Annotated in this window: 57 protein-coding genes (2 of these 57 only partly in view); 23 read left to right on the forward strand and 34 right to left on the reverse strand. The window is 63.9% G+C overall.

The genetic code is table 11. The features are described 5' to 3' along the window. The 12 genes from KRZ98_RS13475 to KRZ98_RS13530 all read right to left on the reverse strand — a co-directional run. Positions 1-10, reverse strand: the beginning of a protein-coding gene (locus tag KRZ98_RS13475; RefSeq protein WP_217674008.1) for a baseplate J/gp47 family protein. Its footprint begins 884 nt before the window's first position; the window shows 10 of its 894 coding nt (coding positions 1-10); it begins with the start codon at positions 8-10; its stop codon lies off the left edge, out of view. A 71-nt stretch (positions 11-81) separates the two neighbouring features. Beyond that, positions 82-753 carry a phage virion morphogenesis protein gene (locus KRZ98_RS13480; protein ID WP_217674009.1) on the reverse strand — a complete coding sequence of 224 codons (672 nt, stop codon included), beginning with the start codon at positions 751-753 and terminating at the stop codon, positions 82-84. Between the two features lie 4 nt (positions 754-757). After that, positions 758-1,276, reverse strand: a complete 519-nt coding sequence (locus tag KRZ98_RS13485; protein ID WP_217674010.1) for a phage tail protein — start codon at positions 1,274-1,276, stop codon at positions 758-760. Beyond that, entirely contained in the window at positions 1,260-1,397 is a 138-nt protein-coding gene (locus KRZ98_RS13490) for a hypothetical protein (protein ID WP_254798413.1), read from the reverse strand. Before KRZ98_RS13490 ends, KRZ98_RS13485 begins: the two co-directional genes overlap by 17 nt. Before the next feature lie 10 nt (positions 1,398-1,407). Further along, entirely contained in the window at positions 1,408-1,803 is a 396-nt protein-coding gene (locus tag KRZ98_RS13495; protein ID WP_217674011.1) for a hypothetical protein, read from the reverse strand. Then, on the reverse strand, positions 1,800-2,252 hold the full coding sequence (locus tag KRZ98_RS13500; RefSeq protein ID WP_217674012.1) for a D-Ala-D-Ala carboxypeptidase family metallohydrolase: 453 nt from the start codon (positions 2,250-2,252) through the stop codon (positions 1,800-1,802). The genes KRZ98_RS13495 and KRZ98_RS13500 overlap by 4 nt, the downstream gene beginning before the upstream one ends. Before the next feature lie 4 nt (positions 2,253-2,256). Then, positions 2,257-2,589, reverse strand: coding sequence for a hypothetical protein (locus KRZ98_RS13505; protein ID WP_217674013.1), 333 nt, complete (start codon positions 2,587-2,589; stop codon positions 2,257-2,259). A 4-nt stretch (positions 2,590-2,593) separates the two neighbouring features. Beyond that, complete coding sequence (locus tag KRZ98_RS13510; RefSeq protein ID WP_217674014.1) at positions 2,594-2,818, reverse strand: tail protein X; 225 nt, start codon at positions 2,816-2,818, stop codon at positions 2,594-2,596. Then, positions 2,818-3,300 (reverse strand): head completion/stabilization protein, encoded by a 483-nt coding sequence (locus tag KRZ98_RS13515; RefSeq protein ID WP_217674015.1) that lies wholly within the window; start codon positions 3,298-3,300, stop codon positions 2,818-2,820. The genes KRZ98_RS13510 and KRZ98_RS13515 overlap by 1 nt, the downstream gene beginning before the upstream one ends. Positions 3,301-3,502: 202 nt before the next feature. Then, positions 3,503-4,312: a phage terminase small subunit gene (gene gpM / locus KRZ98_RS13520; protein WP_217674016.1), complete on the reverse strand. Its 810-nt coding sequence runs from the start codon at positions 4,310-4,312 to the stop codon at positions 3,503-3,505. Between the two features lie 51 nt (positions 4,313-4,363). Then, a complete protein-coding gene (locus tag KRZ98_RS13525) occupies positions 4,364-5,455 on the reverse strand; it encodes a phage major capsid protein, P2 family (protein ID WP_217674017.1) in 1,092 nt (363 codons plus the stop codon). Between the two features lie 63 nt (positions 5,456-5,518). Continuing rightward, positions 5,519-6,334 (reverse strand): GPO family capsid scaffolding protein, encoded by an 816-nt coding sequence (locus KRZ98_RS13530; protein WP_217674018.1) that lies wholly within the window; start codon positions 6,332-6,334, stop codon positions 5,519-5,521. Positions 6,335-6,497: 163 nt separating this feature from the next. Here KRZ98_RS13530 and KRZ98_RS13535 point away from each other — a divergent pair, with 163 nt between their 5' ends. The 4 genes from KRZ98_RS13535 (at position 6,498) to KRZ98_RS13550 (ending at position 11,759) form a co-directional block, all read left to right on the forward strand. After that, on the forward strand, positions 6,498-8,351 hold the full coding sequence (locus tag KRZ98_RS13535) for a terminase family protein (RefSeq protein WP_217674019.1): 1,854 nt from the start codon (positions 6,498-6,500) through the stop codon (positions 8,349-8,351). After that, entirely contained in the window at positions 8,348-9,394 is a 1,047-nt protein-coding gene (locus tag KRZ98_RS13540; RefSeq protein WP_217674020.1) for a phage portal protein, read from the forward strand. Before KRZ98_RS13535 ends, KRZ98_RS13540 begins: the two co-directional genes overlap by 4 nt. Positions 9,395-9,533: 139 nt before the next feature. After that, positions 9,534-10,337: a DNA adenine methylase gene (locus KRZ98_RS13545; protein WP_217674021.1), complete on the forward strand. Its 804-nt coding sequence runs from the start codon at positions 9,534-9,536 to the stop codon at positions 10,335-10,337. Positions 10,338-11,207: 870 nt separating this feature from the next. Continuing rightward, positions 11,208-11,759, forward strand: coding sequence for a phosphotyrosine protein phosphatase (locus KRZ98_RS13550; RefSeq protein ID WP_217674022.1), 552 nt, complete (start codon positions 11,208-11,210; stop codon positions 11,757-11,759). Here the strand turns inward: KRZ98_RS13550 and KRZ98_RS13555 are convergent. The 4 genes from KRZ98_RS13555 to KRZ98_RS13570 form a co-directional block, all read right to left on the reverse strand. Further along, positions 11,728-12,942, reverse strand: a complete 1,215-nt coding sequence (locus tag KRZ98_RS13555) for a carboxylate--amine ligase (protein WP_217674023.1) — start codon at positions 12,940-12,942, stop codon at positions 11,728-11,730. The two genes, KRZ98_RS13550 and KRZ98_RS13555, sit on opposite strands and share 32 nt — an antisense overlap. Continuing rightward, a complete protein-coding gene (locus KRZ98_RS13560) occupies positions 12,939-13,919 on the reverse strand; it encodes a hypothetical protein (RefSeq protein WP_217674024.1) in 981 nt (326 codons plus the stop codon). Before KRZ98_RS13560 ends, KRZ98_RS13555 begins: the two co-directional genes overlap by 4 nt. A 161-nt stretch (positions 13,920-14,080) precedes the next feature. Further along, on the reverse strand, positions 14,081-14,578 hold the full coding sequence (locus KRZ98_RS13565) for a flavin reductase family protein (protein ID WP_217674025.1): 498 nt from the start codon (positions 14,576-14,578) through the stop codon (positions 14,081-14,083). A 33-nt stretch (positions 14,579-14,611) separates the two neighbouring features. Continuing rightward, positions 14,612-16,873: an NADP-dependent malic enzyme gene (locus KRZ98_RS13570; protein ID WP_217674026.1), complete on the reverse strand. Its 2,262-nt coding sequence runs from the start codon at positions 16,871-16,873 to the stop codon at positions 14,612-14,614. Positions 16,874-16,984: 111 nt separating this feature from the next. On the opposite strand from KRZ98_RS13570, the gene mutS reads away from it, so the two are divergent. Beyond that, entirely contained in the window at positions 16,985-19,636 is a 2,652-nt protein-coding gene (gene mutS, locus KRZ98_RS13575; protein WP_217674027.1) for a DNA mismatch repair protein MutS, read from the forward strand. A 9-nt stretch (positions 19,637-19,645) separates the two neighbouring features. Then, positions 19,646-22,408 (forward strand): [protein-PII] uridylyltransferase, encoded by a 2,763-nt coding sequence (locus KRZ98_RS13580; RefSeq protein WP_217674028.1) that lies wholly within the window; start codon positions 19,646-19,648, stop codon positions 22,406-22,408. Positions 22,409-22,521: 113 nt separating this feature from the next. Here the strand turns inward: KRZ98_RS13580 and KRZ98_RS13585 are convergent, their stop codons facing one another. From KRZ98_RS13585 to KRZ98_RS13600, 4 genes are read right to left on the reverse strand one after another with little or no spacing between them, the layout of a single operon-like run. Further along, positions 22,522-23,133, reverse strand: a complete 612-nt coding sequence (locus KRZ98_RS13585) for an ABC-type transport auxiliary lipoprotein family protein (protein ID WP_217674029.1) — start codon at positions 23,131-23,133, stop codon at positions 22,522-22,524. A 17-nt stretch (positions 23,134-23,150) separates the two neighbouring features. After that, the gene (locus KRZ98_RS13590) at positions 23,151-24,113 is read right to left on the reverse strand and encodes an MlaD family protein (protein ID WP_217674030.1); all 963 of its coding nucleotides are present in this window, start codon (positions 24,111-24,113) and stop codon (positions 23,151-23,153) included. A gap of 3 nt (positions 24,114-24,116) precedes the next feature. Then, entirely contained in the window at positions 24,117-25,001 is an 885-nt protein-coding gene (locus KRZ98_RS13595) for an ABC transporter ATP-binding protein (RefSeq protein ID WP_217674031.1), read from the reverse strand. Next, positions 25,001-26,110, reverse strand: coding sequence for an ABC transporter permease (locus tag KRZ98_RS13600; RefSeq protein ID WP_217674032.1), 1,110 nt, complete (start codon positions 26,108-26,110; stop codon positions 25,001-25,003). The genes KRZ98_RS13595 and KRZ98_RS13600 overlap by 1 nt, the downstream gene beginning before the upstream one ends. A gap of 98 nt (positions 26,111-26,208) precedes the next feature. On the opposite strand from KRZ98_RS13600, the gene KRZ98_RS13605 reads away from it, so the two are divergent. Beyond that, positions 26,209-26,883, forward strand: coding sequence for an HAD family phosphatase (locus tag KRZ98_RS13605; RefSeq protein ID WP_217674033.1), 675 nt, complete (start codon positions 26,209-26,211; stop codon positions 26,881-26,883). A gap of 87 nt (positions 26,884-26,970) precedes the next feature. On the opposite strand, the gene KRZ98_RS13610 is transcribed toward KRZ98_RS13605, so the two are convergent. From KRZ98_RS13610 to KRZ98_RS13620, 3 genes are all read right to left on the reverse strand, one after another. Then, complete coding sequence (locus KRZ98_RS13610) at positions 26,971-28,818, reverse strand: AsmA family protein (protein ID WP_217674386.1); 1,848 nt, start codon at positions 28,816-28,818, stop codon at positions 26,971-26,973. 68 nt (positions 28,819-28,886) lie between these two features. Next, positions 28,887-29,816: a 2-hydroxyacid dehydrogenase gene (locus KRZ98_RS13615; protein ID WP_217674034.1), complete on the reverse strand. Its 930-nt coding sequence runs from the start codon at positions 29,814-29,816 to the stop codon at positions 28,887-28,889. Between the two features lies 1 nt (position 29,817). Then, on the reverse strand, positions 29,818-31,137 hold the full coding sequence (locus KRZ98_RS13620; RefSeq protein WP_217674035.1) for a cystathionine gamma-synthase family protein: 1,320 nt from the start codon (positions 31,135-31,137) through the stop codon (positions 29,818-29,820). Positions 31,138-31,324: 187 nt separating this feature from the next. Between KRZ98_RS13620 and KRZ98_RS13625 the strand changes: the two genes are divergently transcribed. From KRZ98_RS13625 to KRZ98_RS13635, 3 genes are all read left to right on the forward strand, one after another. Further along, positions 31,325-33,733: a ligase-associated DNA damage response DEXH box helicase gene (locus KRZ98_RS13625; RefSeq protein ID WP_217674036.1), complete on the forward strand. Its 2,409-nt coding sequence runs from the start codon at positions 31,325-31,327 to the stop codon at positions 33,731-33,733. Positions 33,734-33,878: 145 nt separating this feature from the next. Continuing rightward, positions 33,879-35,546, forward strand: coding sequence for a catalase (locus tag KRZ98_RS13630; protein ID WP_302849116.1), 1,668 nt, complete (start codon positions 33,879-33,881; stop codon positions 35,544-35,546). Positions 35,547-35,649: 103 nt separating this feature from the next. Further along, on the forward strand, positions 35,650-36,204 hold the full coding sequence (locus KRZ98_RS13635) for an ankyrin repeat domain-containing protein (protein ID WP_217674037.1): 555 nt from the start codon (positions 35,650-35,652) through the stop codon (positions 36,202-36,204). Between the two features lie 46 nt (positions 36,205-36,250). On the opposite strand, the gene KRZ98_RS13640 is transcribed toward KRZ98_RS13635, so the two are convergent. Next, positions 36,251-36,766, reverse strand: a complete 516-nt coding sequence (locus tag KRZ98_RS13640; protein ID WP_217674038.1) for a membrane-like protein — start codon at positions 36,764-36,766, stop codon at positions 36,251-36,253. Position 36,767: 1 nt separating this feature from the next. Further along, positions 36,768-39,257 (reverse strand): DNA topoisomerase (ATP-hydrolyzing) subunit B, encoded by a 2,490-nt coding sequence (gyrB, locus tag KRZ98_RS13645; RefSeq protein ID WP_217674039.1) that lies wholly within the window; start codon positions 39,255-39,257, stop codon positions 36,768-36,770. 86 nt (positions 39,258-39,343) lie between these two features. On the opposite strand from gyrB, the gene KRZ98_RS13650 reads away from it, so the two are divergent. After that, positions 39,344-39,826 carry a hypothetical protein gene (locus KRZ98_RS13650; protein WP_217674040.1) on the forward strand — a complete coding sequence of 161 codons (483 nt, stop codon included), beginning with the start codon at positions 39,344-39,346 and terminating at the stop codon, positions 39,824-39,826. 4 nt (positions 39,827-39,830) lie between these two features. Here KRZ98_RS13650 and KRZ98_RS13655 read toward each other — a convergent pair whose 3' ends face one another. The 3 genes from KRZ98_RS13655 to KRZ98_RS13665 all read right to left on the reverse strand — a co-directional run bounded on the left by KRZ98_RS13655 (position 39,831) and on the right by KRZ98_RS13665 (position 42,205). After that, positions 39,831-40,337 (reverse strand): DUF1993 family protein, encoded by a 507-nt coding sequence (locus KRZ98_RS13655; RefSeq protein ID WP_217674041.1) that lies wholly within the window; start codon positions 40,335-40,337, stop codon positions 39,831-39,833. Positions 40,338-40,351: 14 nt separating this feature from the next. Continuing rightward, positions 40,352-41,533, reverse strand: coding sequence for a hypothetical protein (locus tag KRZ98_RS13660; protein ID WP_217674388.1), 1,182 nt, complete (start codon positions 41,531-41,533; stop codon positions 40,352-40,354). A gap of 69 nt (positions 41,534-41,602) precedes the next feature. Continuing rightward, positions 41,603-42,205: a YitT family protein gene (locus tag KRZ98_RS13665; protein WP_217674042.1), complete on the reverse strand. Its 603-nt coding sequence runs from the start codon at positions 42,203-42,205 to the stop codon at positions 41,603-41,605. 90 nt (positions 42,206-42,295) lie between these two features. Between KRZ98_RS13665 and KRZ98_RS13670 the strand changes: the two genes are divergently transcribed. Beyond that, on the forward strand, positions 42,296-43,759 hold the full coding sequence (locus KRZ98_RS13670; RefSeq protein ID WP_217674043.1) for a PLP-dependent aminotransferase family protein: 1,464 nt from the start codon (positions 42,296-42,298) through the stop codon (positions 43,757-43,759). A gap of 9 nt (positions 43,760-43,768) precedes the next feature. Here the strand turns inward: KRZ98_RS13670 and KRZ98_RS13675 are convergent, their stop codons facing one another. Continuing rightward, the gene (locus KRZ98_RS13675; RefSeq protein ID WP_217674389.1) at positions 43,769-44,815 is read right to left on the reverse strand and encodes a quinone-dependent dihydroorotate dehydrogenase; all 1,047 of its coding nucleotides are present in this window, start codon (positions 44,813-44,815) and stop codon (positions 43,769-43,771) included. Positions 44,816-45,165: 350 nt separating this feature from the next. On the opposite strand from KRZ98_RS13675, the gene KRZ98_RS13680 reads away from it, so the two are divergent. The 11 genes from KRZ98_RS13680 (at position 45,166) to KRZ98_RS13730 (ending at position 53,679) form a co-directional block, all read left to right on the forward strand. After that, positions 45,166-46,110, forward strand: coding sequence for an AraC family transcriptional regulator (locus KRZ98_RS13680; RefSeq protein ID WP_217674044.1), 945 nt, complete (start codon positions 45,166-45,168; stop codon positions 46,108-46,110). A gap of 94 nt (positions 46,111-46,204) precedes the next feature. Beyond that, entirely contained in the window at positions 46,205-46,615 is a 411-nt protein-coding gene (locus KRZ98_RS13685; RefSeq protein ID WP_017183592.1) for an Rrf2 family transcriptional regulator, read from the forward strand. After that, positions 46,612-48,099: a Fe-S cluster assembly protein SufB gene (gene sufB / locus KRZ98_RS13690; RefSeq protein ID WP_217674045.1), complete on the forward strand. Its 1,488-nt coding sequence runs from the start codon at positions 46,612-46,614 to the stop codon at positions 48,097-48,099. Before KRZ98_RS13685 ends, sufB begins: the two co-directional genes overlap by 4 nt. 98 nt (positions 48,100-48,197) lie before the next feature. Continuing rightward, complete coding sequence (locus KRZ98_RS13695) at positions 48,198-48,599, forward strand: endonuclease domain-containing protein (protein WP_302849117.1); 402 nt, start codon at positions 48,198-48,200, stop codon at positions 48,597-48,599. Continuing rightward, positions 48,596-49,051 (forward strand): hypothetical protein, encoded by a 456-nt coding sequence (locus tag KRZ98_RS13700; protein ID WP_217674047.1) that lies wholly within the window; start codon positions 48,596-48,598, stop codon positions 49,049-49,051. The genes KRZ98_RS13695 and KRZ98_RS13700 overlap by 4 nt, the downstream gene beginning before the upstream one ends. A 3-nt stretch (positions 49,052-49,054) precedes the next feature. Beyond that, entirely contained in the window at positions 49,055-49,813 is a 759-nt protein-coding gene (gene sufC / locus KRZ98_RS13705; RefSeq protein WP_217674390.1) for a Fe-S cluster assembly ATPase SufC, read from the forward strand. A gap of 128 nt (positions 49,814-49,941) precedes the next feature. Further along, the gene (locus tag KRZ98_RS13710) at positions 49,942-50,694 is read left to right on the forward strand and encodes a SufD family Fe-S cluster assembly protein (protein ID WP_217674048.1); all 753 of its coding nucleotides are present in this window, start codon (positions 49,942-49,944) and stop codon (positions 50,692-50,694) included. After that, complete coding sequence (locus KRZ98_RS13715) at positions 50,691-51,977, forward strand: aminotransferase class V-fold PLP-dependent enzyme (RefSeq protein ID WP_254798420.1); 1,287 nt, start codon at positions 50,691-50,693, stop codon at positions 51,975-51,977. The genes KRZ98_RS13710 and KRZ98_RS13715 overlap by 4 nt, the downstream gene beginning before the upstream one ends. Further along, positions 51,977-52,429 carry an SUF system Fe-S cluster assembly protein gene (locus KRZ98_RS13720; protein WP_217674392.1) on the forward strand — a complete coding sequence of 151 codons (453 nt, stop codon included), beginning with the start codon at positions 51,977-51,979 and terminating at the stop codon, positions 52,427-52,429. The genes KRZ98_RS13715 and KRZ98_RS13720 overlap by 1 nt, the downstream gene beginning before the upstream one ends. Further along, positions 52,429-52,788, forward strand: a complete 360-nt coding sequence (locus KRZ98_RS13725; RefSeq protein ID WP_217674049.1) for an iron-sulfur cluster assembly accessory protein — start codon at positions 52,429-52,431, stop codon at positions 52,786-52,788. Before KRZ98_RS13720 ends, KRZ98_RS13725 begins: the two co-directional genes overlap by 1 nt. Positions 52,789-52,872: 84 nt before the next feature. Continuing rightward, positions 52,873-53,679: an SDR family NAD(P)-dependent oxidoreductase gene (locus KRZ98_RS13730; RefSeq protein WP_217674050.1), complete on the forward strand. Its 807-nt coding sequence runs from the start codon at positions 52,873-52,875 to the stop codon at positions 53,677-53,679. A 249-nt stretch (positions 53,680-53,928) separates the two neighbouring features. Here the strand turns inward: KRZ98_RS13730 and KRZ98_RS13735 are convergent, their stop codons facing one another. From KRZ98_RS13735 to KRZ98_RS13755, 5 genes are all read right to left on the reverse strand, one after another. Next, complete coding sequence (locus tag KRZ98_RS13735; protein ID WP_119743564.1) at positions 53,929-54,345, reverse strand: hypothetical protein; 417 nt, start codon at positions 54,343-54,345, stop codon at positions 53,929-53,931. Between the two features lie 73 nt (positions 54,346-54,418). Further along, entirely contained in the window at positions 54,419-54,955 is a 537-nt protein-coding gene (locus KRZ98_RS13740; RefSeq protein WP_217674051.1) for a hypothetical protein, read from the reverse strand. Positions 54,956-54,968: 13 nt separating this feature from the next. Beyond that, positions 54,969-55,523, reverse strand: a complete 555-nt coding sequence (locus KRZ98_RS13745) for a demethoxyubiquinone hydroxylase family protein (protein WP_217674052.1) — start codon at positions 55,521-55,523, stop codon at positions 54,969-54,971. Next, positions 55,520-56,005, reverse strand: a complete 486-nt coding sequence (locus KRZ98_RS13750) for a disulfide bond formation protein B (protein WP_217674053.1) — start codon at positions 56,003-56,005, stop codon at positions 55,520-55,522. Before KRZ98_RS13750 ends, KRZ98_RS13745 begins: the two co-directional genes overlap by 4 nt. A gap of 101 nt (positions 56,006-56,106) precedes the next feature. After that, positions 56,107-56,159: the 3' portion of a S41 family peptidase gene (locus KRZ98_RS13755; protein WP_119743568.1), read on the reverse strand. It continues 1,294 nt past the right edge of the window; 53 of the gene's 1,347 nt are visible here — the last part of the coding sequence; its start codon lies off the right edge, out of view — the gene reads right to left on this strand; the stop codon is at positions 56,107-56,109.

Below are 56,159 nucleotides of genomic sequence, written 5' to 3' on the forward strand. Positions count from 1 at the left end.
CATCGGCCATGGCGGCCACTTCGGCGGCAGGCCGGGGGCCGCGCCAGCCCCGGCATTTGGACAGGCGCTAGTCCAAATGCGTCAGGCTTCCGCCATATGGCTATAGAGCAAATCGAGCAGCCTTTCCCGATCCGCCGCTGTCGCGCCAAGCAGTTCGCGCTGGGGATAATCCACCGGCTTGGCGCGGATCGAAGGTCGATCGCGCAGGCCGCGTTGATGGACATTCGCGATGGCTGACACCTTGCCGCTGAATCCGACCCACAGGCTTTGATCGTCCGCGCCGGTCCTGAGAAATCGCGCTGAGGACAGGCGGCGGAACATGGCGCGCCGACGGATGCCGCCCCGGCGGCGCAGCTTGCCACCGCTACGGTTGGCGTGTTCGGGTGGGACAGGCAGCCATTTGACGATCTTGGAAAATTCGAAGGTGCGGATGGCGCCTGCGTCGATGTCGAAGCCGGTCATCTTCTGGCCCGCCCCCCAAGTGAAGCTTTTCATGATGACCCGGCGCGGTTCCCCACTGCCGCCAGAGGGGTAGAGGAAACAGGCCGCGCCGCGTCCTGAGATGGGCGGTTCCTTCTTCTTGCGCGGCGCAAAAGCGCTGCCATCGGGCGCGTGTTGGCCCGCGATTCGTTCGCGCTGGCCAGCGCCCAGATCGCGCGCCATGCGGCGCATCAGGGTGCGCCGCTGGCCCGATGACAGGCCGCGCAGTAGAGCTCCTGCAATGCGTTCGATTTCGGCGAGTTCGTCCGTCATGGCATCAGGCGTCCGGGGGAATCGCCGGGGTCAGCACGGCGTCGGGGTCGGACGATTCCAGCAGCAGTTCGACATTGCCGAAGCCCTGCCGGAAATTGGCCGTCACGCCATCGAACGCGTGACCATAGTCCGGTTCGGGCGGATGGACGATATTCCAGCCCTTGCCGTCCGCCGACATGGTGACCAGTACGGCTTCGGTAAGGTCGATCGACAGTTCGATGTCATAAGCCTGACTGTCGAGCAACTCGGAACGGAAGGCGAAAGGCGCGCTGTCGTTGCGGGCGAGCAGCTGCGGCTGTTCCTTTTCGATCCACGCCAGCACCGGCACGATCAGATGATCGGGATCCCCGGCATAATCGGTCAGCAGCACCTTCAGGCTGTAGCTATAGGCGAAGGACAGGGTGGCGGATCGGCGCGCATTGATGCCGCCTTCCTCAAAGAAAATCTGCAGGCGATCGGGATGGGTTTTCAGATCGGGCAGGCAGGCGGTCAGCCAGCGCCGCAGACTATCGCCCTTGCGCATTGGGTTGCCCCTTGTCCTGGGCGATCCGCACCTGCCGCTGCAATTCGATCAGCGTCATGCGGATCTGGCCCGCCACATCATAGAGGTCGGCCAAACTGCCATGGCACTGCGCGCCGGTCATCTCGCCGGTGTCAGTCCTCTGGACCCTGGGCAACGGGGCGGGTGTCGCCAGCAATCCCCCAGATATCGTCACTGTTGGCCGTGGCGGCGGCGCGGTCGAGCAGGCCGACGCCATCGCGATCAACGCACAGATTGCGATAGACCGGACGCTCAACCACTTTCGTGCTTTCATGGTGGATTTCCCTGACATTCTGCTGTCGGGCATATTCCGAAATCTGGAAACGTTCGTCGGATGCATCGATCTGTCCTTGGAGTTTTTGCCGTTCGACTTCGCGGGCATCGTCAGCGCGCTTTTGCGCCGCCTGTTCGCGCCCGACGCCGATGTCGATGCCGAACAGGAAGCCACCCGTGCCGGACGCACAGGCCACCAGCGCGGCGGCCATGATGAGGTGCGCGCGGCCGATCATGGCAACAGACCCTTGAAATAGGTGCGCCGCGAATAGGTCAGCACATCCTTGCGCAGGCGGCCGTCGCGATAGCTGACATGGATCCAGCCACTATTGGGCTGGCCGCGCACATAATTTTCTAGGATCAACTGGTCGAACGGCAGTCGGTCGCGGATGAACGTGGCGACGGTCACATTGTCGATGCCCGCAATTTCGAAGTCGGTCGCTTCGCCCTGGGCGTGCTGGCTGGTGACGCTGGATCCGACAGCCAGGCACAATTTGGGCGACCGGAAACCCGACGACAGCGCGATCGGCTTGCCGAAATGGGCGCGCAGCGGCTCCAGCACCTTGGTGCACAGCAGCTTCATAGCGGCGATCTGCGCGCCATTGGGCGTGTTATCGATGCGGTGGGCCAGCGCAGTGGCCGATGCAGTAAATTCGGCCAGGGTGAAGTTAGGGGACAGCTTCATGGCGTCAGTCCTTTTTGGGCAGGAAGCGATCGGCGATGCGGCCCGGCACGCTGGTCAGCGTTTCGATCGCGGCCTTGGCGATGCGGGGGGTGGCGTCGAAGGCAAGAAGCGCGACGGCAAAAGCGATCGACTGCGCAGCGAAGTGGCTCCATCCCGTCACGGCGATGACAGCGATGGTCGCGTAATAACTGACGGTCGAACCCACGACCCATTGCAGGAAGCGTTGGCGAAAGGGCAGCGCAGGCTTCCATGCTTGCGCGACGGCCGAGCCGATCAGCGATGGGGTGAGCGATCCGATCAGATCTCCGGCGGTGTCGAGGAAGGGGCGCAGGTCCAAGGGATCAACTCCAAAGCTGGATCAGGGGGCGGGTCGGCGTGGTTTGTGGGGCGGCGATCGTCGGCACATTGACGACGGTGCCGAGCGGCAGGATTGCGCCCAGGTCGGCAAGGCCAGGATTGGCATCCATGACGCGGGTCAGATGTTCCGGGCCAAGGCCGAGGTCGCGCCAGAGCATCAGGTCCAGCTTGTCGCCAGACTTTGCCGTCAATGTGCTGACGGCGGCCATCAGATGAGGTCCACCGTCGTGCGCGTCTTGCCCAGCATGTCGCGCACGGCATGCATGGCATCGCGGCGCAGTTCGCCGATAGTCGGCGTGGTTTCATCCGCGCGATTGTCGCCTGCGCCGGTCGTATCGAAATCAGGCATGCGCGCGATCAGTTCGGCCTTGGCATAGAGGGCGACAGCGCGTTCGTAGCGGATCAGCTGCACGCTGCGCCCGTCCAGCTGGGTCGCGGGGACAGCGGCCAGCGATGCATGGCCAGCGGCGATCTGCGCGGCGGCATAGGCGCGCATGTCGATTTCGATCGCCATGATCGCGCCAAGAATGGCAGCCCGCAGGCGACCGGGCGTGATCGTGTTGGTGATACGCGCGGCATCGCGGATCCCTGCCGGATCGACGTCGGGAAAAAAGCCGTCATTGATGACAGGCGGTTCCTGTGCGGGCGGCGCATCGACGTCTGCGGCGGGTGGGATGGTGACGAAGGACATCACGCCATCACCGTGCGCGCCGCATATTCCATGCACAGGCACAGCGTGCCGATCAGGAAAAACAGAGCGAAGGCGTAACGCAAGTCAGGATCCTTTCGGGGCGGCCCGGCTACAGGGGTGGGGATCGGGTCAGCGGCGGCCCTGTGGATCCGAGGATCCTCCCGCCCTGCGCGATCCGCCCCTGAGCGCCGGGGGCAGCTTGTCAGGCGGCGGTATCGCCGCCCTGTTCGGGTGCGGGGACGGCAGCGGTGATGGCCGTCAGCATCTTGTCGGCCCGCTTGATCTTGTCCTTCACGCCGATGCGGTCATGCAAACGCTGGGCTTCGCGCAGGGCTGACAGCGCGGAGGTGAGTTCGGTGCGGGCCTTGTCGGCTTCCATGTCCTGCGCGGCGGCCACCAGTTCGACACCGATCGCCTTGAGCAGCTTGGCGCGGACCTGATCGTGGATATCGTCCGCGAAGGTCAGATCCTGCACGCGGTCGAGGATTTCGAGCGGGAATCGCTGATCGCCATTCTGCGCCCGGATCGCCTGATCCGCGATTTCCTCGACAATGAGGGTGGCGGCGTCCCGCTCATAGCGTTTGGGCAGGGCCACCCGGTGGCGCAGCACGAATTCTGCCAGGGTAAGAGCATAGCCATAGTCGCCGATGTCGATCGCCCAGACCATGATGGTGGGCAGAACATCGGCGGCGATGCCTGTGCCAACGCCATTGTCGGCCGCGATGATCCCAGCGGTCCAATCTCGATATTGCAGGATCATTTCGCGCTTCTTTGCGATCTTGTTATCGATCGAGCGCGTTTCCTTGAGCGCCCGCAGGTCATGCGTCAGGCGCAGGCCGATTTGCGCGGCTGCGCGGTCGGCGGGGGAATTGGCCGGGGTTGAACTGGTCGCCCCTGCCGCCGGGAGAGGCGCGGCGGCAGGGGCGTGCGCCGCCCCACCAGCAGGTGCAGCGGCTGCGCTGACAGTCTGGGCAGCCAAGATGCGTTCACGATGACGACGAGCGATGCTCATGCGCGTGTCCTGTTATGGTGGGGCGGTTTGGGGAGCGACGGGCAGCGGCGATCAGGCCGGTTTCTTGCCCATCTTGATGTTCTTCACGAGCGCGCAGCGGCCATAATCCTCGACCACATAATCCTCATTGACCGATTCATAGTTGGCGATGCGATCAAGCTTCGGCTCATCCAGCAGCTGGCGACGGCGCGTTTCTTCCTGCCAATAGATCGACAGGTTATCGAGACTGGTGATGAGGATCGCGTCTTCGGGGAAGAAGGGCACGATTATCGCGCGCTTGCCTGCCATCTGCTTGGGCAGGGTCAGAATGCGATGCGCCGCCTCATTTTCGGTGGCGGTATTGCTGGCGCCCTGCAGGAGGTTCAGATATTTGTCCTTCACCAGCGACCACCCGACGATAACGACCAAATCGGTGTCGCTGCGATGCCAAGGATCGAGCAGATCGAGCGCATCGAACGCCAGCGCGTCGAGGTTGGCATAGTCGGCTTCGGCGGTATCGGCATTGCTGCCTTCACCGTCGACCACTTCGACCTCGCTCGCCACATAGATGGCCTTATCCACGCCATCGGTCAGCGCGCCATCGTCCAGTACCCGGTCGGGCGCGCGATCTTCGATCTTGAACAGCCAGCCTTCGTTGACGTCCTGCAACAGCGGGTTGTTGGCGACGTTGGTGGTCGCGGCGGCCGAGGTGCCGTTGAAGCCGATCATGATGCGGTCGCGGCCCTGCTGTTTCAGGATCACGTCGCGCAGCAAGGTCTGGAATTCAGGACGATGACGCCATGCGTCCAGCTTCGCATAGCGGATCGAATGGTCGAAATTGGTCTGCTTGCAGAAATAACCGCCCTCGTCGGTGGTGTCGGTCGGGTCGGCCGCATTGCGTTCCGTGCCATTGGCGGTGTTGGTACGGCTCGCGATCGGGCGCGTGACCGTTACGCCGACCTTGTCGCCGGACTGCTGGACAACGGGAACGATGTTGATCTGCTGCAGAAACTCGCTGGTTTCCTTGATTTTTTCTTCCAGCTTTTGTTCGACATTAGGTGCGACCGCAAATTTGGTCGTTTTTACGTCATCGACGGAGAGGCTGTTGAGCAGCGCGATCTGGCTGACATAACCGGCGAAGGCGATACGGGTATCACGGTGCATGGGTGACTCCTGGGGGCGTTTCTGGCGGGCGCGGGATAGGTAGTGGCGGGACGACGGCGGGGATCAGCAGTCGGTGACGACAGCCGCATTGCCGCCGGTCGCGGGGCTGCGCTTGAAGGATTTGGGCTGGCGCTGTTCCTCGCCCTGCAACTGCGTTTCCAGCTTGTCGAAGCGGCTGTTGAGCGATGCGACCGCATCGTTGGCGGGCTTCACGGCGGCGGCGATCTGATCGCCCAGGACACTGGCGAACTTGGCCATGTCGAAGCTGTTGTCATTAGCCGGTGCGGGCGGCGTGGCCGGTTCTTCCTTGGGCTTTTCCTTGGTGAAAAAGGCCGCCAGCCCGCTCATGATGCCGGTCTTGACGCCTTCGGCTATCGTGGTGCTGTCGGTCGCCGGTTCCAGTTCGATCGCGGTTTCGTGGGCCGTCGAAAAGACGTTGCTGCGCGACTGGGCCGCGAATTTCAGGGCTTCGGTGCCGAGCGATGCCGGGCTGTCGGTGACGGCCAGGCCAACCAGATAGGCTTCGCCTTCGCCCGCGAAATCAGGGTGGATTTCCATGCTGGTGAACAGCTTCTGCCCCGCTTTGTTGATGGTCAGCAGCTGGTCGTTGGCCTCGATTTCCGCATAGAGGGCGAGCAGCGTCTTGCTTTCGCCAGCGATCAGGAGGGTGACATCTTCCGTCTTGAGCGACAGGACAGACCCATAGGCATTGAACGGCTTGTCGGGGCTGTAGCCCGCAATATGCTCGCAGTTGATGCGCGCCGTATAGGTCGCCGGGTCGTAATTGGCGGCCATCTGGCTCAACCATTCGCGCTGGATCACGCGGCCATCGACTGTAGCGCCTTCGACGCCGACGCGGAAAAACTTGCTCTTGGCCATGATCGGTCCGGTTCCCTTGATTGCACGAAAGCGCGGCTAGGCGTTTGACCTGCGCAGAAAGGGACCGGTGGAGGCCTCTTCTCAAGGGGAGGCATTTGGACAGGCGCTAGTCCAAATGGATGGCGGTGATTAGCGCTTGATCCGCGCGGCATGGTCCGCCGCGATGACCCAGCATTCCACCCAGCCCGGCGCGCCGTCTGTCTTGTGGCAGTTCGATCCGCGCCGCCATGCGCGCAGCCTCTACTGGCGAGGCTGGGGCGTGACGCAGATCGCGGACGAATTTGCGCTGCATGGTGTCGTCAACGACAAGGGCGGACCGTTCCCGCGCGCGACGATCGAAAGCTGGCGGCAACGCGACAGGTGGGATGAAGCCCCCTCGATCCGCAAGATCGAGGATGGCCTTGAGATCCGGCTGCTCACCCTGATTGCTAAGGAAAAGAAGACCGGCGCGGACTATGTCGAGATGGACGCGCTATCGCGCCAGGTCGAAAGTCTGGCCAAGGTTCGCCGCTATTCCGAGCCGGGCGGCCATGCGGGCGATCTGAACGACAAGGTCGCCAATCGTAACGCCGGGCCGCGCAAGAAGGCGAAGAAGAACCATTTCACTGCCGATCAAGCGGCCGAACTCAAGCGCATCTTCCTCGACGGTTTGTATGATTATCAGCATCGCTGGTGGCAGGCCAAGGATCAGCGCACCCGCATGATCCTTAAGTCGCGCCAGATCGGCGCGACCTATTATTTTGCCTTCGAAGCGCTGATCGACGCGATCGAGACAGGGCGCAATCAGATATTCCTGTCCGCGTCCAAGGCGCAGGCCCACCAGTTCCGGTCTTATATTGTCAGCTTCGCCAAGCTGGTCGGGGTGGCGCTGACCGGCGATCCTATGCTGATTACATCGGATCTGCGCCCTGAAGAGGAAGCGGCGGCCGAACTGCATTTCCTGGGCACGAATTTCCGCACCGCGCAGGGGCGGCACGGCAATTTCTATTTCGATGAGTTCTTCTGGGTCCATTCGTTCGAGGAATTGAACAAGGTCGCGTCGGGCATGGCGACGCACAAGAAGTGGCGCAAAACCTACTTCTCCACGCCATCGACCATTGCCCATCCGGCCTATCCCTATTGGACCGGCGAGCGGCGCAACCGTCGCCGCAAGAAGGAAGACCAGATCAAAATCGACGTCAGCCATGCGGCGCTGGCGATCGGCATGGTCGGGCCTGATCGGGTCTGGCGCAACATCGTTAATGTGCGCGATGCTGAGGCGGGCGGGTGCGACCTGTTCGACATCGCCGAACTCGAAGAAGAGTACGCCCCCGACGAATTCGCCAATCTGTTCATGTGCGATTTTGTCGATGACAGCATGTCGGCCTTCAAGTTCAACGACATGATCGCCTGCGGGCGCGATAGCCTGGTCGAATGGACAGATTTCGATCCCGAAGCCGAGCGGCCCTATGGCTATCGGTCGGTCTGGGCAGGCTATGATCCGCAGTCGAGCGAAACCGGCGACAATGCCGCGCTGGTCATCTGCGCGCCGCCTTTGGAGATTGGCGGCGAGTTCCGGGTGCTGGAGCGCCACCAGCTGCGCGGCCTCGATTTTGAACAACAGGCGGAATTCATCAAGGCCGTCCTGAGCCGGTACAATTGCACCTATCTGGGCATCGACGCGCAGGGCGTCGGGGCCGGTGTCTATCAGCTGCTCGCCAAGGTGGGCGCGATGCCGGGCTGCACCGTCGCGAAGATCGAATATTCGCTGGAGGTGAAGGCACAGATGATCATGAAGGCGCAGAATATCATCCGGCGCGGTCGCCTTCAGATCGACCTTGGCATGCTCGACATCGTGTCGGCCTTCGTTTCGATCAAGAAAACGCTGACCACCACCGGGCGCAACGTCACCTTCAAGGCAGGGCGCGGCGGCGAAGACGGCCATGCCGATCTAGCCTGGGCGACGATGCACATCCTGATGAATGAACCGCTCGACGGCAAGGAAAAGCCAAAGGGCCAAATGGAGATTATGGAATGAGCAAGCGCGCGCGCCGGATGAACCGCCGGGAAACGGCCGAGGCGGCGCAGGGCGCGATCGTCGCGGCCAATGACAATCGTGGCATGACTGCCTTCAGCTTTGGCGATCCCGAACCGGTCAACAGCCGGGCGACGATGCTCGACATGCTGGAATGCTATCACAACCAGCGTTGGTACGAGCCGCCGATATCGCTCGACGGTCTGGCGCGGACGTTTCGCGCATCGCCGCATCATTCGAGCGCCATCATCCTCAAGCGCAACATGCTGGCCGCCAGTCTGGATCCTACCCAGTTTCTTAGCCGCAAGGCCTTCGCGGGCATGGTTCAGGACTATCTTGTCCTGGGCAATTGCTATGTGCAGGAGATCCGCAACCGCCTGGGCGGGGTGCTGCGCCTCGATCATGTGCTGGCGAAATATACGCGGCGCGGCATCGAGCCGGGCCAGTTCTGGTGGGTGCCGGGCTTCCGCAACGAAACTGAGTTCGAATCGGGGACCGTCCACCATCTGCTGGCCCCGGACATTAATCAGGAAATCTACGGCCTGCCCGAATATCTGTCGGCGCTACAGTCGGCCCTGCTCAACGAAAACGCGACCCTGTTTCGCCGCCGCTATTTCGAGAATGGCAGCCATGCTGGTTACATCCTCTATGCCACCGGCCAGTTTGCCGATGGCGACATTGACGCAATGCGGGACGCCCTCAAGCGCTCGAAGGGGCCGGGCAACTTCCGTAATCTCTTCGTTCATTCGCCCGATGGCAAGGAGAGCGGCATCCAGTTGAAGCCGATCGCAGAGGTCGGCGCGAAGGATGAATTTGTCGGGATCAAGAACACGACGCGCGATGACGTGCTGGCCGCGCACCGCGTGCCACCGCAGCTGCTGGGCATCGTGCCGGCCAATGCGGGCGGCTTTGGCGATGTGACCAAAGCGACCGATGCGTTCTTCGAACTGGAGATCGAGCCGCTCCAGAGCGTATTTCTGGAATTGAACGACCAGCTGGGTTTTGCAGCGGTACGCTTTAGGGAGCGCGTGCGCACGGCCGCATAACGATATTTCCGTGAGAACGGGGATGACCGCGCTGCAACGCGGCCACCGACGAGGATCACTCTCGCCACTACCAATCGGCCACCCCGGCCGCCCCGCCCCCTCACCGGGGCGGTGGACCAATTGAGCGAGAAAATCCTACATGTCACTAGAAAATGTTCTCCCTGTGTTCCCTGCTGCCGGATATATTGGCGGCAAGCGCAATCTGGCGCGTCGGCTCATATCCATCATCGGCCGCGTGGATCACGACAGCTATGCCGAACCGTTCGTTGGAATGGGCGGGATCTTCCTGCGGCGGCCGACGCGGCCCAGAGCAGAGGCTATCAACGACATCAGCGGGGATGTCGCGACGTTCTTTCGCGTGCTTCAGGAACATTATCCCTACTTCATCGACATGCTGCGCTGGCGCGTTTCGAGCCGGGCGGAATTCGAACGGTTGCGCGCACTGCCTGCCGACCGGCTGACCGATCTCCAACGGGCGGCGCGGTTCCTTTATCTGCAACGGCTCGCGTTCGGCGGGAAGGTGTCGGGCAGGAATTTCGGCGTCGATCGCGTGGCTGGCGGACGGTTCAATGTGACGAAACTGGAGCCGATGCTGGCGGACATCCACGAACGGTTGGCAGGCGTTGTCATTGAGCAGCTAACCTATTCGGACTTCATCCGGCGCTATGATCGGGATGGCGCGCTCTTCTATCTCGATCCGCCATATTGGGGCTGCGAGACGGATTATGGCCAGGACGTGTTTTCACGCGACGACTTCGCCGCGCTGGCCGAACAGCTTGGAGGCATCAAGGGCAAGTTCCTTCTGTCCATCAACGCGACTGAGGGTGCGCGCGATACCTTCGCCCGGTTCCATGTCTCCGATGTCCCGACCACCTATACGATCGGGGCGCAGGCCAAGCCGGTTGCCGAACTGATCGTGAGCAACTTCCCGCTGCCCGGCTGACACGCCGCTGATGCTGAGATGACGAAGGGCGGTCCGCATGGCGCGGGCCGCCCTTTCTTTTCGTGCGCAACAATATGTCGTCGCATGCCACGCCGCTCGACCGTCATCATCGGCCGCCAAAGCCCGCGGCGACCCCTTGCTCCGGCCCACGGCGGCCCAGCGCGGCAGGCCGGGGGTGCCACCCTCGAAAGCGCGCTTATTCCCCCGCCTCGCCCGCGCGCTTTTTATGTCCTTTTTGATGCATCATCGACACCCCCCGGAAAGCGGCCCGCTTCTAAGGCCGAACGCCGATCCAAAGGCAGCATCCGTTGATGCGTTTTGATGCACCTAGCGAGTCTATTCGTGACGCTGACAGGCGAGAAAAATTTTAACGAGGACGCCCACGCTAGTGAGGGAGGGGGCGGGAAGACGTAACATCTGTCAGGACGCGGGCGAACATAATATTAAACGTCTGATTTTATACAATTTTTTAGGTTACGTCGGCTGTGTTGGATGATGTGATCTTCTATTTGAAAAACTGTAACACCCGCAGAAATCCAAGGTTTTTTGTAAGTGAGATATTACGTTTTTAAAGTGTAATATGGTTACGTCGATATCACACTTAAAATCACGGCTGAAACCCGCAGAAATCCGTCGATGTTACGGATGTCACACTTTTTCCGATACTGCCCTCATTATAATTCCTATCGCCCGGTTTCTCATATATCGCTTCTCACATCTGCTGACCGCCATCAGCGGCTGTAGAATTCCGACTATGGTATCGGTTATGGTATGCGTTTCCATTCTCAGACGGCACCTTGAGATATATCAATGCCTTATAGTCGCTATTCAACGTCCTCCGTCTCCGCCACCCTTTTTCGGACCACGCCGATGATCCGCGCCCGTTTTGGCACTTTGCGCGGGTTGGTCCGCTTGATCCTGTCCTATCCGCAACTTGCGCTGGGCCTGTCTGCCAGCCGCGCTGCTGATTCTGCGCAGGTGCAGCGGCTGGTCTTCGTGTGTCAGGGTAATATCTGCCGCAGCGCCTTTGCCGATGTCGTGGCGCGCCGGGCAGGGCTAAATACCGCTTCCTTCGGTCTGTCGACCACCACTGGCCGCGCTGCGCATGATCCCGCCATCGCTGCCGCCCGCGCTTTGGGGCATGACCTGTCGCAGCACCGGGCGATCGACATGGCCGACTATGTCCCGCAGGAAGGCGACCTGCTGCTGGCAATGGAGGTGCGGCAATTGCACCGGCTGGCCGCCGATCCGCGCCTGAGCCATGTGCCGCGGCTGTTGCTGGGGCGCTGGACCCGGCCGATGCTGCCGCATCTGCACGATCCCTATGGACTGGACGACCGCTATATGGCGACCTGCCTGACCCGGATCGAACAGGCGGTGGCGCGGTTGATCAGCGCTTTTCCCGGCGCACGGCTTTCCTGAGCATCTGCGTCATATCCCGCACCCAGGGGCGTAGATCGGACAGGGTCAGCACATAATAGCGGGTGGCGGGGTCAAAAAAGCCCAGCACATAGTCGATCAGATCCCTGATCGGCCGGCGCTTGAAGAAGGGATCGCCGATTCGTCCCGGCGTAATCCACAGGCGCATAAGCCGCTTGGTTTCCGGCACCATATAGCGCGCGCGCAGATCGTCGCGCGGCAGGGGGGCCAAATCCCGCTGGCCCAGCACGGTGCGGCGATAGGCTTCCCAGGCGAAATGTGCGCCGCAATGGCGAGCAAGCGGCAGGCTGCCCCAGAAGCGGCCATTCACCTCCATCAGCCAATAGCGTCCGCTATCCAGCTCATAGCGATATTCGACCATCGCCTGTCCGTCCCAGTCGAGCGCGCGCAGCAATTGTTCCGACAGCGCCATCTGTTCGCCATGCCGTTCCGCCGGTTCGGCCCGGCACAGCGTGGACACGCCCCCTTCGGGCGGCCATTCGTGCAGGCGGCGATGCTGGAAGCGCAGCGTCGCCCGCCCCTCTTCCATATAAAGCATCTGACCCAGCCCCACGCCCCCGCAATATTGCTGGATCAAGGGCCAGCGCCCGACCGGCGCGTAGCGGTCCAGCAGCGCGGTCAACGCCTGCGAGGTACGGATATATTCGGTCTTGAGCCATTCCAGCCCCGCATGTTCCAATATCGGCAATACTGCCGGGGGATTGGCCCATTTGGCGACCAGCGGATAGCGCATCGCCGCGACGCGGGCGGCAAAATCCTCGCCGGGCTGCGGTTGCCAGGTCTGCGGGACGCGCAGGCCCGCCTTTTCGGCAATGTCGAGCGTACAGAATTTGTCGATGACTTTGGCCAGCCGGTCTGGTCGGGGGACCAATATATGGCAGTCACCGATCGTCGTGGGCAGGTCCGCCAGTTCCAGCAGATCCGATTCGGACACCGCCAGCACCGCGCCCGCGCCGGTTCGGGCGATCATCTCCGGCAGCCAGAGGGCCGCAGGGCCGGGCGGGCGTAACAGCGACTGGGTGCAATAGCGCGAAGCTGCGCCAACGCTGTGCGCTTCGCGGGCCACGCCATGGACCGGCACGCCATGCTCGCCCAGTTCGCGCACGACCGTCAGGCCGATGGCGTTTTCCAGACCCAGGACAATGGCGCCGGGGAAAGATGTCACGCAGGCACAAGCCGATGTTCATAGCGCCATGTTGCCCAGGCCTGCTGCGCGACCCGCAGCCCGGTGCGCAGTCGACTAGGTGGGACGCGGGTGAGGCTGCGGTCGGGGCGATCGGCCAGATCGCCGGGCAGGTCGTGGAAGCCTGCGCCGCGGACCTGCGGCAGGCGGGCGGCCTCCCGGCACAGCGCGGCGAATCGGGCCTTGACCGTCTCATTGGCCCGCTGGCGGTCGCGGGACAGCATTTCGAAACTGTGGGTGACGACGACGAAAGCGTCATGGCCCTCGCACGCGGCATGGCGCAGCCCGGCGCGCATCTCGGCCGCGGACATGGCGCAAATCTGTGCCGGACGAAAGCTGCCGGGCCGGTCGGTTATGCCCGATACCGGCAGTTCGGTGATGCCATGCAGGCGGGTTGCCCCTATCTCGCCCGGATGCGTGTCAATCTTGCAGTCGCGGCCCAGATAGGCGGGGTTGACGCTGCTGTCCCATGCCACGCCGATCGCGGCAAGGGCGCGCAGCGTGTCGTCATTCGCGCCGAAATTGCCGGCGCGAAAGGCGGTGATGGCGGGCGCCCCGGCCTGTTCCAGCAACCCCTTGGCCAGGCCCAGCAGGACAATCTGGTCGGCAAGCATGAAGTCGCCGATATTGCGGCCCTGTCGCCCCTCGACCGGCGATTGCTTGGCCCAGGCGAGCCATTCGGTGTGGATGTGCATCTGCACTTCATGGCCGCGAGCCACGATGGCGGTGACGATCGGCGTCAGGAAATCGGCACCATGGACCAGCGCCGGCAAGGGATCGAGGAAGAACACGCCTTTCAGCCCATGGCGGTCGAGCACGTCCATCTGCCAGCCGATGCCATGCGGCTGCCCCTGCGCTTGCCCCCAGATCGAGCGCTGGACATTCTCGTCAAGGCTGAGGCCGCGCTGATGCAGCGAAGAGGACAGTTCCGTATCGACGGTGATGAGCAGCGCAGTCATGGGCGATCCGGTCGGGGGCGGCAAATGGACAGCAATAGGCGTCAGGGGTTAAGGACGAGTAATATTTCCCCCATATGTCCCATGGGTCACATATTGGAAAGATGGCATTGGGCCGTCAATCCGCACTTTTCCTGCCAGACGTCACGCGCTCGCCCTTACCGTTACGCGATCAGCGAAAATTCGCCATAATTGCCCTGAAAGAACAATAAGGGACTTTCCGGCCGGTCGACCTCCAGCGCCACGACCCTGCCCAATACGATATAATGGTCGCCCGCTTCATGCACGGCGTCCAGCGTGCAGTCGATCCAGGCGACGACATCGTCCAGGATGGGCGACCCGTTCGCCGATGCGCGATGGGAGACACCGGCAAACTTGTCCTCACCGCGCCCGGACAGCTGGCGGCACAGCGCTTGCTGGTCGCTCGCCAGCACGTTGACGCAGAATTTGCCGACGGCAGAGAGGCGTGGCCAGCTGCTCGATGTTTTCGCAGGGAAGAAGGCAACCAGCGGGGGATCGAGCGAGACCGAGGTGAAGGAACCAACCACCATACCTACAGGGGCGCCATCTGCCTCCACGGCAGTGACGACGCACACGCCGGTGGGATAATGGCCCAGCACCCGGCGGAAGGTCGCGCTGTCGAAACTGGTGGTGTCATTCATGTCCGCTTTTCCCATCTTGCGCCCGTGTGTCGATCAGAGCGCGATCCCGCCCGCCGCAAGCACCGCCAGCGTCAGCAGTTCGGACGCATTGGATGCCATCGTGGCGATCTGCACCGATTTTTCCATGCCGACCAGCACCGGGCCGATCATCGACGTGCCGCCCAGTTCGCGCAGCAGCTTGGCCGAGATATTGGCCGATTGCAGGCCGGGCATCACCAGCACATTGGCGGGGCCGGACAGGCGGCTGAACGGATAGCTTTTCATGACCGCCGGGTTCAGCGCCACGTCAGCGGTCATTTCGCCTTCATATTCGAAATCGACATCGCGTTCGTCGAGCAGCTTCACTGCGCCACGCACATTTTCCAGGAACGCGCCCGGCGGGTTGCCGAAATTGGAGTAGGAGAGGAAGGCGACGCGCGGGTCATGGCCCATGCGCCGGGCGACCGCGACCGTGCCTTCCGCAATGTCCGCCAGTTCGCTGGCCGTCGGGCGCTCGTTGACCGTGGTGTCGGCCAGGAACACGGTCTTGTCCTTCGATACCATGACATGGATGCCGAACGGCGTGCGCCCTGCTGCGGGGTCCATCACCCGCTTCACTTCACGCAGGGTCTGCGCATAGGGGCGGGTCATGCCGGTGATCATTGCGTCGGCCACGCCCATCTTGACGAGCAATGTGCCAAAGATGTTGCGGTCCCGGTTCACCATCCGTTCGCAATCGCGGCGCAGATAGCCGCGCCGCTGGAGCCGGGCGTAAAGCAGGTCGACCATGTCGGGCACCAGTGGCGAGTTGACGCTGTTATGCAGCTCGAAACTGTCGGGATCGCGCACGCCCAGCGCCTTGAGCTTGTCCACGACATCGCCGCGCCCGACCAGCACCGGAATACCATAGCCCAGGTCACGGAACTGGATCGCCGCGCGCAGCACCACTTCCTCCTCCGCTTCGGCGAACACGACGCGCTTGGGATTGGCCTTGGCCACTTCATAGGCACTGGTCAGAACAGAGGTGGTCGGGTTGAGCCGGGCTTTGAGCGACTGGCGATAAGCGGCCATGTCGGCGATCGGCTTTTGCGCCACGCCGCTGTCCATCGCCGCCTGCGCAACGGCCGACGGCACCACTTCCATCAGGCGCGGGTCGAACGGGGCGGGGATGATATAGTCTGGCCCGAAACTGTGCGACCGGCCATAGGCCTTGGCCACTTCCTCCGGCACCTGTTCCCGCGCCAGCTCGGCGATGGCATGGGCGGCGGCGACCTTCATCGCTTCGTTGATCGTGGTCGCCCGCACGTCCAGCGCACCGCGGAAGATGAAGGGGAAGCCGATGACATTATTGACCTGATTGGGATAGTCTGACCGGCCCGTCGCCACGATCGCTTCAGGACGCACGGCTTTGGCATCGGGCGGGGTGATTTCCGGGTCGGGATTGGCCATGGCGAAGATGATCGGCTTTTCGCCCATATCCTTGACCATGTCCGGCGTCACCGCGCCTTTGACAGAAAGCCCTAAGAATACGTCCGCGCCCTTCATCGCTTCTTTCAGCGTGCGCGCATCGGTTTTCACCGCATGGGCCGATTTCCACTGGTTCATGCCCTCGGTGCGGCCCTGATAGATCACGCCCTTGCTGTCGCACATGATGACATTGTCACCCGCCACGCCGAGCGCCTTGATGAGTTCGGTGCAGGCGATCGACGCCGCGCCCGCGCCATTGACCACGACTTTCAGGTCTTTGAGCTCCCGCCCGGTCAGCATCGCCGCGTTGATGACGCCCGCCGCCGCGATGATCGCGGTGCCATGCTGGTCGTCATGGAACACCGGGATGTTCATCCGCTCTTTCAGCGTCTGTTCGATGATGAAGCATTCCGGCGCCTTGATATCCTCAAGGTTGATGCCGCCAAAGGTCGGCTCCATCAGCTCCACAGCGTCGATGAAGCGATCGACATCCTCGGTCTTGAGTTCGATGTCGATGCTGTCCACGTCGGCGAAGCGTTTGAAGAGGACCGCCTTGCCCTCCATCACCGGCTTGGACGCCAGCGCGCCCAGATTGCCAAGGCCCAGGATCGCCGTGCCGTTGGTGATGACGGCGACCAGATTGCCCTTGGCGGTATAATCATAGGCCGTCGCAGGGTCCGCCGCGATCGCCAGCACCGGCACGGCAACGCCCGGCGAATAGGCCAGGCTCAGGTCGCGCTGGGTCGCCATCGGTTTGGACGCGATGATCTCGATCTTGCCGGGGCGACCGGTCGAATGGAAAAACAGCGCCTCGCGCTCGGAAAATTCCACATTCGACTTGTCGGTCATCACTTACCCGCCTTTGCTGTCCGTTGCGTCGGCCCTAGCGGCAAGCGCGCCTTGTGGGCAAGTGCGAGAAGGCTTCTTTCCTGTGCTGCGGCTTGGCGCTATCGCACCATCATGCCCAGCGCCCCGACCGATACCGTGATCCAGCCCGCCCCCACGCCGATGATGGCGCAATATCTGGCGCTCAAGAGCCAAGCGCGTGACTGCCTGCTCTTCTATCGTATGGGTGATTTCTTCGAGCTGTTCTTCGACGATGCGAAGGCTGCCGCCGCGACGCTCGACATTGCGCTGACCAGCCGGGGCGAACATGGCGGCGCGCCGATCCCGATGTGCGGCGTGCCGGTGCATAGTGCGGAGGGCTATCTCGCGCGGCTGATCAAGGCAGGCCACCGGGTCGCCATTGCCGAGCAGACCGAAACGCCCGCGCAGGCCAAGGCGCGCGGGGGCAAGACACTCGTGGCGCGCGACATCGTGCGCTATGTGACCGCAGGCACGCTGACCGAGGAGACTCTGCTCGATTCTCGGCGCGACAATATGCTTGTCGCCCTCGCGCAGGTGGGTGGAGATGGCGAAATCGGCCTCGCCGCCGCCGACATCTCGACTGGCCGGTTCGAAACGATGACCTGCCGCGTCATCGACCTGCCCGCCGAACTCGCCCGCCTGCGCCCCAGCGAGACGGTGGTGGCCGAAGGATCGTCGCTCGACATAGCCGACGCCCATATGTTCGATCGCGCGGCCTTTTCCAGCAGTCGCGCCGAAACGTCCCTCAAACGGCTGTTCGGGGTCGCGACGCTCGACGGCTTCGGCCAGTTCAGCCGGGCAGAGCTCGCCGCGATGGGCGGGCTGATCGCCTATCTCGACCATGCGGGGAAGGGGACTTTGCCTTTCCTCGCGCCACCCCTGCGCCAGACCAGCGGCGGCCATGTCGCGATCGACGCGGCAACGCGCGAGAGTCTGGAGATTGTCGCGACGATGAGCGGCGCGCGCGCGGGCAGCCTGCTTGGCGCGGTCGACCGCACGGTGACGGGGGCAGGGGCGCGGCTGCTGGCGCAGGATATGTCTGCGCCGCTGATGGATATGGGGCTGATCGAAGCGCGGCTGGGGCTGGTGCAGCTGTTCCATGACGATGCCGGGCTGCGCGACCAGTTGCGGGGCGCATTGCGCGCGCTGCCCGACATTGGCCGGGCATTGGGCCGCGTCGCAGTGGGCCGGGGCAGTCCGCGTGACCTTGGCCAGCTGCGCGATGGCCTTGGCGAAGCGCGGTTGCTGCGTGAGCGGCTGGGACGCTTGCCCGATCAGCCGCTGCTGCTCGCCCGCCTGCTCCCCGCGCTTGATGGCCATGGTGCGCTCGTCGATAGCCTCGCGCGCGCGCTGGTGCCTGCTCCACCAACCGAAACGGCGAACGGCGGCTATATTGCCGACGGCTATGATCCCGCGCTGGACGAGCTGCGCCGCATGGCGGGCGATGGCCGCCGGGCGATTGCCGCGCTGGAGGCGAAATATCGCGCGCAAACGGGCATTTCGACGCTCAAGATCCGCCATAATGGCGTACTGGGCTATCATGTCGAAGTGCCTGCCCGCGCCGCTGACTCGCTGATGCAGCCCGACAGCGGCTTTACCCATCGCCAGACACTGGCAGGCGTCGTGCGCTTCAATTCGGTCGATCTGCACGAGGAAGCCGGGCGCGTCGCGCAGGCGGGCGGCCATGCGCTGGTCGCCGAAGCGGCCCATCTGGAAGATCTGATCGCCGCCGTGCTGGACCGCAAGGCCGACATCGCCCGCGCGGCGCAAGCGCTGGCCCGGCTCGACGTTGCCGCTGCGCTCGCCGAACGTGCGGCAGAGGGCGGCTGGCAAAGGCCGCATTTCGTTGCTGCCGACGGAGCGGGACCATGCCTCGCCATCACCGGCGGGCGGCACCCGGTGGTGGAGGATGCGCTGCGACGCGAAGGGCAGGCCTTCGTCGCCAATGATTGCCGTCTGGTGCAGGATGATCGGCTCTGGCTGGTCACCGGCCCCAATATGGGCGGCAAATCCACCTTCCTGCGGCAAAATGCGCTGATCGTCATCCTTGCGCAGGCGGGCGCCTATGTCCCCGCGGCGGCGGCGACGCTCAGCCTGGTCGATCGGCTGTTCAGCCGGGTCGGCGCATCGGACAATCTGGCGCGGGGCCGCTCCACCTTCATGGTCGAGATGGTCGAGACCGCCGCCATCCTGGCGCAGGCGACGGCCGACAGTTTCGTCATCCTCGACGAAGTCGGGCGCGGCACCTCCACCTATGACGGGCTGGCGCTGGCATGGGCAGTGGTGGAGGCGGTGCATGAGGTTAATCGCTGCCGCTGCCTGTTTGCCACCCATTATCATGAACTCACCCGACTGGCCGAAAGCCTCTCCGCGCTCTCGCTGCACCATGTCCGCGCGCGGGAATGGAAGGGTGATCTGGTGCTGCTGCACGAACTGAGCGACGGTCCGGCGGATCGCAGCTATGGCCTGGCCGTGGCGCGGCTGGCGGGTCTGCCTGCCGCTGTCCTGAAGCGCGCCAAGGATGTGCTGGCGCGGCTGGAGGCGGGCAAGGCCAAGACCGGCGGCATTGCGGCGGGGCTGGACGATCTGCCGCTGTTCGCCGCCGTTGCTGCCCAGTCCGAACCCGTGATCGACCCGCTGCGCGCGGCGCTCGACGGCATCGACGCCGATGCGTTGTCGCCGCGTGAGGCGCTCGATCAACTATATCGGCTGAAACAACTGGCCGCGACCAGCGACCATGACTAGATAGCCTCCATGGTCATGCAATTTCCCGCGCTGGGATCGCGCCGTGCGATCATTGATCGGCGCGCGATTTCCGACAATATTACCGCTCAGGCGCAGCTGCACCGTAGCGATCCGATGCTGCTGCGCGGCCTGATCGTCAAGGAATTGAAGGCGGCGCTGGATGAGGGGCGGGCCGAGGTCGCCCGGCGGCTGGAGGCGAAGCCCACGCGCGGGCGGGAGGCGGTGACTGCCTTTGCCTTCCTGATCGACCAGATTTTGCGCCTGCTTTTTGACGCAACGACCCACCATCTCTACCCATCGGGCAACCGCAGCACGGGCGAGCGGATCGCCCTGATCGCGGTTGGCGGCTATGGCCGAGGCGAAATGGCGCCGCATAGCGACGTCGATATCGGCTTCATTACGCCCTGGAAGCCGACCGGCTGGACCGAGCAGGTCATTGAATCCATGCTCTATTCGCTCTGGGATCTGGGCCTGAAAGTCGGCCATTCCAGCCGCTCCATCGACGAGACGATGCGGATGGCCAAGGCGGACCTGACCGTCCGCACCGCTCTACTGGAGGCGCGCTATGTCTGGGGCGACCGGGCGTTGTACGAGGAAACATCGACCCGCTTCGACGCCGAAGTTATGCAGGGCACGGCCCGTGCCTTCGTCACCGACAAGCTGGCCGAGCGTGAGGAGCGGCACAAACGGATGGGCGACAGCCGCTATGTCGTCGAACCCAATGTGAAAGAGGGCAAGGGCGGCCTGCGCGATCTGCATACCCTGTTCTGGATCGGCAAATATGTGAACCGGGTGCGGTCGGTCGCCGAACTGGTCGATGTCGGCCTGCTGACCCAGCTGGAATTGCGGCAGTTCCAGAAGGCGGAGGATTTCCTGTGGGCGGTGCGCTGTCACCTGCACACCATCACCGGCCGGGCGGAGGATCGGCTGACCTTCGACCTCCAGCTGGAAACCGCGACGCGGATGCGCTTTACCGGGCGGCATGGCCGGTCGGGGGTGGAGCGCTTCATGCGCTATTATTTCCTCAACGCCAAAATCGTCGGCGATCTGACCGCCATGTTCCTGGCCCATCTGGACGATCAGATGGCGGCGAAGGGACGGCGCTATATTCCCGCCATGTTCCGTCGGCCCAAGAAGCTGGACGGTTTCGTGCTGGAGCGCGGGCGCCTCTCGCTGCCCAGCGATGATTTCTTTCAGGTCGATCCGGTCCGGCTCATCGAGATTTTCGCCGTGGCCGACCGCCATGGACTGGCCATCCACCCCAGCGCGATCCGCGCCGCCAGCCGCGACGCCGGGCTAATCACGGCAAAGGTGCGCAAGGACCCGCGCGCCAACGCCGCCTTCATGGATGTGCTGACGTCCCCGCGCGATCCCGAAACCGTGCTGCGCTGGATGAACGAATCGACCGTTTTCGGTCGTTTCATCCCCGATTTCCGCCGGGTCGTGGCGCAGATGCAGTTCGATATGTATCACCATTATACGGTGGACGAACATACGATCCGCGCCGTCGGCCTGCTCGCCCGGATCGAAAAGGGCGAACTGCCCGAAGATCATCCACTCGCCTCCGAACTGATGGGCAAGCTGCTCTCGCGTCGCGTCCTCTATGTCGCGGTGCTGCTGCATGACATTGCCAAGGGGCGGGGCGGCGATCACAGTATTTTGGGCGCGGACGTCGCCGAACATCTCTGCCCGCGCCTGGGCCTCACCCCGGCGGAGACGGAAACGGTCGCCTGGCTGGTGCGCTATCATCTGCTGATGTCGGCCACCGCCTTCAAGCGCGATCTGGCCGATTACAAGACGATCCTCGATTTCGTCGATGTCGTGCAAAGCCCGGAGCGGCTGCGGCTGCTGCTCTGCCTGACCGTGGTGGATATTCGCGCGGTCGGGCCGGGTGTGTGGAACAGCTGGAAGCGGCAGTTGCTGGGCGACCTCTATGATTCAGCCGAAGAATTGCTGCGGCTGGGCCACAAGCAGAAGGGCCGCAGCGAACGGGTCGCGGCCAAGCAGGAAGCGACGCGGCTGGCGCTGGGGCTGCCGGACGCAGAGTTTGAGCGGCTGCGCAGGCGGCTGCCCGAATCCTACTGGATTGCCGAGCCAGAGGATATATTGATCCACAACGCGCACCATATATTGGCTTCTGCCGATGCGCCCTTGTCGATCGCGGCCCATTATTACCCGCAGCGCGGCGCGACGTTGGTGACGGTCTATGCCACCGACCATCCGGGGCTGTTCTACCGCATTGCCGGCGCCATCCATCTGGCGGGCGGCAACATTATCGACGCGCGCATCCATACGACGCGCGATGGCGTGGCGATCGACAATTTCCTGGTACAGGACCCGTTCGGTGGCGCCTTCCACGATCCCGATCAGCTGACCCGCATCCGCAATGCGATCGAGGATTCGCTGTCCAACCGCCACCGCATGATCACCAAATTGTCGGCGCGCCCGCTGACCCGGACCCGCGCCGAAGCCTTCCGCATCGTCCCCAATGTGCTAATCGACAACAAGGCGTCGAACCGCTTTACCGTGGTAGAGATCAACGCCGCCGACCGGCCGGCGCTGCTGTTCAGCCTGGCCAATGCGCTGTTCCAGTCGAAGGTCACGGTCCACAGCGCCCATGTCGCCACCTATGGCGAACGCGCGGTCGATACGTTCTACGTCACCGACCTGCTGGGCGGAAAGATAGAGAGCAAGGCGCGGCTGCAAACGCTTGAACGCCGCCTGCTCGAGGCGGCTGGCGGCGAGGTGGATGAGGCGCTGGAACGGGCTTAGGGTGCGAAGCCTTCACATCAATCCGTTCGTTTCGAGCGAAGTCGAGAAACGGTAGTGCGCAGTTTCTCGACTTCGCTCGAAACGAACGGAAGTTGGCGTGCGTCTCCCCAACTCTAGCCAGGCTGCGTCGCCAGCCAGGCCGCGACATCCGACGCAACCTTGTTCGCCGCCGCGTTGAGCGGCACACCGATCGTCCCGGCCTCAATCTTCGCGCCTACGGGCACGCTGGCGGTGAAGCGCTGCCGCGCGATCACCGTGCCGCTGCCCTTGGTCAATAGGGCATCATAGGTCACGACCGCGCTATTGCCCGGCGCATCGATGCCAAAGGCAACCAGTTCGCCCATCAGCCGCTGACCATTGTCGCCAGCATATTGGCCGGGGGCCAGAACGATGCGGTTGCTGGTCGCGGAGATCGTTTCGGCCAGCAGCGTCTGGAACAGGTGGCGCGGCGTGTCGGCCCACTGCACCTTGGTCACATAGGCGACCGATGTGGGCGACAGCTGCACCGGCACCCGCACCGTATCCAGCATCTTGGGCGCATCGGGATCGGCAACGGTCAGGCTTGGTCCCTGCGTCCCGGTCAGCAGGCGCCCAGGCGCGACCGTCTGCGTGGCGCTCAGCGCCAGCAACTGTTCCGGCGGCTTGGCCCCGAACGATACGCAGCCTGCCAGCAGGAAGGCGGCGGTGAGCGCAACCGTGGCTCTGCGCGTGTGGCGGTTGAACATGCGCCTTGTCCCTCTCATCATGGCTTGTAATCCGGCAATTTGGGCGATCCGACCAGCGAACCGGCCCCTTGCTGGTCGAGTTTTTCAGCAACACCCCGGAAAGCGCGCGACATTTCGCGCAGGTCGCGGACCAGCTGGTTGACCTCCGGCATGGTCTGGTTGCTGAACGCGCGCACGCCCGGCTGGGCCTCGGCAATCGTCTTGTCGAGCGTGTCGATGCTCCGCGTCGCCGACTGCACGCTCTTGCGCAGGTCGGCCATCAACGGCTTGCCCTCGTCGGTCAGCAGCGAATCGGTCGTAGCAGCCAGCTTGCCAATTTGCTCGGCGGCTACCCCGGTGCGCTGCACCGCGATGCGCGCTTCGGCCAGCGTGGCGGAAATTTCCGGGCTGCGATCGGCCAGCGAGCTGGAAATACGCTCGACATTGGCCAGGATGCCAGCGATCGACTGCTGATTCTTGTCGTTCAGCAATTCGGTCAGCCGCTCGGTCAGGGTCGACAGCCGTTCCAGCAGTTGCGGCGCATTGTTGAGCAATTCGCCCAGCGCCCCCGGCTTGGTCGGGATCACCGGCACGCCGTCGGGGCAAACCGACAGCGGATTATTGGTCGGACATAGGATCGGCGGTGCGCCCTTGACTGCGCCATCCAGCACGATTTCGCTGACACCGGTAAAGCCCACGCCCGCGATCGTTGCGGTGGTGCCTTGCAGGACGGGCGTGCCGTCCTTGACCGAAATGCGCACCTTCACAAAGCCCGGATCGCGCTTCCACAGCTCGATCTTCTCGACCTGGCCCGACGGGACGCCGGAATAATTGACGCTCGATCCCTTCGCCAGCCCGTTGACCGACTGTTTGAAGAAGATGTCATATTCCTTGTTCTGCCCATCGGAGATGCGCGAGAACCAGAAGGCCGCCGCAATGATCGCCGCCAGCAAGATCAGCGTGACCGCGCCCACCAGCACATGGTTGGATCGGGTTTCCATATCCTATTGCCTTCCATCGGGCGGGGTCTGTGCCGCCCTATCCTGTTCGCGGTCGTGATGACGGGCCACGGCTGCCGTTGCGGCGCGGCCGCGCGGGCCGTTGAAATATTCCTGTATCCACGGATGATCGGTGGCCAGCAATTCGTCGATCGTGCCGACCGCAATGACCTTCTTGTCGGCCAGCACGGCGACACGGTCGCAGATTGAATAGAGCGTATCAAGATCATGGGTGATCAGGAACACGGTCAGCCCCAGCGTCTGCTGCAACTGGCGGGTCTGTTCGTCAAACGCCGCCGCGCCGATCGGGTCCAGCCCGGCGGTTGGTTCGTCCAGAAACAGCAGGTCCGGGTCCAGCGCCAGCGCACGGGCAAGGCCGGCGCGCTTCTTCATGCCGCCCGACAGTTCGGACGGATATTTGGGACCAGCCTCAGCCGGCAGCCCGGTCATGCGGATCTTGTAGGCGGCGATTTCGTCGCGCAGTTCCGCGCCGATATTGGGATAATATTCGCGGATCGGCACTTCGACATTTTCAGCGACCGTCAGCGTCGAAAACAGCGCGCCGCCCTGAAACAGCACGCCCCAGCGCTTGCGGATCGCCAGCGCTTCATCGTCCAGCCGCCCGACCATCGATTCGCCAAAGACGTGGATTTCGCCCTCGTCGGGGGTCTGGAGGCCGATGATTGCGCGCATCAGCACCGACTTGCCCGTGCCGGACCCGCCGACCACGCCCAAAATCTCGCCCTTGCGCACGTCCAGGTCCAGCCCGTCATGCACGATCTGATCGCCGAAACTGTTGCGGATACCGCGCACCGAAATCGCGATGTCGCTCTGCGCCATCGTCTGTTCGATCCGGGCGTCCTCGGCGGCCATGGCATCCTGCTCCGCCATCAGTTCCACCCCAGCCAGGTGAAGAATACGGCGAATATGGCGTCCAGGACGATGACCAGGAAGATGGCCTGCACGACCGCAGCGGTGGTGCGCAGCCCCACTTCCTCGGCATTGCCCTTGACCTGCATCCCCTGAAAACAGCCCGAAATGGCGATGATCAGGCCGAATACCGGTGCCTTGATCAGGCCCACCCACAGGTCGGTGATCGGCACGACTTCGCGCAGCCGCTGGACGAAGGTGATCGGCGGTATGTCCAGCGCAATCGCACAGAGGAAGCCGCCGCCAATCACCGCCATGATCGATGCGTAAAAGCCCAGCAGCGGCATCATGATGACGACCGCCAGCGTGCGCGGCAGCACCAGCGCCTCCATCGGCGACACGCCGATCGTGCGCATCGCATCCACTTCCTCGGTCAGCTTCATCGTTCCAAGCTGCGCGGCAAAGGCGGAGCCGGATCGGCCCGCGACCATGATGGCGGTCATCAGCACGCCCAGTTCGCGGAAGGTCAGGCGCCCGACCAGATTGATCGTCAGCATTTCCATGCCGAACTGGCGCAACTGCACCGATCCCTGCTGCGCAATGACGATGCCGATCAGGAAACTCATTAGGCCGATAATGCCTAGCGCGGATACGCCGACCACCTCGAACCGCTGCACCACCGCATTGACGCGGAAGCGGCTGGGGTGGCGGATGACGCTCCAGGCGGCGACCAGCGTGCCACCGAAAAAACCAAGCAGACCCAGCATGGTCGATCCGGCGGTGCTGACCGCCTCGCCAATCTGGCTGACAATGCGGGTGACGGCAGGGACATGATCGGGACGGATCGCCACCGGCTCGTCCAGCGCGCCGACCGCTTCGATCAGGCGCATCGTATCGTCGCGCCCGCCCGTGATCGGGCTGTTCAGCCGCTTGGCGGTGCGATGCACGGTCCACGCGCCGATCGTGTCGATATGCTCGACGCCCGACAGGTCGATGGCGCTGACTGGTCCCTGCACCGCATCCAGCCGACTGGGCAGGTCATGCAGACAGGCGACCGCCAGCGACCCGGAAAGCCGGATCACTGTGCCGTCGTCACGCATTTCTTCAGCAAGATCGGCGGCTTTGTTCATGCGATGGGATTACTGGTCCAATATCGGTTGCACGGCAAGCCGAAACGGCCCAACTGCAAGCCAGAACGAAGCATAGAGGCAAAAGTTTCGGACACGGCATGACGCACCGGCTGGCAATTTACGACATGGACCGGACGGTGACGTTCAGCGGCACCTATACCGGCTTTCTCATCCACATGGCGCGCGCCATGGCCCCGTGGCGGCTGGCGCTGCTGCCCTGCGTCGGGCTGCTGATGCTGGCCTATGTGGCCAGACTGATCACCCGCCAGCGGCTGAAGGAACTGAATCAGGCGCTGATGATTGGCTTCAATGTCGAACGCGCGCGCTTGATGCCCCATGTCGAAACCTATGCTGACAAGGTGGTTGCGACAAATTTGCGCCAGGGCGCGGTGGCGCAGATCGCGCAGGACCGGGCCGATGGCTATCGTCTCGTCCTCGCCACTGCCTCCTACCGCCTCTATGTCGAGCCGATAGCCCGGCGGCTGGGCTTCGACGCCGTGATCGCGACCGATCACCTGTCCCAGGACTTGCGATATGTCCGCGCCAAGATTGCGGGCGAAAATTGCTACGACACCGGCAAGCTGCGAATGATCAAGGCGTGGATGGCGGCCGAAGCGATCGACCGTAGCCAGGCCCATATCCGCGCTTACTCCGACCATGTATCGGACGCGCCGATGCTGGAATTTGCCGACATCCCCTTCGCCTCCAACCCGCACAAGAAGCTGGCCAGGCTGGCGGCGGCGCGCGGCTGGACGCGGGTGGACTGGACGTAATATCCCCACCTCCGTTCGTTTCGAGCGAAGTCGAGAAACTGGCGCGCACGTTTCTCGACTTCGCTCGAAACGAACGGAGAATTGCGTTTAACGCATCGCCGACCGCGCCAGCCCCTCGCAATCCGCATCGGCTGCGCGCGGCACCTTGTCCCCCGCAATCGCCTTGCCGATCATCTTGAGGATGCCCTTGGTCGATCGCACCTCGGCAGGCATGCGAATGTCCGGCTGCTTGATCGTCCCACCAATCGGCACGGTGCCGCTCAGGCGCAACAGGCTGCCATGTTTGGGCTGACCGCTCATCGTCAGCGCCATCGCCTCGTCCGTCAGGCGGATTGTGCCGGTGACGCGGGTCTGGGCGCGGGACGTGTCGATCAGCACCGGATTGGCCCGCGCCACGCCACTGGCCACGTCGAACCGCGCCACCACGCAGCGCAGCACCGCTATCTTGTCCTTGTCCACCGTCAGCCCTTTGCCGACATCCTGTCCCATCAGCGCCGCCGTGCGCGCCGGGATCGACCCGTCGCGCGCCACCAGCGCGATCGTGCCGGATGACCGCCCGACCGCCTGCCGGATCGTGCGCCCCGGCCCGCTCAATGCGATCCGCCCGACCAGCCCGCCATCGATCCGCGTTTCGGGAAAGAAATCGAGCAGGCGCGCCGATCGCAGGTTGAGCGCCAGATCGAGCCGGGGTCCGCCCTGCCGCTGATCGACCGCCAGCCGCCCGCTCAATATGCCGCGCGTCAGTCCCATCCGCAGCGGTTCGACCACCAGCCGACTGCGCTCCAGCGTCAATGTACCGCTCAGCGACCGGAACGGGCTGGAGCCGGGCCATAACAGCCTGTCTGCCTGCACCGCCAGCCGCCCGTCGGTGCGCGCCATGCGCGACAGGTCGATTGCGGTATCGGGAATCAGCCGTTCGCCCAGCTTCGCCCGCTTGGCGGCGGCCTTGCGCTTGCCCTCATTGGACGCCAGATCGTCGAAATCGAACCGCGCGGACCGGATCGCGCCATCAATGCGCGTGCGTCCGTCGCGTTTGCGGATTGTGGCGTCGCCCGCAATATCGGACCGGCCGATCGTGCCTTTCAGGTTTTCAACCTTCCAGTCCGGCCGGTCGCGCACCACCTGCGCAGTGAGCCGCACGGGCTGCGTGCCGGGCAGGCCCGCCTCGATAATCGCGTCCAGCACGCGCAGGTCGATCGCGTGGCCGGTCACCTTGCCGCGCAAATGGCCGATGTCGAGCGGCCCGTCCATCGTGCCGTCGAACGTCATGCCGACCGCGTCACCGGCGATCTCCGCCTTGAACGGCCAGCGCGCACCCGCCCGATGCCCCAGGATCGGCGCGCCGCTGGCGGTCACCATCACGGGATGGCCGCGCACATCGCCGGTGCCGGACAGGCGCAATCCCCTGCCATCCACGATCAGCGCCGCATCGACCGACCGGCCACGCTTGTGATCGCGATAGGCGATGCGGCTGTCGCTGACGGTCAGGCTGCGCAGGGCAGGGCGCTTGCCCTTGCTGTCGTCGGCGCGGCTGCGTTCCCCGCTCCAGCTTTCGCGGCCATCGGCGGCGCGATAGAAGGACAGGCGCGCGCGGCGCAGTTCCAGCGTTTCGAGCACCGGTCCGCCGGTCAGCAGCGCCAGCGCGGAAAATCCCACTCGCGCCTCGCCAACCCGCGCCAGATCGCCGCTCCCGGGCGCCCAGTCGGGCTGCGGCACGCGCATGTCGGTCAGGCGCACGACGGGGTGAAAGGACAGGGCATCCTCGCGCACCATCGCGCCGATCGTCACCGGCTTGCCGATCCGCTCGGACAGGCGATCCTCGATCCTGCCCTTGAACATGCCCCATGGGAAAGCGGCCAGCAGCAGGATGGCCAGCCCGATCAGCACAAGCAGCCCGGCCCCTATGCGGACTGCCCATCGCGATCCTGCTCTCATACCCACTGCGCACCCCCTCCTGCGGCGTCGTCGCCGTGCCGCGCTCAACGCACGACTCGACGCAGGGTTCAGAGGCGAACGGGGGAGGGGAGCGGCTCGCCCGCAAAATGGGCGGACAGATTGGCGATCAGCATCTGCGCCATCTGCCCGACCGCCTCATGCGTAGCCCCGCCGGTATGCGGGGTCAGCACGCTATTGGGGACGTCCGCCCAGCGCGCCGGATCGGTCGGTTCGGGATCGAACACGTCGATCGCCGCGCCGCCCAGCCGCCCGCTTTTCAGCGCAGCGATCAACGCCGCCTCATCCACCAATTGCCCACGCGCGACATTGACCAGCAGTCCCTCCGGCCCCAGCGCCTCCATGATCGCCGCCGAAATCATCTTGCGATTGCTCTCGTCGGCGCGTGCCGCGACCAGCAAAATGTCGCTCTGACGCGCGAGCGCCTCCAGACTGTCGGCGCGCGGGCAGGGGAGGGCGGGCTTGTCGCGCGGTCCCCACCAGCTGACCTGCATCCGCATCGCCTGCGCCCGCTCCGCCGCCGCCATGCCGATCGACCCCATGCCGACGATCCCCAGCTTGGCCCCGCCCATCGAGCGGGTGCGCGTCTTGGCCTCGATCGTCCACTTGCCAGCGCGCAAATGCCGGTCGCCGCCGACGATCCAGCGGCGATGGGCGATCATCAGGCCGATCGCATGGTCGGCCACATCCTGCGCATTGGCATCGCCCGCATGGGTCACCGCAATGCCGCGCGCCTTGGCCAGCGCCAGATCCACCCCGTCATAGCCCACGGTGAAGCAGGCGATCAGCGACAGGTTCGGCATTGCGTCGACCAGCGCGCGTTCCAGCGCAAATTCGCCAGCCCAGATCACCGCGTCCACCTGCGCCAGTGCCGCCGTATCGGGCTGCTCCCACAGAGTCATGACGTCATAATCCTGCGTCAGCAGCGGCACGATCGGGGCCAGCAAAGGCTGGCCCACCAACAGCAGAGGACGGCGCATCTCAGCCAATTGCCCGCAACGCCTGGGCAAAATCGGCGATCAGATCGTCGGCATCCTCGCAGCCGATCGAGATGCGGACCATATTGTCGCCAATCCCCAACGCTGCCTTGCGCACGGCTGGCACCGACAAATGGGTCATCGCGGCGGGATGACTTGCCAGCGTCTCGGTCCCGCCAAGGCTCACGGCCAGCTTGGCGATCTTGAGCGCATCCAGAAAAGCAAAGGCCTCCGCCTCGCCACCTTTCAGGTAAAGCGAGAAGGTCGATCCCGCCCCGCTGCAATGGCGCGCATAAATGTCGCGCTGCCGTTCGCTTTCGGGAAAGCCCAGATAGACGATCTTCTCAACCTGCGGCTGGTCCTTCAGCCAGGCGCAGACCTTGGCGGCATTCTCACCCGCCCGGCTCATCCGCAACTCCAGCGTCTCAAGGCTGCGCAACAGCATCCACGCGCTATGCGGGTCCAATATGGTGCCGATCGTGTTGCGCATCAGCCGGATCGTGGTGATCAGCGCATTGGACCCCAGCACCCCGCCCGCGACCAGATCGCTATGCCCGCCGGCATATTTGGTCAGGCTATAGATCACCAGATCCGCGCCATGGGCCAGCGGCTTCAGCCATAACGGACCCAGAAATGTATTGTCGATCGCGATCGGCGGCACATGGCTTTCGCCCGCAAACAGGAAGTTGCGCCGCGCGACAACCGCTTCGATATCGACCAGCACATTGGTCGGATTGGCCGGACTTTCCAGATAGATCATCGCGACGCGGCCCAGACCCCTAGCCTTCTCGATCACCGCGCCAATCTCATCCTCGCTCGCGCCAGCGGGGAAATCGAGCCACTGCACCCCGAACTTGCCCAATATCCGCCCGATCAGCGATTCGGTCGCGGCATAGAGCGGCGCGGAATGGACGATCACGTCGCCCGGCTGCACCATCGCCAGCAAAGTCGTCGCGATCGCCGACATGCCGCTCGAAAAGAGCAATGCGTCCTCGGCTTCCTCCCACACCGATAGCCGATCCTCGGCAATCTCCTGATTGGGACCGTTGAAGCGCGAATAGACCAGGCCTTCCGATCCGCCCGGACGGATGCCCGTCACACCTTCAAAATGCCGCTTGCCCGCCGCCGCGCTCTCGAACGCGAAGGTGGAGGTGAGGAAGATCGGCGGCTTGAGCGATCCCTCCGACAGGGTGGGGTCATAGCCATGCCCCATCATCAGCGTCGCGGGTTTCAGCTTGCGTCCGTCAATCTCCATGATCGGCGGCTTGGGACGGCGACGGTTGGATTCGACACTGGTAAGGTCGGCTTCGGTTTCGCCAGACATAGATGATCTCCTGCTCGATACGGCGTCTGCTGCGCCGCTCCTGATGGCGTGATGATAACGCAGGGACGGGCCGGAGGGCCAGAGGGTGGCGTAAGAATATTTCGCGCGTTGGTATTTTAGTTACCACGCAAGCGGTCACTCCTACGAAGCCGGTGACACCGGACGGGCGCCTCCCTACATCCCCTGCATGGAAATCCTCCCCTCGGTGCTGGAGCAATGGTTCGCCGCGCGCGACTGGACCCCGCGCGCGCATCAGCGGGCGATGCTGGCTGCCGCGCGCCGGGGCGATCATGCGCTGCTCGTCGCCCCGACCGGCGCGGGCAAAACGCTCGCGGGCTTCCTCCCCACGCTCACCGACCTGATAGAGCGACCGACCGACCGGCTCCACACCCTTTATGTTTCACCGCTCAAGGCGCTGGCGGTCGATGTCCGTCGCAATCTGCTGGCCCCGATCGAGGAAATGGCACTGCCCATCCGCGTCGAAACCCGCACCGGCGACACGCCATCCGACCGCAAGGCGCGGCAGCGCGTCAAGCCGCCCCACATCTTGCTCACCACACCCGAATCGCTCTCGCTGCTGCTCAGCTATCCCGACGCAGCGCTGATGCTCGCGGACCTGCAAACCGTGATCGTCGACGAAGTCCACGCCTTCGCCACCCAGAAACGCGGCGACTTGCTCAGCCTGTCGATGGCGCGGCTCCAGACGATCAATCCCGGCCTGCGCCGCGTCGCCTTGTCCGCCACCGTCGCGGACGTTGACGCCTATCGCGCCTGGCTCGCGCCCAATGGCGATATCGACACGGTCGCCGCCGTGCTGGGCGAAGCGGGCGCAGAACCCAACGTCACCATCCTTATCCCCGAAGGCCGCGTCCCCTGGTCGGGCCATTCGGGCAAATATGCGGCCAATCAGGTCATGGCGGAAATCGCCGCGCACCAGACCACGCTTGTGTTCTGCAACACACGCGGCCTCGCTGAACTCATCTTTCAGTCATTATGGTCGGCGAACGACGCCAACCTGCCCATCGCCATCCACCATGGCAGCCTGTCGATCGAGGCCCGGCGCAAGGTGGAATCTGCCATGGCCGACGGCAAACTTCGCGCCCTCGTCGCCACCGCATCGCTGGACCTGGGCGTCGACTGGGGCAATGTCGATTGCGTCATCCAGATGGGCGCGCCCAAAGGCTCCTCCCGCCTGCTCCAGCGCATCGGTCGCGCCAACCACCGGCTCGACCAATCGAGCGAGGCGATCCTGATCCCCGGCAATCGCTTCGAATATCTCGAAGCCCGCGCCGCGCTTGACGCGGTGGAGGCGGGCGAACGCGATGCCGATGATTTTCGCGCGGGCAGCCTCGACGTGCTGGCCCAGCATATCATGGGCCTCGCCTGCGCCGGGCCGTTCCGCGAAGAGGACATGCTCGCCGAAATCCAGTCCGCCACCCCCTATAGCGCGCTCACCCCCGAAGCTTTCGCTGCCGTCCTCCACTTCATCGAAGGCGGCGGCTATGCGCTGCGCGCCTATGACCGGTTCAAGCGGCTGACGCAGGACAGCGACGGCACATGGCGCGTCTCCCATCCCCGCTTCATCCAGCAGCATCGCCTGAACGCGGGCATCATCGTCGATCAGCCAGCCCTCGCCGTCCGCTTCGCCAATGGCCGCAAGCTCGGCACGGTGGAGGAGGGGTTCGCAGCCCAACTGACGCCCGGCGACAGCTTCTTCTTCTCAGGCATGGCGCTGGAGGTGGTGAAGATGGACACCAGCGACCTGATCGTCCGCGCCACGTCCAAACAGGCGCGCATCCCCAGCTGGGGCGGCACCCGCATGGCCATGTCCACGCGGCTGGCCGACCGGGTCCGCACCTTCCTTGCCAGTCCCGATCAATGGCACCGCTTCCCGCCCGACGTGCGCGAATGGCTCGACATGCAGAAATTGCGCTCGGTCCTGCCGCAACCGGGGCAATTGCTCATCGAAACCTTCCCGCATGAAGGGCGGCATTATCTGCTCTGCTACAGTTTTGAAGGCTGGAACGCGCACCAGTCGCTGGGCATGTTGCTCACCCGCCGGATGGAGAGCCAGGGGCTGATGCCGCTCGGCTTCGTCGCCAATGATTATGCGCTGGCCATCTATGGCATGAAGCCCGTCACCGATCCGCAAAGCCTGTTTTCCGCCGATATTCTCGACCATGAATTTATCGACTGGGTCGAACAGTCGAGCCTCTTGAAGCGCGCCTTCCGCGACGTTGCGGTCATATCCGGCCTGATCGAGCGCCAGCATCCCGGCAAGCGCAAGACCGGCCGGCAGGTCACTTTCTCCACCGACCTTATCTACGACGTGCTGCGCAAATATCAGCCCGATCATCTGCTGCTCAAGGCCGCCTGGGCCGACGCGCGCGCGCGCATGACCGATGTGGGGCGGCTCGGCGACCTGATCGACCGCGCGGCGACGACCATGCTGCATGTCACGCTCGACCGTGTCAGTCCGCTTGCCGTCCCCGTCCTCATCCTCATCGGTCGCGAGCATGTCGCGCAAAGCGCGGCGGACGACGCGCTGCTGATCGAGGCGGAGGCGCTGGTCGCCCAGGCGATGCGCCCCGATTGACTGTTTCTCCAGCAATCATCGAAAGCGCCACTATCTGAAAGCAAGATAAGCCGTTTCTCTTGGCGAACTTTCGGGTTCATGCAGCGTTTCCCAGTCCGAGGGGTGTCGATCGCCACGATCGACGAAACAACAGAGGAACCTGATCATGCCGAATTCACCGATTTCGGCCGCGCCCTTGCGCGGCCTGACCCTTGCTGCCGTCAGCCTGTCCGCGCTGATCGGCGCACAGGCGCTCGCCCAGACGGAAACGCAGGTTGCCGGACGCATGGCGACCGTGACCCTGCCCGCTGACGCTGGCAAGACCATGGCGGTCCCCGCCGAAGCCGCACCCGCTGCCGTTCCCAACCTCACCCGCGACAATGGCGCGCCGATCGGCGCCAACCGCAACAGCAAGACCGCGGGCGATCTTGGCCCGGTCCTGCTGGAGGACACGACCCTCATTGAAAAGCTGTCGCGCTTCGACCGTGAGCGCATCCCGGAGCGTGTCGTCCACGCCCGCGGCACTGGTGCGCATGGCATATTCCGCGCCACCGCCGACATTAGCGACCTGACCCGCGCCTCGCTCTTCACATCGGGCAAGGAAACGCCGGTATTCGTCCGCTTTTCCAGCGTCATTCACCCGTCGGGCAGCCCTGAAGGCCTGCGCGATCCGCGTGGTTTCGCGACCAAATTCTACACCGATCAGGGTAATTGGGATCTGGTCGGCAACAACCTGCCGGTCTTTTTCATCCGCGACGCCATGCAGTTCCCCGACATGGTGCACAGCCTCAAGCCCTCGCCCGTGACCAACAAGCAGGATCCCAATCGCTTCTTCGATTTCTTCTCCAACACCCCTGAATCGACCAATATGCTGACCCAGCTTTATTCCAATCTGGGCACGCCATCCTCCTACCGCACGATGGACGGCAATGGCGTTCACGCCTTCAAGCTGGTGAATGCGCAGGGCAAGGTGACCTTCGCCAAGTTCCGCTGGATCAGCCGTCAGGGCGTCAAGAATCTGACCGCCAAGGAAGCGGGCGCCGCCCAGTTCAACTTCATGACCGACGATCTTTATCGCGAAGTGGGCAAGGGCAATGCCCCGACCTGGGATCTGATGATCCAGACCATGACGCCGGACCAGTTTGCCGGTCTCGACTATAATCCGTTCGACGATACCAAGGAATGGCTGAACGTACCCTTCCGCAAGATCGGCGAAATGACGCTGAACAAGATGCCCGCCAATTTCTTTGAATTTACCGAACAGTCGGCCTTTGCCCCTGCCAATATGGTGCCGGGTATCGAAGCCTCGCCTGACCGCATGTTGCAGGGCCGCCTGTTCAGCTATTCCGACACCCAGCGCTATCGCGTCGGCGCGAATGTCATGGCGCTGCCGGTCAACAAGCCGCTGGCACCGGTGGTGAATAATTATCAGGACGGGGTGATGGACGCGACGGGTTCGACCTCCAACGTCAATTATTTCCCGGCGATGGTGCAAAAGCAGGCTGCGGCCGAATTTGGTCAGTCCACCTATGAGGTGAACGCCACGGTCGATGCCAAGCCGATCGAAAAGACCAATAATTTCGCGCAGGCGGGCATTTTCTACCGTTCGCTCTCGGCGAAGGACAAGGCGGACCTGATTGCCAACCTTGCAGGCGATCTGGGGCAGGTAACGTCCGATCGCACCCGCACGATCATGGTCAGCTATTTCTACCAGGCCGACAAGGACTATGGCACGCGCATCGCCAAGGCGGTCAACGTGCCGATGGGCGAAGTGACCAAGGCCGTGTCGGAATATGAAACCGCCTACCCACAACAGCGCCTGACCGTGCGTTGAGGCTAAAGCCAAACACCGTTCGTCCTGAGCCTGTCGAAGGACTTGCCTTCTTCGACAGGCTCAGGACCACAGGATCACTTCCGCGACAAGGTTGCCACTTCCCATGCTCTCCCTCCTCCTCGCCACCGCGCTGGCGACCGCGACGCCATCCCCCGCAGCGGACGCCCTCCCAACCCCCGAACGCCGCCAAGAACTCCTCTTCGACGCCGCCCGCCTCGGTCGCACCGACATGATCGCTCCGCTGGTCAAGGCTGGCGTGGACATCAACGCCACCGACGCGCGTGGCTTCACGCCCCTGATCCTGGCCGCCTATAATGGGCAGGCAGAAACACTAGACGCGCTGATCGCGGCAGGCGCTGACCCGTGCAAGCCCGACGCATCGCAGGGCAATACCGCGCAGATGGGCGTCGCGTTCAAGGGCAATGACGCCATCGCCGCCCGGCTGCTGACCGCCGGTTGTGACGTCAACGCCCGCAACAAGACGGGCCAGACCGCGCTGATGATGGCCGCCCTGTTTGGCCGCAGCGCGCAGGTGACGATGCTGGTCAAGGCAGGCGCGGACCCGGCACTCGCCGATGCGTCAGGCCGCACCGCCAAAGCCGTGGCGCAGGGGCAAGGCAATGACGCCATGGTCGCGCAACTGGAGAGGCGGCAGTAATCTCCGTTCGTTTCGAGCGAAGTCGAGAAACCAGCGCGCCGTCGCCTTAAGGCGCGCGCTCGTCCCGCTCACCCCCGCACCCTTTCAACACCCCGTCGACAAAAGCCACCGCCACCCGGTCGCGCCACAGCGCGTCGCTCATCCCGTCGCTGCACGGCCCTTCGCTGATCGTCATGGCAAACCCGTCGCCGGAATAGCGAATCACCCGTTCCTCGACATGACGCGCCACCGCGAAGCGCACCGGCGGATGATCCGGTCGCTCCAGCGTTGCGGCGTCCCCGCGCACGGTCACCGCCCAGAAGGGTTCAGTGCCGATCGCCCGATAATCGGGCGCAGACTTGACTTGTGACGGGGCAGGGTGCGTGTCTCGTGAACCAGAAATATCGTCATTTTTCAATGATTTACTCTGCTTGGCCGGCGCCGGGCCATTCGCCGGCGGCGCGCTATTCACCACCGCCGGCACGGCCTGACTGAACGCCTCTCTATCATTGTCCAGCTCAGTGTCGCAGCCACCCAGCCCCGCGCTCAACAGCACGACGCCAGCCAGCCGCAATCCTATCACCTTAGACGTCCAGATTGGCGACGTTCAGCGCATTGTCCTGAATGAACTCGCGGCGCGGCTCGACGATTTCGCCCATCAGGCGGCTGAAAATCTCGTCGGCAACGTCCGCCTGCTCGACCTCTACCCGCAGCATCGACCTATTGTCCGGGTCAAGCGTGGTTTCCCATAGCTGTTCCGCGTTCATTTCGCCCAGACCCTTATAGCGCTGGATCGCCAGCCCCTTGCGCCCGGCGGCCAGGATCGCAGCCAGCAATTCGCTCGGCCGGGTCACGAGCGTCGAACCCTTGGCCGCGACCACGGGCAGGTCATCCTCGCCCGCTTCTTCTGCCGCCTGCGCCGCCTTGGCGCTCACCAGCCGCGATGGCGTCACATAGCTTTGCGATTCCTCGCTTGCCAGCGTGTGCAGCTTACGCGCTTCGGCCGATCCGACAAAGCCATGTTCGATGACATGATGGTCGGTCACGCCGCGCCACAGCCGCTCGAAATGGAAGCCGCCTTCTTCCGCGATCCGGCCGGTCCATTTGCCTTCCGCATCCTGCGCGCCCATCCACGCAACCGCAGCCGCCAGTCGCTCTGCCTGCGCATCTTGCGACAATTCGGGGTCCAGTGCGCCGGTCAGGCTCAGCGCCTCGATGATCGTGGGGTCATAACGACGCGGCACATAGCGCATCACCGCGCGCATCCGCCGCGCATGATCGACCAGGCTTTTGAGGTCATTGCCGGTCCGGCTGCCGCCCGGCCCCTCCAGCACCATCGATTCGACGCCATTATCAACCAGATATTGCTCCAGCGCGGTGTCGTTCTTCAGGTACAATTCGCTCCGTCCGCGCGTCGCCTTGTAGAGCGGTGGCTGCGCGATGAAGAGATGCCCGGCCTCGATGATCTGCGGCATCTGGCGGTAGAAGAAGGTCAAAAGCAGCGTGCGGATATGCGCGCCATCGACGTCGGCGTCGGTCATGATGACGATCTTGTGGTAACGCAGCTTCTCGATGTTGAAATCGTCGCGGATGCCGGTGCCCATCGCCTGGATCAGCGTGCCGACTTCCTTGGACGAAATCATCCGGTCGAACCGCGCCCGCTCGACGTTCAATATCTTGCCCTTCAGCGGCAGGATCGCCTGATTATGCCGGTTACGGCCCTGCTTGGCCGAACCGCCCGCCGAATCGCCTTCGACCAGGAACAGTTCGGACTTGGCCGGGTCGCGTTCCTGACAGTCGGCCAGCTTGCCGGGCAGGCTGGCAATGTCCAGCACGCCCTTGCGCCGCGTGAGTTCGCGCGCCTTCTTGGCCGCTTCGCGCGCGGCGGCGGCGTCGATCACCTTCTGGATGATCATCTTGCCGTGGGTGGGATTTTCCTCCAGCCACTCGGCCATCTTGTCGGCCATCAGGCTTTCCAATGGCTGGCGCACTTCGGAACTGACCAGCTTATCCTTGGTCTGGGACGAAAATTTGGGATCAGGCAGCTTGACCGATACGATCGCGGTCAGCCCCTCGCGCATATCCTCACCGGTCAGCGACACCTTCTCCTTCTTCAACATGCCCGACTTGTCGGCATAATTGTTGAGGGTCCGGGTCAGCGCCGCGCGGAACGCGGCCAGATGGGTGCCACCGTCGCGCTGCGGGATGTTGTTGGTGAAACACAGCACATTTTCATAATAGCTGTCATTCCATTCCAGCGCGACGTCGATGGTCACATCATCGCGGGTGCCGGAAATGGCGATCGGCTCCGGCATCATCGCCGCCTTGTTGCGATCGAGATATTTGACGAAGGCCGCAATGCCGCCCTCATAATATAGCTCGACCGTCTTGCTTTCCTCATGCCGCGCGTCGGTCAGGAACAGGCGCACGCCGCTGTTCAGGAACGCCAGCTCGCGATAGCGATGCTCCAGCTTGTCGAAATCATAGTCCGTCACATTCTTGAACGTGTCGGTGGAGAACATGAAGGTGACCTTGGTCCCCTTCTGCCCCGGTGCCGCCGGACCCAGCACCTTCAGGGGTGCTTCGGCGTCGCCGTTGCGGAACCGCATCCAATGTTCCTGGCCGTCGCGCCAGATGTTCAGCTCCAGCCAGTCGGACAGGGCGTTCACCACGGACACGCCCACGCCATGCAGGCCGCCCGACACTTTATAGGCATTGTCGTCGCTGGTATTCTCAAACTTACCGCCTGCGTGCAACTGGGTCATGATGACCTCAGCCGCCGACACGCCCTCTTCGGTGTGGATGCCGGTCGGGATACCCCGGCCATTGTCCATCACGCTGACGGAGCCATCGGGGTTCAGGGTGATGTCGATCCGGTCGCAATGCCCGGCCAGCGCCTCGTCGATCGCATTGTCGCTGACCTCGAACACCATATGGTGCAGGCCCGATCCGTCGTCGGTATCGCCAATATACATGCCGGGCCGCTTGCGCACGGCATCCAGCCCTTTCAGCACCTTGATGCTGTCCGCGCCATATTCGTTATTGTTCGGGCTATTCTGGGGTTCGTCGCTCATGCCGAGCATATAGGGAAAGCCTCGCTGAAACTAAAGCGAAACATGGTGCCTTCCCCCGCACGCCGGACCAGTCTATCCCCTGTGCCATGTCGCGCGCCATCGCCCTGTTTTTCCTGCTTGCCGCCTGTTCCGACAGCCGCGAGGTGCTGGACGAATTGCCCAATAGTTCGCTTGCCGGTGCACCCCGCGCCGAAGTCCCCGAAAGCCGAATGGACGCGCCGGTTGCCCGCGCCGTGACGATCGGTGAGGATGGCCCGCGCATGGACGCCTGTGGCGGCATGGGGCAGGTGGCGCGCACGGGACCAAACGGCCTGCCGTTGCGCGCAGCCCCCTTTGGCGACGCAAAAATCCTCGCGAGCCTGGCCGAAGGCGACCGCACCTATATCTGCACCCGCAGCCTCGACCAGAAATGGCTGGGTGTGGTGCTGGCTCCACCACCCGCTACCGACAATGCCGCGGAACCCGCCGATTGCGGCGTCTCCTCCCCGGTCGATCGCAAACAGCCCTATGACGGCCCCTGCGTCAGCGGATGGGTCGCCAGCGCCTATGTCCGGCTGATCGCCGGCTAAGGCCTCAAATCCCGCCCAGAAAGTCGATTTTTCCCACAGGCACGCCCGCCTGGCGCAGCAACGCATAGGCCATGGTCAGGTGAAAATAGAAATTGGGCAGGGAAAAGGTCAGTACATGGCTGCTGCCGGTAAAGGGAATCTCGCCATTCGGCACCTTCAGCACCACGGCGGCATCCTCCCGCCCGTCAATCTTCTCGCGCGGCACTGCTTCCAGCAGCGCGATCGTCCTGGCGATGCGCGCCTGTAACTCGTCGAACGTCTGTTCGCTGTCCGCCATCGCCACCGGCTCCAGATCACCCAGCCGCGTCACCGTCCCCTTGGCGGTATCGCAGGCGAACTGCACCTGCGCGGTCAGCGGCTTCATGTCCGCGATCAGCTGCGCGCCGGTCAGCGTCGCGGGGTCAATGCCCTTTTCGGCGGCAAAGGCTGCGCCCTTGTCGAGTACCCCCGACAATGCGTTCAGCCCGCGGATGAACATGGGAACGGTCAGATCGTATAATGCGGTCGCCATATGGCGTCCCCCTCTCATTGGATGCCGGTGAACACCAGCTTCTGTACGCGCCGGCCGGTATTGACCTCGGTTGCATAGATATTGCCGTCGCTGTCGGTATCAATGCTGTGCAGCCAGGTAAATTGCCCCGGCTGCCGTCCGACCCGGCCAATCGCGCCCAGCACCTCATGCGTCTTGCGCAGCAAGATCCAGATCCGCCCGTTCATCATGTCCGCGACATAAAGATAGGTCTGGTCGGGATCGGGCGAGAAAGCGATGTCGGTAACCGTATGGGTGCCGCCCGTCTCGCCCGCAATCACCAGGTCGCGCACGAAGGTCAGGCCGCCATCCTTGCCCCGCCTGAACAGTTGCGCCCGATTATTGTTGCGATCGCAGACATAGACATGGCCGTCCCGTGTCGGCACCACGCAATGAACGATGTCGGCGAAGGTCTGCGCCTTGGGATCGGCGATCTTGCTGGGATCAACGGCATGGCTCTGGTCGAACGCGCCCTGCCGCGTCGGCGCAATCGGCGGCTTGGCATAGGCGCCCCAACGCCCCTTATAGCCATTAGTGCGGGCATCATATCCGATCACCCGCCGGTTCACATAGCCGTCTGAAATCAGGACGATGCCGTCGGAATGGTTAACGTCGGACGGGTTGCCCAACTGGTCGGTCGCATCATTGCCGCCGGTCTTGCCCCGCTGGCCGAAAGCCCTGATGAAGGTGCCATCGGCGCGATAGTTCAATACGACATGGTCGTCTTTGCCATTGCCGCCAAACCAGATGGTGCCAGCGGCGTCGACAAACATGCCGTGCAGGCTGGCTGGCCACTGGTTGACGCCATCGACGCTCGGCGCGCTGCCAGGCCCGCCCCAACCGCCCAGATAGCGCCCGTCGCTGCCAAAATGGACCACGGGCGGGGCTGGCTTGCAGCAGACCGCGATGGGCGGGGTCTGGGCCAGGCCGGTGTCGGTCGCGGTCAGGCTATGCGGGCGATGCACGACCCAGACCGAATCATCGGGCGCGACCGCCACCCCGCTCACCTGTCCCAGCAACAGATCGCCGGGCATGTTGGGCCATGCCGCATCAACCTTGAACCGGGGCATTTTCGTGCCCGCAGGCGCGACCTGCTCAAAGGCTAGCGGGGCTAAAGCGCTGTTATCGCTCGTGGCACCGGTCAATATCAGCAGGCAGGCGGCAATCAGGGGGCGCATCGCGACGGCTCCGGTGTCGGGGGTGGACCGGCCGATCATGCCCGGATGGCTGCCCCGGTCAATCTCCCTTCAGGCCAGCGCCGCCCGCTCCGGCGCGTCGATGCGGAACCAGGGCAGGGCATGGTGGACGATCCAGCCAATGCTCATCGCGTAAAGAACCGTGCCTGCGCCCACCGTCCCACCCAGCAGCCAGCCGATCGCCAGCACGGCCAACTCTATGCCTGTGCGAACCCATTTGACCGGCAGGCCCGTGCGACGACACAAACCCGTCATCAGCCCGTCGCGCGGCCCCGGTCCCAGCCCCGCGCCGATATAGGCACCCCCGGCGATGCCGTTCAGCACGATTCCCGCACCCAGCCAGGCCGCACGCATCGCAAATCCCTCCGGCGTCGGCAGCAGAATCAGCGACAGGTCCACCGCCGTGCCGATCAAGACGATATTGGCCACCGTGCCAATTCCCGGCCGCTGGCGCAGCGGCCACCACAACAGCAGCACGATCGCGCCGACCAGATTGACAGTCATGCCGAAGCTCAGGCCCAGCCGGGGCGCCATCCCCTGATGCAGCACGTCCCACGGGTCGAGGCCCAGATTGGCGCGCAGCATCAGCGCCATGGAAAAACCATAGAGGCCAAGGCCCCAGAAAAGCTGGAAAAGGCGGCGGTGCATCATCATGGGCAGGCTTCTTCGTCACAATTGGCCTTTTCCAAAAGGACCATTTCGACATAAATGGCCCTGACCGTCCGCAAATTGGATCAGATCGCCATGTCCACTTCCTTCCTTCGCCCGCCCTCCCTGCTTCGCCTGCTGGGCGCATGGCGCGCGCAGGACAGCGCCCAGCCAGCCTATCGCCAACTGGCGCAGGCGCTGCGGATGCTGGTGCTGGACGGGCGCGTGGGCCTGAACGTCCGCCTGCCGGGCGAGCGCGAGCTGGCCGCCGCGCTGGGCCTGTCGCGCACGACGATCGCGGCGGCGTTCGACCGGCTGCGGGACGAGGGCTATCTGGAAAGTCGGCAGGGGTCGGGCAGCGTCACCCGCCTGCCGCCGGGCCGGGTCGAACCGCCCCAGGCGGACATCGACATGATCACGGGCGGCAATCTGCTCAACTGGACTCATGCCGCCCTGCCCGCTGCGCCGGGCGTCGGTCGCGCGATGCAGGCAGCGGTCGAGGCGCTGCCCGCCTATTTGGGCGATCTGGGCTATGATCCGCTCGGATTGCCCGTGTTGCGCCGCGCCGTCGCCGCCCATTTCGAGCGGCGGGGTTGCCCGACCGATGCGGACCAGATCATCATCACCAACGGCGCGCAGCAGGGCTTTTCGCTGCTGCTCCACTGGCTTGCCGGGCCGGGCGATCGCGTCGTGATCGATCACCCGACCTATCATAACGCGATTCAGGCGTTGCAGCGCGCCCATGTCGTGCCGGTGCCGGTCGGCCTGCCAACCCATGGCTGGGATATCGACGCGATGGACGCCGCCTTCCGCCAGACCGCGCCGCGCTTTGCCTATCTGATCGCCGATTTCCACAACCCCACCGGGCGCAGCATGGACCCGGCGACTCGCCGCGCGCTGGTCGCCGCCGCCACCCGCAGCCACACCCCGCTGGTGATCGACGAAACCATGGTGGCGATGGGCCTCGATTTCGCCCCGCCACCGCCGGTCGCGATTCATGATCCGTCGGGGCGTCAGGTCATCACCATGGGGTCAGCCAGCAAGATATTCTGGGGCGGGCTTCGGGTAGGCTGGATTCGCGCCGATCCGCAGACGGTCGCGGCATTGGGACGCCTGCGCACGACGATGGACATGGCGAGTCCCGTGGTCGAACAGTTGGCCGTCGCCCATCTGATCGATGCCGACGAAGGGCTGGGCGCGCGCGCCGATATGCTGCGCGGGCGGCGTGACCATCTGCTGGCGCTGCTCGAACAGCATCTGCCCCATTGGCGGGTCGAATCGCCCGCTGGCGGCCTGTCGCTCTGGGCCGAACTCCCCCGTGCGGAGGCGACCGCACTCACGGCGCTGGCCGAAAGCCTGGGCGTCCGGGTCGCCGCCGGGCCGCGCTTTGGCGTCAGCGGCGCGTTTGAACGCTTCCTGCGCCTGCCCTTCACCCTGCCCGAAGCGCAACTCGCGACCGGCGTGGAACGGCTGGTCCAGGCCGACGCCCATCTTCACGCCCGCACCCCCAGGGGTCGCGATTCGCTGGCGCTGGCGCTGGAGGCGGACCGATTGATCTGAAGGTGCGGTCTATGAGGCGTCGATGCCGACGATCTGGTCGATGGTCGCAAAGCCGTCGCGCCTCATCAGCGCCTTGAGGCCATGATTGATCCGCTTCGCCAGATACGGTCCCTCATAGACCAGCGCGCTGTAAAGCTGGACCAGCGATGCGCCCGCGCGGATGCGGGCATAGGCCTGCTCCGCATCGGCAATGCCGCCAACCCCGATCAGCGGCAGCCGCGCGCCCAGCAACCGGCGGAAATCGCGCAATTTCTGAAGCGACAGGTCGGTCAGCGGCGCCCCCGACAGCCCGCCGGTCTCGCCTGCATGAACTGACCGCAGCGCCGGGCGGGTGATGGTCGTGTTGGACACGATCAGCGCGTCGATCCGATGGTCGAGGCAGGCGGCGGCAATATCCTCCACATCCGCAGGTTCCAGATCGGGCGCGACCTTCAGGAAAATCGGCGTCGCGCGGCTGCCCCGCGCGGCCATCACCGCGCCCAGCAAGGCGTCCAGCGCGGCGCGATCCTGCAACGCACGCAGCCCCGGCGTGTTGGGGGAGGAGATATTGACGGTCAGATAATCGGCCAGCGGGGCCATGACCTGCACCCCGGTGACATAATCGGCGATCCGGTCGGTCGCGTCCTTGTTCGCGCCGATGTTGATGCCGATGACCGGCCCTTCCCCCACCGGACGGCGATACCGCGCGATCCGGTCCGCCGCCGCGCCCTGTCCGCCATTGTTGAAGCCGAAACGGTTGATCACCGCTCTGTCCTCGACCAGCCGGAACAGCCGGGGCTGGGGGTTGCCCGGCTGGGCCAGCGGGGTCAGCGTTCCCAGCTCGGCGAAGCCAAAGCCCAGGCCATGCATCTTGTGCGCGACTCGGCCTTCCTTGTCATAACCTGCCGCCAGACCGACCGGATTGGGGAAGGGGATCCCCGCGACCTGGCTCGCCAGCATTGGGTCCGGCGTCAACGGGCCGGGAGTCGGCATCAGGCGCAGTGCGGCGATCGACAGATTATGGGCGCGCTCGGCATCAAGGGCGAACAGCAGCGGGCGGATCAGACGGTAGGGCATGGCCGCGCTATGCCAGCGGCGGGGCTGTCCGTCGAGTCGCTGTTGCAGCATAGCCACAGCCCCTTCCTAACGTCATTTCATAACAGGAAACGTCATGATTGAGATCGTTTTCAGCTGAAAAATGTCCGATCCGTCCAATAATATTGCCGTGATTCGGGGGTAAAGCGTCCCTGCGACCCGAAGGCTCTTAGGCTTCCAGCCGATGAGACCTTTTACTGGCCCGGCAATGCAAATTGCCGGGCCATTTTTTGTGCAGCGCGGCACAAACGAACAAAAGTTACAGTTTATTATCCATCCCGCTTGCGCGGTGACGATGTTGGCGCATAGTAAATCCCAACTGGGGTAAGAAAATGGGGTCGCATCACATCGACAGGGCCGGGGGCGGTGTCGCTCTACCGGACGACCGGGGGCCACTATCCTATACCGTGGCCGCCGCGCAGGGCCCTGTGCGGTTGCGCTACTTTGCGCCACCTGAACATTTGCGCGCCTATTTCGGCTCTCTTTATTTGTTCACTGTATCGGCCGACCATTATGCCGACGTAACCCGTGCCGACGTGCCGCAACTGCGCTTCATGCTCGATGGCGGGGGCCATTATCATTTTCAGGACGGCGTGGCGATGGCGACGCCCGACGTCTGCTTGCTGGGACCGACCATGGGCGCGACCCGGTTTGAACTGGACCGGCCCGCACGGGTCGTGGGCATTTCGCTGCTGCCCGCCGGCTGGCTGGCGCTGCATGGCAGCGACGCCAGCGTGCTTGCGGACCGATTGTGCGATCTGGCGGTGGAACGGGGTGATGCCTATGCGCGCCTGCTTAACGATCTCCGCGCGCTGGACGATGATCAGGCGGATGCGATGGCCGCCCTGTGCTGGGCGCAACTGGGGGCGATGATCAAGCCGCCACGCCCGGCTACCTGGGCGCTGCTCCATGCCGTCGACGCCTGGCTGATGGATGAAGGATCGCCGCGGATCGAGATATTGGCGGAAACCACCGGCCTGTCCCCGCGCCAGCTCGCCCGGCTGACCAACAAATATTATGGCGCCCCGCCCAAGCTGCTGGCGCGCAAATATCGCGCCTTGCGCTGTTCGGCCAAGATCGCGCTCGATCGGGAAAGCTGGCAACTCTTGTGCGACGAGGCGGGTTTTTACGACCAGTCGCACTTCATCCGGGAAATCAAGCATTTCATCGGTCTGACCCCGCACCAGTTGCAGACCGAACCGTCCGCCGTGGCGCAACTGACCTTGCTGCGCCGGTCGCTGGGCGCCGATGTCGCGACGCTCAACCGCTTGAGCTGAAGATGGCCTAAAAAAGCCTTGATAAATGGCGCGCGGGGGACCAAATGCGCAATCAGACGAATATGGTCTGATTTGAGAATGGTTCGCAACGCGCATGAAATTGTCCAGCTTCGCTGACTATGCCGTGGTCCTGATGTCGGCCGCCGCGCGCCATTGTGGTGCCGCCAAGATGAATGCGACGACGCTCAGCGCCGAAACCGGCATCCCGTTGCCGACTGCGCAGAAGCTGGTGAGCCGCCTGTCCGCCGCGGGCCTCCTCGAATCGAGCAGAGGCACTGGCGGCGGCGTGCGCCTGTCGCGCCCGCCCGCCACGATCACGCTGGCCGACGTGGTGGAAGCGGTCGAGGGACCGATCGCCATGACCGCCTGCGCCGACACTGGCGCGCATGACTGCACGCTGGAGCAGGACTGCCGCATCCGCCCGCACATGAATGTGGCGAACATGGCGATCCGTTCGGCGCTGGCCGGGGTGACGATCGCGAGTTTGACGAGAGAATTGGCATGACAGACGTAACCACCAGAGAAGCCCGCAATGCCGAGGCGCAGGAGGCCGCCGACCGCGCGTCCACCTATGAACATGGCTGGGCGTCGGACATTGAGCAGGATTTCGCGCCCAAGGGGCTGAACGAGGATACGGTCCGCTTCATTTCGGCCAAGAAGAACGAGCCGCAATGGCTGCTCGACTGGCGGCTGAAGGCCTTTGCGATGTGGCAGACGATGACGCCGCCCGACTGGGCCAAGCTCAATGTCCCGCCGATCGACTATCAGGACGCCTATTATTACGCCGAGCCGAAGAAAAAGGTAGAGCTGGACAGCCTGGATCAGGTCGACCCGGAAATCCTCGCCACCTACAAGAAGCTGGGCATCCCCATCGCCGAGCAGGAGATGCTCGCCGGCGTCAAAGGCAGCCGCCGCATCGCCGTCGACGCTGTGTTCGACTCGGTGTCCGTCGCCACCACTTTCCGCAAGGAGCTGGAGGACGCCGGCGTCATCTTCCGCTCGATCAGCGAAGCGGTGCGCGAATATCCCGATCTGGTGAAGAAATGGATGGGCAAGGTCGTGCCGATGCATGACAACTACTTCGCCACGCTGAACTGCGCGGTCTTTTCCGACGGGACGTTCGTTTACATCCCCAAGGGCGTCCGCTGCCCGATGGAACTCAGCACCTATTTCCGCATCAACGCGGAAAATACCGGCCAGTTCGAACGCACCCTGATCGTCGCGGACGAAGGCAGCTATGTCTCCTATCTCGAAGGCTGCACCGCGCCCATGCGGGACGAAAATCAGCTCCACGCCGCCGTGGTGGAACTGGTTGCGCTCGATGATGCGGAAATCAAATATTCGACCGTCCAGAATTGGTATCCCGGTGACGCGGACGGCAAGGGCGGCATCTATAACTTCGTGACCAAGCGCGCCTTGTGCCAGGGCAGGAACAGCAAGGTCAGCTGGACCCAGGTCGAAACCGGGTCCGCCATCACCTGGAAATATCCCAGCTGCGTGCTGAACGGCGAAAATAGCGTCGGCGAATTCTACTCGGTCGCGCTGACCAACAATATGCAGCAGGCCGATACCGGCACCAAGATGATCCATAACGGCAAGAACACCCGATCGACCATCGTGTCGAAGGGGATCAGCGCAGGCCGCAGCAACAACACCTATCGCGGCCTCGTCCGCGTCGCGCCGGGCGCGGAAGGGGTGCGCAACTTCACCCAGTGCGACAGCCTGCTGCTGGGCGACCAGTGCGGCGCGCACACCGTCCCCTATATCGAGGTGCGCAATCCGTCGGCGCAGATCGAACATGAAGCGACCACGAGCAAGATCAGCGACGACCAGCTCTTCTACGCCATGCAGCGCGGCCTGGATCAGGAAAGCGCCGTCGGCCTGATCGTCAACGGCTTCGCCCGCGAAGTGCTGCAACAACTGCCGATGGAGTTCGCGGTCGAGGCGCAGAAGCTGCTGGGCATTTCACTGGAAGGCAGCGTGGGGTGAGGTCGCTCACGCCTCGTGATCAGGCGCATCGCCTAAACTCCCCTCCCCTTCAGGGGAGGGGCCGGGGGTGGGGGCTATCGGTTGAGCGCCTCGCTCAATTGGATGGCTTCGCTCACGACATGCGTTGTGATCCCACCGAACCGGAAAAACGCTTATGGACTCGCTTGTCCCGTTCCCAACTCGGTGGCCATAAATTCCGTCGCCAATCAGTTATAGGGCCGTTCATTGCCGATTTCTTTTGTCCGCAAAAGGGTCTGGTTATCGAAGTGAATGGCGACACACATGATATTTTGGCGGACCTCAAGCGCGATGCAGCATTGAACAGGCTTGGCCTTTCGGTGCTGCATATCGGCAATGCAGATGTGATCCGCAATCTTGACGGGGTGTGCGAAACGATCCTGCATCGGCTTGAACAGGCGCCGGATCGTTGGGCATACCCCCACCCCAACCCCTCCCCTGAAGGGGAGGGGCTTTCTCCCTCTCAAGGAACAGAATTTTGAGCGACGAAGACGATATTCAGGATGCTCTCGCGGATTTCGCGGAGGATGTTGGCAATGGCCAGTCATGGACCGCCGCGATCCGTATCCTGACCGAGGATTATGAGCTGGAAGAGGGCGAGCTGGAACCGCGCGCCCGCGCCGATTTCGGCGATCTCGACGCGTTCGAGGCGCAGAGTCGCGACGCGCTGGAAAAATCCGACGCGGCGATGACGGAGAAACTGCGCAAGGACAAGGCGTTCCACAAGGCAAAAGCCCCCAACCTCGCCCGCATGGGTCCGGTCAGCGAGTTCGTGGTCGCATTGCTCGAAAAAGGCCCGCCGGAAAAGGACGCCGACTGGTGGCCCTATATGCCGATCAAGCGCCATATCGACACGCTGTTCCCGGCCCCCGGCGATGTGCGCGACATGGCCTTCTGGACCGCCCGCACGCTCCAGCGTGCGCACGAAGGATAAATGATGCTGACGATCGACACGCTCACCAACGAAATTGACGGCAAGGCGATCCTGAAAGGCCTGTCGCTCACCATCAACGCGGGCGAAATCCACGCGATCATGGGGCCGAACGGCGCGGGCAAATCGACGCTGGCCTATACGCTGGGCGGGCGGCCGGGTTATGAGGTGACGGGCGGCACCGCCACGTTCGACGGCGCCGACCTGTTCGATCTGGACCCGCATGAGCGCGCCGCCGCCGGGCTTTTCTTGGGCTTCCAATATCCGGTCGAAATCCCCGGCGTGTCCAACCTCCAATTCCTGCGCGAAAGCCTCAATTCGCAGAAGCGCGCGCGCGGCGAGAAGGAACTCAATGGCGGCGAATTCATCCGCCTCGCCAAGGAAAAGGCCGCTTTGCTCGGCCTCGACATGGATATGTTGAAGCGCCCGGTGAATGTCGGCTTTTCGGGCGGCGAAAAGAAGCGGGCCGAAATGGTGCAGATGGGCATCCTCGATCCCAAGCTGGCGATCCTCGACGAAACCGACTCCGGCCTCGATATCGACGCGCTGAAAATCGTGGGCGCTGGCATCAACGCGATCATGCGCAAGCCTGACAAGGCCGTGCTGCTCATCACCCATTATCAGCGGCTGCTCGACTATGTGAAGCCGGACTATGTCCACGTGCTGGCTGGCGGGCGGATCGTGAAGTCGGGTGGCCCCGAACTGGCGCTGGAGCTGGAACGTGAGGGCTATTCTGATGTGGTTGGGGCCGAGGTGGTCGGATAACGGAATATCTGTCCTATCGCGGCGAGATATGGAATAATATACTTAATTTACAATAACTTATACAAATACTACCGCGCATATGGGCGAATTTGGACGAGTTTGAACCGCAAGGCATTGAAAATAAAGCGATGAGCATGTTGGACTTACCCACAAGCAGCGATGAAAGCTGGCGCTATAGCGACCTTTCGGCGCTCCAGAGCGTCTGGCCGCTGCCCGCGCCGGTGCGAATCGATGTTGCGGCAGGCGACAGCGCGCACCATCATCTGTTGCAGAACGCCGCTGACAGCGCGGCGGCGGTGCATGATTATGTCGTGACCGTGGGCGATGGCGCGCGCTGCGATTTTCATGTCCTCAACATTGGCGGCAAGCTGGGCCGGGTGACCATCGATGTGACGCTGGGCCGGGGCAGCCATTTTGAACTGGGCGGCGCAATATTGGGCAGCGGCGATCAGACGTTGGAAATCGTCACCAGCGTCACCCATGCGCAGCCCGACGCGACCAGCGGCCAGACCATCCGCTCCATCCTGTCGCAGCGCGCGACCGGCAGCTATCTCGGCAAGATCGCGGTCGCCCGCGACGCGCAGCGCACCGACGCCTTTCAGTCGGTCAAGGCGATGCTGCTGGACCGCACCGCCACCGCCAATGCCAAGCCGGAGCTGGAAATCTACGCCGACGACGTGAAATGCGCCCACGGCGCAACCGTGGGCGAACTGGACAAGGCGGCGCTCTTCTACATGGCCTCGCGCGGCATGGACCCGGCAACCGCCAAGACACTCCTGCTCCGCTCCTTCGTGGCGGGCGTGTTCGACAGCGTGGCGGACGAAGCGGTGCGAGAGACGCTGGAAGCCGCCGCCATCGCCAAGCTGGAGGCAATGGTATGATCGACGATCAAACATCCGTTCGCCCTGAGCCTGTCGAAGGGTCGTCCTTTTCTTCCAAGGAAGAACAAGGCTTCGACAAGCTCAGCCCGAACGGTGTTTTGAAACTCCGCGCCGATTTCCCCGGCGTCCTCGACTGGCATTATCTCGACAGCGCCGCCACCGCGCAAAAGCCGCAGGCGGTGATCGACGCCATAGCCCGCGCCTATGGCCCGGACTATGCGACCGTCCATCGCGGCGTCTATGCGCGCTCGGCCAATATGACGCTGGCCTATGAATCGGCCCGGCGCAAGGTCGCCGACTTCATCGGGGCCAAGTCGGACTGCGAGATCGTCTATGTCCGCGGCGCGACCGAGGGGATCAACCTCGTCGCCCAATGCTGGGCGGGCGAGCAGTTGAAGGCGGGCGACCGCATCCTCCTTTCCACCCTCGAACATCACAGCAATATCGTGCCGTGGCAGATGGTGGCGGAAAAGGTCGGCGCCCATATCGACGTCGTGCCGCTGACCGACGATGGCCGGATCGATCTCGACGCGATGCGCGCGATGATCACGCCGCGTCATCGCATGGTCGCGCTCGCCCATGTGTCCAACGTGCTGGGCAGCGTGCTGGATTGCCGCCGCGCCGCCGACATCGCCCATATGGTCGGCGCGCGGATATTGATCGACGGCTGCCAGGCGGTGCCGCGCCTCGCCGTCGATGTGGCTGCGCTCGATTGCGATTTCTACGTCTTTTCCGCGCATAAACTTTACGGCCCGACCGGCATCGGCGTGCTGTGGGCGCGGGGCGAATTGCTCGACGCCATGCCCCCCTATCAGGGCGGCGGATCGATGATCGACAAGGTGACCTTCGAAAAAACCACCTACGCCCCCGCGCCAACCCGGTTCGAGGCTGGAACGCCGCATATCAGCGGCGTGATCGGCCTGTCGGCGGCGATCGATTATGTGCAGGCGATCGGCCTGGACGCGATCCACGCGCATGAATGTGCGCTGGTGGCACAGGCGCGCGCCGCGCTGGAAAACATCAACAGCGTGCGCCTGTTCGGGCCGGACGACAGCGCGGGCATCCTGTCTTTCGAGGTAGAGGGGGTGCATCCGCACGATGTCGGCACCATATTGGACGAAGCGGGCGTCGCGATCCGCGCCGGGCATCATTGCGCCCAGCCGCTGATGCGCCATCTGGGCGTGGAAGCGACCGCGCGGGCCAGCTTTGGCATTTACAGTGATCAGGGTGACGTGGACGCGCTGGTGCGCGGACTTGAGCGGGTAAGAAAGATTTTTGGATGATGAGCGAAGAGCGCAAAATCATGGTGGAAGAGGTCGAGGCTGTGGATGCCCCGCCCAAGGCGCGCGTCGAGGAGGCACCGCGTCAGCGCGACTATCTCGACGGCTTCCTCGCCGCCAAGCCCGCTGAAACCCCTGCGGGCGAGCCGGGCGGCAATGTCTATGACGGCGTGATCGACGCGCTCAAGGATATTTTCGACCCCGAAATCCCGGTCAACATCTATGATCTGGGGCTGATCTACGGCGTCGATGTATCGCCCGACAATCATGTTGTCGTCACCATGACGCTGACCACACCGCATTGCCCGGTCGCTGAATCCATGCCCGGCGAAGTCGAACTGCGCGTCGGCGCAGTGCCGGGCGTCGGCGACGCGCAGGTCAATCTGGTCTGGGACCCGCCATGGGACCCGGCCAAGATGAGCGACGAGGCGAAGCTGGAACTGGGGATGCTCTGATGACGACCGAGACCAAGACCCGCACCCGCCCCGCTGCCGTCATCCTGACGCCGAGCGCGCAGCAGCGCATCGCCGACCTGATGGCCAGCGCGCCAGAGGGGACCATCGGCGTCAAGCTGTCGACGCCCAAGCGCGGCTGTTCGGGCCTCGCCTATTCGGTCGATTATGTCAGCGAAGAAGCGAAATTCGACGAGAAAATCGAAACCCCCGGCGGCACCTTCTACATTGACGGCGCCTCGGTGCTGTATCTCGTCGGATCGACGATGGACTGGGTAGAGGATGATTTCACCGCCGGGTTTGTGTTCGCCAACCCCAATGCCAAGGGCGCCTGCGGCTGCGGCGAGAGCTTTACGGTCTAATCTCTACCGCCGTTCGTTTCGAGCGAAGTCGAGAAACGTAGCGCACAGGTTTCTCGACTTCGCTCGAAACGAACGGAGGTATGTGTGCCTCATCTATTGATCTTTGGCCTTGGCTATACCGCGTCGCGTCTGGCCAACCGACTACGCGCCGACGGCTGGCACATCACCGCCACCCGCCGCCATGCCGGCGCGACCACGCTGGCTTTCGATGACGAAACCGGCGTCCGCGCCGCCATCGCCAGCGCCACCCATATCCTCTCCTCCGTCCCGCCCGAAGGCGACACCGACCCGGTGCTGGCCCGCTACGGCACCGTCATAGCCACGGCCCCGGCGCGCTGGATCGGCTATCTCTCCTCCACCGGCGTCTATGGTGACGCACGCGGAGCATGGGTGGATGAAGCCAGCCCGGTCGGCACCGGTCGCCGCACTGCCCGCGCCGACGCCGATCTCGCTTGGGGGGTGCTCCGCGACGATGTCCGTCGCTTCCGCCTGCCCGGCATCTACGGTCCGGGCCGGTCAGCGCTCGACCGGGTGCGTGCGGGCAAGGCGCATCGCATCGACCTGCCCGACCAGATTTTCAGCCGGGTCCATGTTGATGACATCGTCGCCGGCATCATCGCCTCGTTCGACGGGCCGCCGGGCGTCTATAATCTGGCCGACGATCTGCCCTGTCCACAAAACCTCGTGATAGAGGCAGCCTGCGACATGCTGGGCTTGCCGCATCCGCCGCTGCTGACACTGGAACAGGCTGCCCTGTCCCCCATGGCGTTGGCCTTTTATGCGGAGAACCGCCGCGTCGCCAATGGCCGCGCCAAACGGCTGCTTGGCTGGTCACCAAGCTACCCTACCTATGCGCAGGGACTGGCCGCCTGCCACTCGGCGGACGCCTGATTCGTTTGGGCGCAAAGGGCTGCGCTCGATTACAGCTTGTTAACCACATGACCGCGATAGCGGGCCATCACTTGTCCGGGGACAGACTGATGGATCGCATCGACCAAGCATTTTGCATACTCAGCCAGCGGATGAGCAACCTGTCCCACCCCGGCCGTGCGATGCCCGCGCCTCAATCCCTGTCCAGCCTGATCGACAAGGTCAATGCGGCCAAGCAGCGCTATCAGCCCGGCGTGGGCCGATAGCGGATCAGGGTTCGCCCTTGGATTCCTGCATCCGCCGCTCGGCAAACCATTGTTGCAGCATCTGGGCGGTGCAACCGGTAAAGCCGTTGCTGCCGATCGCCGAACAGCTGCCGGGCAATGTCTGGCGCTGGACCTGCTCCATCGTCGCCACCTGACTGCCCCATCCGGGACCACCCGCCACGGCCGGCTTCTCGCGCAGCTTCTTGGGAATGCGATAGCGTTCGGATTCCGGCTTGCGCGCGCACACGACGATCTCACTGTCATCCTTGCCCTTGGGGCAGGGATCATCGCCATAGACGATCAGGTTGAAGATGCGCTCCGGCGGCGGTTCTGGCTGCGCCAACGCGGGCATAACCGGCACCAGCGTCGCCGCGATCAGGGCCATGGACATCGACAGACGCATCACCGGAAAATCCTTCATTCGCCCCTGCCAGTTCCCGCCTTGCCCAAAGGCGGGGAGTCGTGATCCAGACGCCGCCCGGCGCCCGGACCCGTCAGGGTTGCGAGGCGGGTACCGCCCCCGCCTTGGCTTTTTCCTCCGCCACGACCCGCGCTTCGATCGCGTCGCTGTCGGCGTCGATCGTGGACAGGCGCTTGCCCCGCTCGGCCTCGACCAGATCCTTCCAGCTGGCATTGTCGAGCGCCTGCCGCTCCGCCTTGGCCAGCCGTGCAAGCTGCGCGAAGCAGCCGGTCGCGCCGCCGCCGCCAACCGGCGAGCAGCTTTCAGTGCCGGACCGGCCGACATATTCCATCGACCGCACCCGTTCGCCCCAGGCCTGCTTGCTGGGTTCATTGGGGTCGCCGCGCAGTGGTTCGGGTATGCGATAGCGTTCCGCCTCGCCCTTGCGCGCGCACACGACGATGTCGTCGCCCTGGCTTTGCGGGCAGGCATCGTCGCCATAGACGATGACCAGGTTGACCTTCTCCGTCGTCGGCGCGGCGACAGCGGTAGGCGCGCTCGACGGCTGCGCCAGTGCGGGCATGGCAGCGCCCATCAGCAACAGCGCGGCGATCATCGGGGTCTTGGTCATCCGTCGGTCCTTTTCAAATGCGCTTCGACAGCGCGATGGCGGCCCGGCATCCCAAACGGATGGCGCCCGACAAGAGGGGGTAGGCAGGGGCCTGCTGCGCACCATGCGCCAGCGCAGCGTCGCGATGCTCGACTTCCTCTGCCTGAAAATCCGCAATGGCGGTGGAGAGTTCCGGGTCGTCGTTGCCCAATTGCACTAATTGTTCGCCATAATGGTGATCGATCTCGGTCTCGATCGCGGCAGTGCAGGCCATCGCCGCCTTGGGACCCATCGCCGCCGTCACCGCGCCCAGCGCAAAGCCTGCGACATTCCAGATCGGCGCCAGCGCGGTCGGGCGCACGCCGCGTCGCGCGATCATCGCGTCGAACGTCTGGCGGTGGCGTTCCTCCTGCGCGGCCATGCCGGCAATGATGCGCGCATCAGGATGCCGATCACCCATCACTGCCAGTTGCCCGGCATAGATGCGGGTCGCGCCAAATTCGCCGGCCTGATCGACCCGCAGCATGGAGGCACGGTCGGCGGGCTCGCTGCGGCGACCGGGGCGAGGGAAATCCTGGGTTGCGCTCATGCGTTGCGTCCTTTGCGTGCCAGCAGCATCAAGATGGCGAGCGCACCACCCACCGACAAGAGGCCGTTATAGCCCGCCAGCGAAATGCCCAGCAGGCTCCAGGGCACAACGTCGCAACGCGTGATCGGAGTCGCCATGATCTGGGTCAATATGTCGGCTGCGCTGCCCCCGGTCGGCGATGTGGAGCAGGCGGTCAGCCCTTCCCACCAGCCATATTCAACCCCGGCATGGAACAGGCCGATGCCGCCGCTCACCGCGATGGCGATCGCCGCCAGCGTCGTGAACATCGCGCTGGTGCGGCGGTTGCCCTTCGCCGCAAAGGCCAGCAGCGCGAGCCCGATCGCCGCCATATGCGGGTAACGCTGCCACCAGCACATTTCGCACGGATGTAGCCCGCCCACATATTGCGACACATAGGCGCCGCCCAGCAGCACGACGGGAATCAACAGCGCCAGCGCGCGAGCGAGGGGAAGTTTGCTCATCACCCTCGCTTAAACCCCCCGGCACCTTTCGTCATGCTGAACTTGCGGGAGGGATGCACCATGTTCCCGCCTGCGCGGGAAAACATAGTGCCAGGAGCTCCTTACTTCGCCCCCGGCTTCCGTGCCGCCGCCTGCGCGATGGTTGCGCCGGGGG

Source organism: Sphingobium sp. AS12, from assembly GCF_019097845.1.
Classification (GTDB): Bacteria; Pseudomonadota; Alphaproteobacteria; order Sphingomonadales; family Sphingomonadaceae; genus Sphingobium.

Coding starts and splice junctions, on each gene's coding strand:
- KRZ98_RS13600 (WP_217674032.1), bottom strand. CDS start 26,110: ATGAACAAAGCCGCCGATCTTGCTGAAGAAATGCGTGACGACGGCACA.
- KRZ98_RS13660 (WP_217674388.1), bottom strand. CDS start 41,533: ATGCGCCCCCTGATTGCCGCCTGCCTGCTGATATTGACCGGTGCCACG.
- gpM (WP_217674016.1), bottom strand. CDS start 4,312: ATGAGCATCGCTCGTCGTCATCGTGAACGCATCTTGGCTGCCCAGACT.
- KRZ98_RS13680 (WP_217674044.1), top strand. CDS start 45,166: ATGGGGTCGCATCACATCGACAGGGCCGGGGGCGGTGTCGCTCTACCG.
- KRZ98_RS13745 (WP_217674052.1), bottom strand. CDS start 55,523: ATGAGCGCAACCCAGGATTTCCCTCGCCCCGGTCGCCGCAGCGAGCCC.
- KRZ98_RS13630 (WP_302849116.1), top strand. CDS start 33,879: ATGCCGAATTCACCGATTTCGGCCGCGCCCTTGCGCGGCCTGACCCTT.
- KRZ98_RS13515 (WP_217674015.1), bottom strand. CDS start 3,300: ATGTCCTTCGTCACCATCCCACCCGCCGCAGACGTCGATGCGCCGCCC.
- KRZ98_RS13720 (WP_217674392.1), top strand. CDS start 51,977: ATGAGCGAAGAGCGCAAAATCATGGTGGAAGAGGTCGAGGCTGTGGAT.
- KRZ98_RS13580 (WP_217674028.1), top strand. CDS start 19,646: ATGGTCATGCAATTTCCCGCGCTGGGATCGCGCCGTGCGATCATTGAT.
- sufB (WP_217674045.1), top strand. CDS start 46,612: ATGACAGACGTAACCACCAGAGAAGCCCGCAATGCCGAGGCGCAGGAG.
- KRZ98_RS13540 (WP_217674020.1), top strand. CDS start 8,348: ATGAGCAAGCGCGCGCGCCGGATGAACCGCCGGGAAACGGCCGAGGCG.
- sufC (WP_217674390.1), top strand. CDS start 49,055: ATGCTGACGATCGACACGCTCACCAACGAAATTGACGGCAAGGCGATC.
- KRZ98_RS13740 (WP_217674051.1), bottom strand. CDS start 54,955: ATGACCAAGACCCCGATGATCGCCGCGCTGTTGCTGATGGGCGCTGCC.
- KRZ98_RS13530 (WP_217674018.1), bottom strand. CDS start 6,334: ATGGCCAAGAGCAAGTTTTTCCGCGTCGGCGTCGAAGGCGCTACAGTC.
- KRZ98_RS13615 (WP_217674034.1), bottom strand. CDS start 29,816: ATGCGCCGTCCTCTGCTGTTGGTGGGCCAGCCTTTGCTGGCCCCGATC.
- KRZ98_RS13735 (WP_119743564.1), bottom strand. CDS start 54,345: ATGAAGGATTTTCCGGTGATGCGTCTGTCGATGTCCATGGCCCTGATC.
- KRZ98_RS13605 (WP_217674033.1), top strand. CDS start 26,209: ATGACGCACCGGCTGGCAATTTACGACATGGACCGGACGGTGACGTTC.
- KRZ98_RS13715 (WP_254798420.1), top strand. CDS start 50,691: ATGATCGACGATCAAACATCCGTTCGCCCTGAGCCTGTCGAAGGGTCG.
- KRZ98_RS13655 (WP_217674041.1), bottom strand. CDS start 40,337: ATGGCGACCGCATTATACGATCTGACCGTTCCCATGTTCATCCGCGGG.
- KRZ98_RS13665 (WP_217674042.1), bottom strand. CDS start 42,205: ATGATGATGCACCGCCGCCTTTTCCAGCTTTTCTGGGGCCTTGGCCTC.
- KRZ98_RS13670 (WP_217674043.1), top strand. CDS start 42,296: ATGTCCACTTCCTTCCTTCGCCCGCCCTCCCTGCTTCGCCTGCTGGGC.
- KRZ98_RS13675 (WP_217674389.1), bottom strand. CDS start 44,815: ATGCCCTACCGTCTGATCCGCCCGCTGCTGTTCGCCCTTGATGCCGAG.
- KRZ98_RS13710 (WP_217674048.1), top strand. CDS start 49,942: ATGAGCATGTTGGACTTACCCACAAGCAGCGATGAAAGCTGGCGCTAT.
- KRZ98_RS13550 (WP_217674022.1), top strand. CDS start 11,208: ATGATCCGCGCCCGTTTTGGCACTTTGCGCGGGTTGGTCCGCTTGATC.
- KRZ98_RS13750 (WP_217674053.1), bottom strand. CDS start 56,005: ATGAGCAAACTTCCCCTCGCTCGCGCGCTGGCGCTGTTGATTCCCGTC.
- KRZ98_RS13685 (WP_017183592.1), top strand. CDS start 46,205: ATGAAATTGTCCAGCTTCGCTGACTATGCCGTGGTCCTGATGTCGGCC.
- KRZ98_RS13595 (WP_217674031.1), bottom strand. CDS start 25,001: ATGGCGGAGCAGGATGCCATGGCCGCCGAGGACGCCCGGATCGAACAG.
- KRZ98_RS13620 (WP_217674035.1), bottom strand. CDS start 31,137: ATGTCTGGCGAAACCGAAGCCGACCTTACCAGTGTCGAATCCAACCGT.
- KRZ98_RS13545 (WP_217674021.1), top strand. CDS start 9,534: ATGTCACTAGAAAATGTTCTCCCTGTGTTCCCTGCTGCCGGATATATT.
- KRZ98_RS13525 (WP_217674017.1), bottom strand. CDS start 5,455: ATGCACCGTGATACCCGTATCGCCTTCGCCGGTTATGTCAGCCAGATC.
- KRZ98_RS13495 (WP_217674011.1), bottom strand. CDS start 1,803: ATGATCGGCCGCGCGCACCTCATCATGGCCGCCGCGCTGGTGGCCTGT.
- gyrB (WP_217674039.1), bottom strand. CDS start 39,257: ATGAGCGACGAACCCCAGAATAGCCCGAACAATAACGAATATGGCGCG.
- KRZ98_RS13560 (WP_217674024.1), bottom strand. CDS start 13,919: ATGACTGCGCTGCTCATCACCGTCGATACGGAACTGTCCTCTTCGCTG.
- KRZ98_RS13570 (WP_217674026.1), bottom strand. CDS start 16,873: ATGACCGACAAGTCGAATGTGGAATTTTCCGAGCGCGAGGCGCTGTTT.
- KRZ98_RS13590 (WP_217674030.1), bottom strand. CDS start 24,113: ATGGAAACCCGATCCAACCATGTGCTGGTGGGCGCGGTCACGCTGATC.
- KRZ98_RS13635 (WP_217674037.1), top strand. CDS start 35,650: ATGCTCTCCCTCCTCCTCGCCACCGCGCTGGCGACCGCGACGCCATCC.
- KRZ98_RS13610 (WP_217674386.1), bottom strand. CDS start 28,818: ATGAGAGCAGGATCGCGATGGGCAGTCCGCATAGGGGCCGGGCTGCTT.
- KRZ98_RS13625 (WP_217674036.1), top strand. CDS start 31,325: ATGGAAATCCTCCCCTCGGTGCTGGAGCAATGGTTCGCCGCGCGCGAC.
- KRZ98_RS13480 (WP_217674009.1), bottom strand. CDS start 753: ATGACGGACGAACTCGCCGAAATCGAACGCATTGCAGGAGCTCTACTG.
- KRZ98_RS13725 (WP_217674049.1), top strand. CDS start 52,429: ATGACGACCGAGACCAAGACCCGCACCCGCCCCGCTGCCGTCATCCTG.
- mutS (WP_217674027.1), top strand. CDS start 16,985: ATGCCCAGCGCCCCGACCGATACCGTGATCCAGCCCGCCCCCACGCCG.
- KRZ98_RS13490 (WP_254798413.1), bottom strand. CDS start 1,397: ATGACCGGCGCGCAGTGCCATGGCAGTTTGGCCGACCTCTATGATGTG.
- KRZ98_RS13535 (WP_217674019.1), top strand. CDS start 6,498: ATGACCCAGCATTCCACCCAGCCCGGCGCGCCGTCTGTCTTGTGGCAG.
- KRZ98_RS13485 (WP_217674010.1), bottom strand. CDS start 1,276: ATGCGCAAGGGCGATAGTCTGCGGCGCTGGCTGACCGCCTGCCTGCCC.
- KRZ98_RS13650 (WP_217674040.1), top strand. CDS start 39,344: ATGTCGCGCGCCATCGCCCTGTTTTTCCTGCTTGCCGCCTGTTCCGAC.
- KRZ98_RS13500 (WP_217674012.1), bottom strand. CDS start 2,252: ATGAAGCTGTCCCCTAACTTCACCCTGGCCGAATTTACTGCATCGGCC.
- KRZ98_RS13585 (WP_217674029.1), bottom strand. CDS start 23,133: ATGTTCAACCGCCACACGCGCAGAGCCACGGTTGCGCTCACCGCCGCC.
- KRZ98_RS13565 (WP_217674025.1), bottom strand. CDS start 14,578: ATGAATGACACCACCAGTTTCGACAGCGCGACCTTCCGCCGGGTGCTG.
- KRZ98_RS13510 (WP_217674014.1), bottom strand. CDS start 2,818: ATGGCCGCCGTCAGCACATTGACGGCAAAGTCTGGCGACAAGCTGGAC.